The following is a 41,510-nucleotide window of genomic DNA, read 5'->3' as shown; positions in this document are numbered from 1 at the left end:
TTTTTATTCTTTTTCGCCTATATTTTATCTGCTCAAGCAAAGAAGGCTGCCACAAAACGCTTTTTTTCAAAAAGCATTTTGCGACAGCCCCTTTTTTGTAACGTTTTCCTTGTAAGCTCATATAATGGCATAAGGGTTTTATAAGGACGAATAATTAGTAAATACAGGAGGGAGAGTATCAATGAGTATATTGACTACTTGTTCTTTGCTGCCGATAAGATCGACGGACTGCAAAAAATACAGCAGTATTGCTTTTGATGGGTGCTTTTTCTATTTAACCTCGTCGCAAGGCTGCTTTATTCATAAGTTTGATTGCTGCTTTGAGAAGGTGGAATGTATCGAAACCTGCCGCAGCTATGATTGTCTTTGTTATGATCAGCAAGAGCAGTGTTTTTGGGCATCCCTCGTTGAAGACACTACTAAAATCGTAAAGCTGGACCGCTGTTTTTGCGAAATCGGCTGTATCTCTCTAAGCGGTTTTCCAGACCATTGCACCAGAATTATGAGCATAGCCTATGACTGCAAGCGGGATACCCTGGTTCTGGCCTTCCCCCAAAATATTATGGAAATTACCAAAGAGGGCTGCTGCATTCGCTTAATCGAGACTCCGCACCGTACTTATACCAGAAGCGTTCTGGTTGTTCCTCCGTATTTTATAGCGGCTTATAAGGAAAGACATCACCAGTATATCGGTATTTATAACTGGGACGGACAGGAAATAGGACGCTGCCGGTTCCCCCGCAAATATGTAATTAGCGGGCTTGCCTTTACTTCCTGCTGGGAAAACGGCCGGCGGCAGCTGTATCTTTATGTGCTGACGGCAAAACATTACCGCTATCCCTATATTGTGAAGCTTCTGCTTGATCCCTGCTATGAAGAGATAGAATGCTGTGAGTGCAGCAGCCCGCTTCCTGAACGGGATATAGAAGCAGAATTTTTACCCAGAGAGACGGAATGAAAGATGTCATACAAAAGTAGCCTTCCGAAAAATAGCGGAGGGCTTTTTTGCTTTAGCAGCAAGTTATTCTATGGTAATATTAAATGAATAGTTTGGTAAAAGGGGAAGAATTGGCAAACATGAGCAGCATAAGTGATGAAATTTTCAAAAGTATTGAGATGAAAATCATCAACGGTGAATTAAAGGCGGGCGATAAGCTGCCTTCGGAGAACGAACTTTGCAGGATTTGGAATACGAGCAGAGTTTCGGTAAGACCTGCCCTGGAGCGAATGAAGGCTTTAGGTATTTTGAAAAAGGTCCGCGGCGGCGGAACTTATGTCAGTACATCAGATTATCCCTTTTCGCTGAGTCCATTGCTTGCTTTTGCCATATTCCGCGATGAAAGCATCCGGGATATTTTGTTATTTCGCCAGGTGATTGACGTGGGGATTGTTAAAATATGTGCCGCCAACCGGGACGAGGAAAACTTAAAGCAATTGAAAAGCTGGCTGGAGGAAATGGAGCACAGCCTGGTTACAGAAGACCGGGTGAAGTTTAACGAGGCCGATCTGGAATTTCACATGGAAATAGCCAAAGGCAGCAAGAATCCTCTGAATGTGAAGGTTTATGAAATGCTGCGTCATATTATCAGAAAAAATCAGATCAATATTAATGTTATGCTGGGTGTATCAAGCAGTATCAAAGAACATCGCAATATTTATACGGCAATAGAAGAGTGCAATCCCGAGCTTGCCGCTCATTTTATGGAAAGACATATTCAGCGGACCATTGATGAAATGGAAACAGTGACGTTAGAACAATAATTGACAGGCTAAAAAATAGTAGTTCCTACCTTTGGCAGGGGACTACTATTTTTGTTTGATCAATGAAATATGTATTACAACTAGTGCTTATAATATTGATTGCCAATATAGCAAATTGTTAAAAAATTCACAACGTTTCTGTGTTGACTGATGGAAATATTTAAAATATAATAAACGCAGATATGATAGTTGTATTACAAGTTCGGATTCTGGAAGGAGATCGCAGCCAAAATGAAAGTTGTAAATTTGAATGAGCCGAATTCTATTTATGTGCAAGAGGTACCTGCAGTCACGAGAAAAAATGCTGGGGAAATCCTGATCAAAGTCAAAGCTTTGGGGATTTGCGGCTCTGATATTGGTGCGTATAAAGGAACAAATCCGCTGGTGTCCTATCCACGGGTTATTGGACATGAAATTGGCGGGGAGGTCATGGAGGTCGCTGAAAATGACCGGGATATTAAAGTTGGCGACAAAGTGATTATTGAGCCTTATATTCCCTGTAACACCTGTTATCCATGCAGCCTGGGACGTACAAACTGCTGTGTGGATTTAAAAGTACTTGGCGTCCATGTCGATGGCGGGATGACGGAATATTTTACACATCCGCTCGAACTGGTAAGCAAAGTGCCTGCCGATATGGAATGGAAGCATGTGGCGATGATCGAACCTTTAACAATTGCGTTACATTCTATCCATAGACCCAAGGTTAAGGCTGGCGAGCATGTTTTAATTATCGGCGCAGGTCCGATTGGTTTACTGGCAGCGCAGGTAGCGAATGTCTATGGCGCTGTTCCGATTGTGATGGATCTGGTGGAGGAAAGACTGGATCTGGCTAAAGCGTTAGGGGTAAAACATACCATTAATATCAGCCGAGAAGATGCTGTACAAACAATAAGCGCCATTACAAATGGACGAATGGCTGAAGTCGTGATCGAAGCATCCGGTGCGAAGGCGGCAATTCAGGGGGCGATCGAGTATGTGTCATTTGCCGGCAGGATTGCCTTGGTAGGCTGGCCGAATACGGAAATTCCGCTGCCTACGGCGATGATAACGAAGAAAGAACTGGATATAGTTGGCTCCCGTACAAGCGCAGGAGAATTTGCCGAAGCGACGGAACTCATTTATAATAAAAAAATTAATGTCGATGCATTGATCAGCCAGGTTGTCACTCTGGATGAAGTCCCGTCGGCAGTACAGCAAATTGCCAAGCATCCTGATCAGTTCATGAAAGTAGTGGCAGTGTTGTAAGCGTGTTTCCAATGATATCATACATATAATAGGGAGGAAAAAAATGAAAAAGCAGATTAAGGTAGCTCTCACATGTTTACTCGCATCCTCAATCCTGATGGCAGGCTGTGGAGGCGGCAAGTCCGGCACCAGCAGTACGGCGCCAACTGAAGCGAAAACGTATACGATTAAGGTTGCCAACTACTATGCGGCAGAGCACCCGCAAAACGTCGCCTTACGGGAGAAGTTCAAACCGCTTGTAGAACAAAAGTCAAATGGAACCTTGAAAGTAGAAATTTTTGAGAACAACAAGCTGGGCGGTGAGCAGCAATTCTATACCGGTGTCCGTAACGGTACCATTGAAATGGGGATTCCCGGTATGATTATGCAGGCCGATGTACCTAAAATGGGCGTTCCCGAATGGCCGTTTCTGTTAAAGGATTTTAAACATGCGAAAGCCGTACTGAATGGCCCGATCGGTAAAGAGCTGGGAGAGGAACTGGAAAAAGTACATGGCGTAAAAGTATTAGCCTGGTCGGTAAATGGATTTAGAATGTTTTCGACCAGCCGCCCTGTTGCCAGCATGGAGGACTTTAAAGGATTGCGCCTGAGAATGCCAAACACGCCGGTCTTTGTTAAACTTGGACAATCCCTGGGTGCGACTGTCTCCCCGATGCCGTTGTCAGAAGTATTTACGGCGCTGGAACAAAAGGTAGTTGATGGTCAGGACAATCCGATTGGTGTTGTAAGATCTTCCGGCTTCTATGAAGTACAGACGAATATCTTAGAATCCCGTCATGGATTTACCCCGAATGTCTTAATCGTCAGCACCAAGTTCTGGGATAAATTAACGGCAGATCAAAAGAAAGCAGTCGAAGAAGCGGCCAAGGCTTATGCCGATTATCAATGGGACCTGTCTGAGAAGAGCTATGAAGAGGATAAGAAATTCCTTACCGATAAAGGCATGAAATTTATTACTCCTAATGACCAGTTCAAACAGCAGATGGAAACTGCCGTTCAGCCTATCTATGAAGATTATTACGGCAAATATCCATGGGCTAAAGATATGGTAGAAAAAATTAAAAACCAGGCGAAATAAGTAAAAATAATGTAGTGGGGTTCCAATGAACTCCACTACATTTTCTGAAAGGGGCAGTATGGTGGGCAAGTTTGCGGAAATGGCAACAAAACTGATTAATTATCTTATAGCCGCTGCTTTGTCTTTAATGGCAATTTTTGTATTCGGCAACGTAATATTACGATATTTTTTCAATTCCGGTCTTACCTGGGCAGAAGAAGTTTCGCGGTTTCTGTTTATTTGGCTGATATTTTTAGGAGCGATTCTTGCACTGCGGGATAATGAACATTTGGGTGTTGATACTTTAGTTAGAAAGTTATCGCTAAAAGGCAAGAAGATCCTCTTTGTTATCAATAACGCTATTATTCTAATTACCCTGTTCCTCGTACTGGATGGCAGCTGGAAGCTGACTATGCTCAATGTTGACCAGTCGTCTCCCGCTATTGGCCTGCCTTATGCGTATGTTTATGTATCGGGAGCTGTGATGAGCATCGGGATGATTGCCATAGTTACCGGTAAATTATACCGTGTGCTGACCAATCGGTTGAACGAAAATGATTTGGTTATGATAACTGACTCAGAAGAAAAGGCAGATTTCCAGCAAGGTGGAACCACGATTACAGGAGGCGATAAATAATGGAAGTTACTGTTGTTTTTATTGCATCCCTGCTGATCGTAATGGCCATGGGAATTCCAATCGCACTGGCGCTGTTAATGAGCGGGATTGCACTTATGCTTCAATTGGATATGTTTGATACCCAGATACTAGCCTCCAACCTTCTTGATGGTGCCGACAACTTCCCGCTCATGGCAATCCCCTTTTTTATTCTTGCCGGTGAGCTGATGAATGCCGGGGGAATATCCAAGCGAATTATTGCCTTTGCCATGGCGCTGGTTGGTCATATTCGCGGCGGCTTCGGCTATGTAGCCATTATTGCCAGTGTTATTTTTGCCGGCCTGTCCGGTTCAGCGGTGGCTGATACGGCTGCACTGGGTGCTATTTTGATTCCGATGATGGCGGAAGCAGGCTATGACCGTGCTAAGTCGGGCGCCCTGATTGCTTCTGCGGGCATTATTGCCCCGATTATGCCGCTGAGCATACCTATGATCGTGTTTGGTGTTACGGCTAACGTATCCATTCCCAAGTTATTTATGTCCGGTGTTGTACCTGGTCTGCTGCTCGCAATCTTCTTAGCAGCTGCCTGGACCTGGATGGTGCGCAAAGAGCAATTTATCGTCCAGCCCCGCAAGTCTCTTGGCGAGTTGTGGCAGGCTACCAAGGCTGCTGCCTGGGCTTTTGTTCTTCCGGCGATTATTATTTTCGGGCTCCGGGGCGGTGTTTTTACCCCGACAGAAGCCGCAGCAATTGCTGCCTGGTATGCACTGTTTGTCGGCGTGTTCATCTATAAAGAACTCAAAATCAGTGAACTTCACAAGGTCCTGACAACAGCGGCAAAGACAACCAGTATTATTATGCTGTTGGCTGCTGCTGCGATGGTATCGTCATGGCTGATTACAGTAGCCAATATTCCTGGGATGATAACAGCAATGCTGGCTGATTTCATGGAAAATAAAATCCTGCTAATGTTCCTGATTAATATTATTGTTCTGATTGTCGGTACGGCAATGGATGTTATGCCGACTATTTTGATTCTGACGCCTGTATTGATGCCGATTGTGCAGCAGGCAGGCATTGATCCGGTTTATTTCGGCTTCATGTTCGTGTTCAACAACTGCATCGGCCTCTTGACTCCGCCGGTAGGAACGGTGTTGAATGTGGCAGCCGGTGTCGGCAAAATCTCAATGGATGATATTATAAAACGAGTAATGCCCTTTATGTGGGTAGAAATCATACTGCTGCTTCTGTTAACTTTATTCCCTGATTTGGTATTAGTGCCTTTGAAATGGCTGACTGCGAAATAAGGAATTAAAATAAAAATAGGAGTGATTTGCCTGTGAAAATGATCTTTAGATGGTACGGAGTCGAAGACAAAATACCCTTGGAGTACATACGGCAAATTCCTGGAATGACGGGGGTGGTATCAGCAATTTATGATGTGCCTGTCGGTGAAGTTTGGCCGGTAGACAAGATTATGTCCCTAAAAGCAAAGGTGCAAAGCCGGGGACTCGAACTGGAAGTTATTGAAAGCGTGCCTGTTCATGAAGATATTAAGCTGGGGCTGGCGACACGCGATACCTATATTGCAAACTATTGTCAGACACTGCGCAATTTGGCTCAAACAGGTATCAAGGTCGTCTGCTATAATTTCATGCCTGTTTTTGACTGGACTCGCTCCCAGCTGGATTATGAACTGCCTGATCAATCCACGGCACTTATCTATGATGCAGCAGTTGTAGCTCAGATGAATCCTGCTACCGGGGATTTAAAGCTCCCTGGCTGGGATACCAGCTATACCCAGCAGGATATGAAGGATTTACTGGATGCCTATAAGACCGTGACCGAAGAAAAGCTATGGGATAACCTGCGGTATTTCCTGACGGGCGTCATTCCAACTGCCGAAGAGGTCGGTATCAAGATGGCAATTCATCCCGATGATCCACCCTGGTCTATCTTCGGGCTGCCGCGCATTATGACGCACAAGGAAAACCTGGAGAGACTGATTAACCTCGTGGACAGTCCCGCTAACGGACTGACCTTGTGCTCCGGTTCGCTGGGCGTTTCTCCGGATAATAATATTCCCGAAATCGTCCGCCATTTTGGCAGCAAGGGTAAAATTCATTTCGCCCATGTGCGTAATGTGAAGATTACCGGCAGGAAATGCTTCGAGGAGTCGGCTCATCTCAGCGCAGCCGGTTCGCTGGATATGTACGAAATTATGAAAGCTTATCATGACGTCGGCTATACGGGTTATATGCGTCCCGATCATGGCAGAATGATTTGGGGGGAAACCGGCCGGCCCGGTTATGGCCTTTATGACCGGGCCTTGGGTGTCGAATATTTGCTGGGATTGTGGGAAGCCCTGGAAAAAAGCAGTAAATAAAAAAGGCTTCATTGCTTGCAAGATTCATAACCATAACGAATTGCACATATGGTATAGTGATAGACTAATTGCAATTTGATGGAGTGAAGTATGGCAGAAGTATTTAAAGAAGATCTGGTCGAACGATTCCAAGAAGTTCCGTCAGAATCTATCTTTTATGAAATTACTCCGGAAGAATCATCGATACTTTTTTATTTTCTTGGATTGGTTATTTCCGAGAAACTAACGATTGATGAACTGAACCTGCTGGCTAATGGGTTGTTTGAGACAGCTCAGGTCATGTTTATCATCGCTTCTCACAGGCAAATGCTGAATGATGCGCTGCAAGCCCGGCAGGACAAGCAAGATGCAGCAGAGTCGGCGGCAGCTGCCGAGAACATGAAGCGGGAAATAACCGGACTGAAACAGCAAATACGACAGCTGCAAAAACAAATTGATGAGTTAAAGCCTTAGCGATAGAGTCTCCTGGTGTATTGCCAGGAGACTCTATTTTTTGTACGCCGGTCATTTGGCAGTGGAAGAGAGCAAGACTTTTGTTTTATACCACGCGTCAATTTTTTCCTGAGGCAGCGTTTTCTCTGCAGTCAGCTGTATAAAAAATATTCGGTATGAGGCTAGTGCAGCTTTTAATCGCGCTGTTTGGCAGGGTTTAATAATATAATCCATCACACCATACCGCAGAGCCAGGGATAAGGAGATGCCGTCATTGACTGCAGTAACCATGATAAAATCAATTGGCAATCCGCTGTTGCGGGCAAAAGATATGATTTCAAATCCGCTGAAATCAGGTAATTTGTGATCAATAATAACTAAGTTAGGCCGCTTACTGGCTAGTAGATCGATAATCTTATTTCGGGCTGCGGCTACCGCAATGACAGTGAACCCTTCTACAGACTCAACTAGCTCCCTATGGATGTTAGCGGTTACCGGATTATCTTCTACAATAAGCACACTGATAGTATCCATAGTTCGGCTCCTTCGCTATATTAGCCGCCTTTTAATACCTTGACGGTTAGCGGTGTCTTTAGGTATCATTATAGCAATGTTAAAAGTATAAAAATAATACGTAAGAACTTTATCATATATAGGAAAAAATTATGCGAAGAGGATAGTAATGGATATTAAGCAACTCAAATATTTCCGCAGCATTGTGCTGGCGGGGACGATTTCAGGGGCGGCAAAACAGTTGTTTATGACTCAGCCGTCGTTAAGTCAACAACTTCACTTGCTTGAAAGTGAATTAGAGGTAAAATTAATAGACAGGGGCAGTCGCAGAATTACGCTTACTGAGGCGGGCCAATTACTAAATACTCGCGCAGGACAAATTCTTGAGCTTCTCAATACGACTGCTGCAGAAGTTAAAGAACTGCATAACGGTTATACAGGAACGCTGGCGATTGGCACAATTACTTCATTCGGGGTGGCTCTTCTCCCCGGTTTTATTCGCAAATTTCATGCAGACTATCCTAATATTAAATTTCAGCTCATAGAGGATACCACTCCAAGAATATTAGATTTATTAAATAGCGGCCTGATTGAGTTAGGAATCACAAGGTCTGAATTTAATGAAGATCTTTATCACGCAGTTGATTTGCCTGCCGACCCGATGGTAATTGCTATGTCTAACGAGTGGGTGAATGGGCAGCAATCACCCTATATAACTGTCGAGGAACTGATGGGCAGACCGTTGTTATTGCATCACAGCAATGAAGCGATGATAACCGACTATTGTCATAAGCTGGGCTTTCGACCGAATATTCTCTGCAAGGGTGATGATGTTCGGACTTTAATTGTTCTTGCCAATGAGGGAATTGGATTGGCAATTGTTCCAAAATCGGTTTTAGGCTTAGTGCCAAGCAACAATATTTCCTATAGGGAAATATTGAATGAGCCTTGGGAAATTAGAAAATCGGTAATCTGGATGAAAAACCGGTACCTTTCCACTGCTGCCAGGCATTTTATTAACACGATGCTTGCAGAGCTGTAGAACATAAGTCACCAAGGGCAATCAATTAAACGTAAAAGAGTTTGACTTATCAGGGGTATTCCGATATAATGTAAACAATTTCATACTTCCTAAAGGGGAGTAGCTCGGAGAATAGAGTCAACATACTGATAGAGTTTCTATCTGGCTCTGTTATTGGTGATACCAATTAGCGAGACCTTTAGTATGGCCTTTTATAGGCCATACTAAGGGTCTCGTTTTTTATATATATAACCAAAAAAAACAGGAGGGGAAATCATGACAGCTTTTTTAACTTCGCTGGCCTTTGTCATTCTGGCGGAAATGGGAGACAAGACTCAGCTGCTGGCAATGGCGTTTGCAACGCGCTATCGCTGGCAAACGGTCATGTGGGGCGTTTTCGCTGCCACCGTTTTGAATCATTTATTTGCCGTATTAGTCGGGAACTACCTGACACAGCTTGTACCGATGGCGTATATTCAGATTGCGGCATCGGCATCCTTTATTGTATTCGGTCTTTGGACAATTTACGGTGATAAGCTTGACGGAGAAGACAAGGCAACAAAATACAGTCCGTTCTGGACAGTGGCTATTGCTTTCTTTATTGCCGAGATGGGCGATAAAACACAATTGGCAACAGTAGCCCTGGCTGCGCAATTTAATACGGTACTGCCGGTCTGGCTGGGAACTACGGCAGGGATGATGATTGCCGACGGTATCGGTATTATCATTGGTATCGTACTTGGCAAAAAAATACCCGAACGGGTAGTCAAGTGGAGTGCCGCAATTATTTTCATTCTGTTTGGTCTCTTCGGCTTGTATGAAGCTTTGCCCGCCTCGATTCTGACGATGCCGGTGATTATGGTAAGCTTAGTAGTGGTAATTGCGCTTATTTACGTAGTTCACTGTATGAGCCGTAAGGCGGATTCTGAGCCGTCCCCGGAGAGTCAAAGCTAGAAATTCCGGAAGGTGAGTGTGAGTATGAGAAAACAGGCAGCAGTTACAGAAATTCAAAAAGCCCCGGAACAACCGCAAGCGTCGCAAGCCTAAACGGTAATCCGGAGCCGGGCAGCTGAGGGGGGAGGAGGGAAGCCTCCTCCCTCAGCTATCACAAATATAGCATATCGCATTTCAGCAGGCAATAAGGCATGTTTTTGTATCCCGGCTACTACCGGGATACTTTTTTCGCCTCTTGTCCGCGCTTGCATATAGTGGTATTTTTAATAGTAGCGACAGGCAATATAATAGCAGCAGATTAGAAAATCGGAGCCAACTAAAATATGAAGAAATATAAAAAAGTATATGTTGAGATAACCAATATTTGCAATTTGCAATGCAGCTTCTGTCCCCCAACGAAGCGACAGGCCCAGTTTATGTCGCTGGCTGCCTTTCGGGAGATTGCGGAACAGATTAAACCGTTTACCGATTATATTTATCTCCATGTGAAAGGCGAGCCTTTATTGCATCCCCAGCTGGGCGACATCCTGGATATAAGCTGTCAGTATGGCTTAAAGGTCAATATTACAACTAACGGCACCTTAATTGACCGGGCAGCGGATATGCTGCTTGCCAAACCTGCTGTACGGCAGATGAACTTTTCGCTCCACAGTTTTGACGGCAATGAAGTTGAGCTTTCGAAAGATACCTATATTGACCGGATTTTGCATTTTGCCAACAGAGCGGTCGCTCTGTCAGATATTATTATTTCTTTACGGCTATGGAATTTGAAGGAATCGTTACTGACAACCGATCAACGCAAGCGAAATGCCGCTATTCTTCATAAAATTGAAGATAACTTCAAGCTGCCTTTTCAGATACAGGGCAATCTATCACAGGGTAAGTCCTTAAAGATAAGTGACCGGGTTTATTTGAATCAGGACTATGAGTTTAAATGGCCTGACCTACAGGAAACAGAAGATACTGCTCCCGGTACGTGTTATGGGCTGAGGCATCAAATTGCCATTCTTGCTGATGGAACGGTAATTCCTTGTTGTCTCGATGGTGAAGGCGTTATAAAGCTCGGTAACTTACAGCAGGAAAGCTTTGCTGCAATTATTCAGGGAACAAGAGCGGAGAAGATCCGGCAGGGATTTTGTCACCAGCAGATCGTCGAGGAGCTCTGCCGCAAGTGCGGCTTTCGCAAACGATTTACCAAATAAGCGCTAAGGGTGATCGGCAGGGAGGAGATACGTATGGCAGTCGATTTACATATCCATACTGCCGCCAGCGGTGATGGTGAAATCTCGGCCCGTGAGATTATTGAGCGGGCCCAAGAAGTTCGGCTTGAGGCTGTGGCGATAACGGATCATGATACGGTAGACAGCGTGGAAGAAGCAATTTTCTTTGGGGAAAAAGCAGGCCTTGAAGTCATACCAGGCTGTGAATTTTCAACGGTATATCAGGGTAAATGGTTTCACATACTGGGATATTTTATCGATTACCAGCATGCGGATATTCAGGCGTGGTGCCGGATGATTGAGCGGGCGCGTCAGGATAATGTGGATGCCCAGATAGCCAAGCTGCGTGAGGCTGGCTTTTATATCGAAAAAGATAAGGTGCTGGCATTTGGCTCTCAGCCGATGCCAATCTGTTATGGCGGTGCTATCTTTGCGGACAGCCGCAACAATGACAATCCGGTGCTGAAGCCTTACCGGTTAATGGATAATCCGGTGCTTCGCTTTTGCGTGGATTGGATTGTTACCGGCCGGCCTTATAACTCTCCGCAGTATATACCTGGCGTGCAGCAAGCAATTGACTGTATTGTTACATGCGGCGGCGTACCTGTCCTGGCACATCCGGCGGCCACGCTGGCTGTTCATGAGGATGCTTTGCTCAGCGAACTGCTGGCTATGGGGATTAAAGGAGTCGAGGCTTTTACTACCTGGCACACCAAGGAGCAGGAAGCGCATTATTTTAATTTTTGTCAGCAAAAAGGCATCCTTGCTACCTGCGGCAGTGATTTTCACGGCAAGAGCAAACCACATATTCAGATTGGTCAGGTACGAAATAATCCTTATGAGGTAGTCCGGTTATTAAGGGATTTGAGCAGCAGCCGGTAACCTGCAACAAAAGAGGTAAAGCCCGCATTTGCGGGCTTTACCTCTTAATAGGAGCTATTTATTTTGTGAACGGGAGGCCTTACTTTCTAATGCTGCTTCCTCTTCCCGCAGAATATCCTGCAGCTCGCCGCCGGTAATCGGGGTGGTATAATTCGTCTCATACCTGGCAGCCTGTTTGTTAAACTCACTGTGCAGGGTTGCTCCGGTATCGTTTGCTTCGGGCATATAAAAACAACCTCCTTCTTAACTGGGAAGCCAGTCATCGCCTTCGAGGATATCTACTTTGGGCGGTTGCTGCCGGGGTTTTTCTGCTTCTTTTTTACCGCTCAGCAGCTCTTCTGCATATGATGACGGATTACGCAGCTTGTCATCCATGTTTGATCACCTCGGGTTTATTTTGTACGAAAATCTGATAAAAAAACATTGACATTTCTTGCCAATGGGTGTATATTTTAATTAGTAAATAACAATAAGTATTAAATAGTATGAATATAGTTTTAGGGGATATGTGCTATGAACAGAGAAGCTAATCAATAATATTGCATAGCGAAGGGGGTGGGTCCAATGTACAATGACGATAAAGAGCGCGAAGTCGAACAGGTTCTGGTTTGTGAGTCACGTTGTGACAGTGAAGACACCAGCTGCCCGGAACACTGCGATTTGGTTGAAAAAACTGCTCCTTGATAATAAAATGGTATGAAAAAGCTGCCTTTGCAATAAAGGCAGCTTTTTTTTCAGCCGTACAGGGATGGCTTTATAAAAAAAACAATAAAACAGCCGGTACGAAAATCGTTACTCCCAGGAAGCGGCTAATCCAATAGTCGGTATTTGCTTCATAGGTGAAAGTGGCAGCAACGCCGGCCTTAAGGAAAAATTCTTCCCAGTGAGCCATAGCTTTTGTAATCAGCCGGGGCTGCTTTAATTGATACGGGGGATCATCATTGATTTGCAGGTTCCAGCTGCCAAGTGTTTCCCCGAAGGTAATCTTACTGACGCTGCTAAGGGGGATAGTGCGAAGGGCGAGCACAGTCTGATCCTGCGCATCGGGGGTAAGAGCAATGAGCTTCTTTGTATCCTGACAAAAGGCGAAAGCGGCATAATCTCCGGAATACCGGATTTCCTGGTAGGAAATGTTGCTTTCGCTAAGTTTTTTTACTACCGATTCCTGAAAGGGCAAATTCTCCTCCGGCTCTATATAGGTTAGTAAGAGCGGCAGTACAGCATAGATAAGACCCATCCAGATATACGTGCTGCTGCTGTAGGTTGTCTGCCGGTAGTAGCAGAAAACAGCAAGCCCAATTTCTCCCGCTGCAAGGCAAAGAAAAAGCAGTCTCATGATAATCCTCCGTAGTACATTCTATATCTGTTATATAGTTATGGTTAAGGGATGAATTATATGAGCAGGAATCTACAGGGCGGTGAGCTTCAGGGCGGTGAAAAGCGAAATCGGCAGGGGATTTTTGGAGGAGTCGCCAGGGAAGCAGGCGAATAAAAGCATGAGCTGGATAAAACAGGGACAAGAGGTGATTCGCAATGAACAGGCTGAAGTACTTACCGGTAGTGCTGCTTATATGTTTTGCAATGCTGGCGGGTTCCGTCTGCAGTGCCGGACGATCTGCAGCGGCGGCAAGTAAGGACCCGAAACAAATTGTTATCACTGCTTTTGAAAAGTTGAATACAGTGAAGAACTATCATATGACAATGGAGAATCAATATTTACTTACTTATCAGGGAGAAACCCTGAGTCTTAGCGTCAAAAGTGAATGCGATGCGCAGGCTGATCCGCTATTAGTTCAAAACAATATGACCTTTACGATGGATAGTAAGTGGGAACAAAAAGAGCAAAAAACTACTCAGTACATAGAAGCAGACCAGGGCAAAATTATGGTCTACTCTTTCGTTAATGATCATTGGACTAAGCAGGTTTTAACCGAATTTAATCCACTTGCTGCCTATGATGATTATTTTAAGGCAATCAAACATGTTTCTCTGGTAAAGGAAACCCCGGAAGCCAGCGATTTTGCTGTTGTAATCAATTCCGGCTTTCTGTCCAAAGAGATGGAACGCATGATGAGTGCTCTGGGGCTGCAGAAGATGGAGCTGCCGGAAGGTGCTTTTTTTCAGGATATTGGCGAGTTAACCTATACGGTTACAATTGACCGGAAGACCGCGACAATTACACAAGTCCAGATGGATCTGTCGGGAGTATTGAGGAACTTTGGAAAAAGTATCATGGAATCTCTAAACTTGCCCAGTGAGAAAAAAACAATCATCAGTCAATTGTTGTCCACTGTCCAAGCTTCGGCAGTGATTTCGTTTTCTCAAATGAATCAAATAGAGGGACTCCAGGTTCCGGCGGAGATAAAAAGTTCGGCAATCATGCTGCCGTCACTTACTGTTCCAGGCAGCTTGGTCGAGGCCAAAGATCCGAATGCCATTAAAGTTGGTGCCAATCTTGAGTTGACCGGCGGGTTTTCTCCGTATGCCAAGCAGAGTTTAGCCGGTATGCAGCTGGCTGTCAAAGAGGCCAATGCGGCTGGTGGAATACTGGGGCGAAAGATCGAGCTTGTAACGGTGGATAATGGTTCGAATGCAGGTCGTACCGCTAACGTAATGACGGACTTTATTTCCGGCAACAAGGTGGCAGCCGTACTTGGCCCACTGACCGATACCAATATGAGGACGGCGGCGGCAATGGCAGAAGACTACCAACTGCCGATCATCAGTTCTGCTGTGATCAATCCAGCGATTGCTGTGGATAATGGCAAGCCAAAGCGGTATGTTTTCCGCAGTGCTTTTACCGACCCTTATCAAGGCAAGATGATGAGCAAGTTTGCCGTTGATCGGCTGGGAGCGAAGACGGCGGCGATGGTGGTTGATAAAAGCTCAGACTACTCAAAATACATTGCTGCACTTTTTAAAATGACCTTTGCGGACAGTGGCGGCAAGATTATTGCTGAAGAAGGCTATCTGCAAAAAGAACGGGACTTTAGTTCGCTGCTGGCACGCATTCAGCAGGCCGATGCTGATGTTATTTTCATTCCCGGCTTTGTTGAGGAGGTTGGACCACTGATCCGGCAAGCCCGGGAAAGTGGAATCACAACCCCGATATTAGGAACTGATGCCTGGGATTCGGCCGGGCTAGTTGAAAATGCTGGTGTAGAGGCCTTAACGAATACCTATTTCAGTAATCACTATTCCCCTCAATTGCAATCTGCTGTGAATCAGCACTTTGTTGCTGCCTACAAAAGTGAATATAATACTGAGCCGGATATATTCAGTGCCTTAGGGTATGAAGCAGCGACAATTCTGATTGCCGCGATAAAAGAAGCTGGCAGCGCTGAACCGGAACAAATCCGTGCTGCTCTCGAAAATATCCGGCTGGAAGGCGTTACAGGTCCAATCTACTTTAACCGCTATCATAATCCGATAAAATCCATGGTCGTTATCGCCATGCTCAATGGTGAACAGACGTTATTGGCAAGAATAGATCCGTAATGGCAAGCAGACCTTATCAGATAAGATAAGGTCTTTTCTATTTTGAATGCTAAAACAACTGTGTCTGATGAATATACTTTACTGTATCGTTTGATAATAAAAGCAATCATATTATGAGTTGTGGAAGGGATTAGTACATCTGAGTGTCGAACAACACAATTGGTACTATATGCGAGAAGGCAGGGTAAGACCAATGCCGGATAGGGGAAACGATGAGTGTTTTGGAACAAATGCTAGAAAAAAACAAATTGTTTATTAATAGTGCGGCATTGATCGATGAGCAAGATGGCAGCAATGTCGGCAAGCTGCCAAAACGGAAGCTTGCCGTATTTACTTGTATGGATACACGGCTGGTAGATTTTCTTGAGCCAGCCCTTGGCCTTAGGCGTGAAGATGCTGTAGTTATTAAAAATGCCGGTAATTCGGTAACCGGTCCTTTTGAGGCGACCATCCGCAGCCTGGTGATTGCGATCTATGAACTTGGCGTTCAGGAAATTATTGTGATTGGCCATGAGGACTGCGGGGTGGCTCACTCCAGTGCGGAGTCGGTAATTGATAAAATGCTGGCACGAGGAATATCTCCTGATGCCATCAAAATGATTAAAGACGAATTGGCCGTTTGGCTTGATACGTTTCATCATCCTCATGAGAATGTGTGCCAGGTGGTTGCCAAAATAAGAAATAATCCTCTCATACCGAAGGATGTGCCCATCCATGGCTTAATATTTGATCCTCATACCGGCGAAGTGTCGGTACTTGTTAATGGCTATGACTGCGACCAGGGATAATGGCGGGCTAAACGATGCAATCTATAGATAAGTTTATGCTGAATGGAGTGTCTTGTTATGATTGAGGTGACGGCAGCATTAATCAGGCGGGGGAATACCGTCTTAATTGCCCGTCGCTCTGACCAGGATGATCTGGCCGGATTATGGGAGTTTCCGGGAGGAAAAATAGAAGACGGCGAAAGTCCGGAAATTTGTTTATCCAGGGAAATCCAGGAAGAATTGGCAATTACAATTGCGGTAAGCAGGTTTTTCGCCGATACGGTCTATGAATATTCGAATAAAACGGTCCACCTCATGGCTTATTGGGCTGAATGGCTGCACGGGGAGCTTAGTCCTCGAGTACACCAGGAGCTGGTATGGTCTACTATCCCGGATCTACGGCAATATATGTTTGCTCCGGCCGATCAGCCGTTTGTTGAAAAGCTGCTTAGGGAATGGAAAGCTTAAAAGCCGTCTTAAACAAATCTTGTTTAAGACGGCTTTTTTATGTAAGCTTTAGCAGCGATTCTTCCAAGTTAAGACTGCCTGGCGGTGCGCTAAATAAAGTTTCAATCAGTTGTCCTGCAAGGCGCAGTTTGTTTTGCTGGTTTTCAGGGTTGGATTCATGTCCGAATTCGGAGGGGGAACTTGCTTCCAGCAGGGAAGCCATAATTCCGGCAAAAAAGGAAAGGGTTTCTTCCATATGGACTACCTTTGTTGAACCTTCCCGGTTACCCTGCTCCAGCAGGCTTCTGAAGACCGGCGCGGTAACCAGATGCATTTGCCGCCAGACTTTATTAAGTAGCTCGCCTTGCTTCTCTTTATACAATACTTTGGCAATCTGGCTCGGTTCGTCATGATAACAGAGCTTGTAGAAATGCTTAATTAAGAGCTGCAGCTTTTCTAAAACCGTACTGCTTGGCTGCGAAGCCTGTACTTCATACAGCATGTTTTTAACATGCCGGGCAAAAATAGCTTCCAGTATTGCTTCTTTCGAGGGGAAGTAGTAGTAAAATGTGCCTTGAGCAACATTGACTTTCCTAACAATATCCTGAACGGTGGTTTTTTCATAACCTGCTGCCAGGAATAATTCCAGGGCCGTATCCATTAATTCTGCCTGACGTACGTGGGGATCTTTTGAGATTCTAGGAATAAGAACCACCTCTCTCACTCTCTGACTGACGTCAGTAAAATTGTAAAATAAAATAAATTTGTTGTCAACGACCTGACATCTGCTAGTCCTGCATTTGCAGGGGGTAGAGCTGGCAGGCAATTTTCTCTACTGCATCAACGGTGCGGATACCACCGTTGTTCACCGTAAAGAACGGCAGATTGATAATATGATTTTCCCGGATGGCCCGCATACTGGACAGCTCATCAACTTCTTTCAACTGGGCCGCTGCCTCTGCGTCAGTCAGTTCGTCCGTACCATTTCTACTTACTGATACATATAAAATGTAGTCCGGATCATAGGCCAATACTGTTTCAGCACCCACAATAAAGGGTACATCATCGGCAATGGAAATGCCGCCGGCGGTTTTTATCATGGCGTGAATCAGATAACTGTGGTCATAAAGCGAGAATTGGCCATTTGAATGATTTTGTAAAACCATAACAGTCTTTTTAGCCGGAATATGCGAGAGCCGCTGCTCGATAGCAGCAACACGGGATTGATACGTTTGGATGAGAGCCGCTGTTTTGCTTTGAACGCCAAAAATTTTGCCCATGTCGTCCAGCAAGGCGTACACGGCGTTTTCCAGTGTAGGTTCTGACTTGTTGAGTGTACTGGGGATGATGTAGGTGGCAATATTTTGTTCATGCCAGAAATAGACATCACTTAAAGCGGTGTCACCAAAGTTGTGAGCCCAGCCGATAATCAAGTCAGGCTGCATTTCCAGCATTTCTTCCTGAGATGGAACAAAGGGGGCAGTCATAAGCGGCAGTCTGGCATAGCGCTCAGCAACTCTTTTCAATGGCGGACCATAGGGAGCCAGCGTCGATAGAATCTTATCATCAAGTCCCAACTCTAATAAAAGCTCGGTTGCGCCAGGATGGGTGATTGCTACGCGAACAGGAGCGTGCTGGTACGTATAGTCAACCTTGTTTTCTGCAGCATCAAAATTATGAATGGTTACAGGTGAGTAGCCTGTAGCGGCGGCAGCCGGAGGCGCTGCTGGTGAAATGGACGCTGCAGGGCTGCAGCCTGTAGGAAGCAGCAAAAGCATACAAGCCGCAAGGCTTAAGAATAGTTTTTTTGTACAGTGAGGCATAAAATACTCCTTTGGTTAGGCGTACCGGTGTGTAGGGTAATAGACAATCGAAAGGTAGCCGGTATCTGCATTCTCCTGAATGGTACAATCTATTTCATAGACATCACGGATCAGTTCCGGTGTGAGAACACTTTTTGGTTTACCGCAGGCGATGACTTTGCCGTCTTTCATGACATACAGCTTGTCACAAAACATGGATGACAGGCTGAGATCATGCAGGGCGGCCAGTATTCCGATCCCCAGTGATTTTACTAACGACAGCAGTTCCAGCTGATACTTGATGTCCAAATGATTGGTAGGTTCGTCAAGCACCAGAAGTTTAGGCTGCTGCGTCAGAGCCCTGGCCAGAATGACCCGCTGCTTTTCACCGCCGGAAAGCGTTAAAAAATTATGATCTTTGTATTTTTCCATACCAACTTTACACAAAGCTTCTGTAGCAATCCGGTAATCTTCCGCGGTGTCACCACCCAGCAGCTGTTTGTGCGGTGAACGGCCCATCATAACCATGTCAAAGACGGTAAGGTCGAAACTCAAATGATTAAACTGCCCGACTACCCCCATCTTTTTGGCTGATTCAGCCAGTTTAATAGTCGTAAGATCCTTGCCACCGAAGTAAATAGCGCCATGATTTGGCTTGATAACCCGGTAGACTGTACGAAGCAATGTCGACTTACCGCTGCCGTTGGGACCGATAATACCTACGAACTCACCATTTCCGGCATCAAGACAAACGTTACTGAGAATCTGTTTTTGGCCTAAGGTCACATTGATGTCCCGTAAAGATAAATCCATGCTAATCCCCCTATTTAACGGCAAAGCCGAGTGAATTTTTGTATAAGATGTACAGGAAAAAGGGCGCGCCGATTATGGCGGTAATAATCCCGATAGGCAGTTCGCCGCTTGGCAGAATAGACCGGGCCAGGACATCAGCCCAAATCAGGAATAGCATGCCAGTTACTATAACTGCCGGGAGCAGGCGCCGGTGATCAGAGCCAACAAAGCCCCGCACAATGTGGGGGATAATTAATCCTACAAAGGCGATAACCCCGCAGGTAGCAACAATCAGCCCTGTTACAAGAGCGGTCATGATCAGGATATTGCGCCGCACTTTTGCCAAGTCGATGCCAAGCGTAATTGCCGCTTCTTCTCCCAGCAGCATGGTATTCAAATTACGGGACTGGGCAAGGAAAAACAGACAGCCCGCCAGAACACCGGCAAAAGGCAGAGCCAGGTTATGCCACTTGGCGGCCGCCAGCGAGCCCATTGTCCAAAACGTAACTGTACGAATGCCTTCCGCATTACCGGCCAGATAGACGATACAATTGGAAAGTGCGATAAACAAGGCATTAGCTATGGTACCGGCTAAGATCATTTTAATAGTAGACATTTGACCGCCGATTGTCGAAAGCGTCATAACCAGCAGGCAGGCTGCCAGAGCACCGGCAAAGGCCCAGAAAGCTGTTCCCATGCCTCCGGCGGCAGCCTGGATGAGGATGGAAAAAGTAGCCCCCAGCGATGCACCGGCAGAAATACCCAAAATGTAGGGGTCCGCCAGTGGGTTTTGTACGGAGGACTGCATGGCTGTACCGCAGACAGCCAGACCTGCACCGACAATTGCCGCCATTAAGACGCGAGGCAAGCGGAGCTTCCAGATTATATCCGCATGAGTGGCAGATAGTGGGGAGACAGTGTCGCCAGGGGCTAGCTGAAACACTTTATACAAGAGTATTTGCAGGGCTTCGGCAGGTGCGATCTTAACCGTTCCCAGGCAAACTGCCAGCACGATGGAAAGGGAGGCTGCTATTGCCATTGCAGCCAGTAGGAATAGAAAACGGTGGTTTTTCCCGGCATGTCGGTCAGTAGTCCCTTTACTACTATTGCGTAATTGGATCATATTCCGTAAGATCTCCCATTTAGTTTATCTGTGTGGCGCAAAGGCGTGCATACAGTCCGCCTTTGGCGAGTAATTCTTCGTGGCGCCCTTGCTCTGCTATCCCTGTATTATTCAGGACTAGGATTTTGTCGGCCCGGCGCACGGTTGACAGGCGATGAGCGATAACGATAAGGGTACGATTGCCCGCCAGAGCCTGAATAGCCTGTTGAATTTTTGTTTCTGCCTCCATATCAACAGAAGCGGTTGCTTCATCGAATATCAGTATTGGCGTATCTCTCAGCAGTGCCCGGGCTATGGCCAGCCGCTGCTTTTGCCCGCCCGACAGCAGGACACCTCTTTCGCCTACCAGCGCTTCATAGCTACCGGGCAGCGTAATGATGAAATCGTGGATATAGGCCTGTTTGGCAGCCTGAATAATTTCATCCCGTGTGGCGGCAGGCTTGCCGTAGGCGATATTGTCGGCAATAGAGCCGTTGAACAGAAAAACATCCTGAGGAACAACGCTGATCTGATTTCTCAGCGAAGTCAGCGAGAGATCCCTGAGATTGATGCCATCCAGTAAAACCTGACCGGACAGCGGATCATAAAAGCGGGTAAGCAGTGCGGCCATTGTCGTTTTCCCTGCGCCTGTTGGGCCTACAAAGGCCACCATGCTGCCAGATGGAATGTCGAAGGTAATATCCTCCAGAACAGGCGATTGTTTATCGTAGTAGAAAGTGACGTTTTGAAAAGCGAGACTTCCTTGGGCTGCGGGAAGCTTGATGGCATCCGGTTTATCTTTTATATCCAATTCGGCGTCGAGCAAGGTAAATACCCGCTCGGCGCCAGCTACGGCCTGGAGCAGGCTGTCAACAGAGGCAACCAGTGTAGTGAGTGGAGCATAAAAGAGACTGAGATACAGCAAAAAGCGGACGATATCACCCAGGCTGAGCATTCCGTCTAACGCCATAACACCGCCGAAGCCGACAACAATGACGGTACCCATCGCCAAGATTCCTTCCACCGCGGGGTGGTAGACTCCGCCAAGCCAGACAACTTTCATGACCGCATCGCGCCACTGATAGGTTTGGGTGCTGAACAACTGGGAAGCGCAGTCTTGCCGGCCAAAGAGCTGAATTTCTTTTAATCCGGAAAGGTTATCCTGCAAAACGGCATTCATATCGCCCAGCCGGGCTTGATGAATACTATAAGCGGGATAGATCCTTCTGGCATAGTAAAGACTGAAAATCAGAACAAAGGGTACCGGTACAAAAGTCAGCAGCGCCAGCCAGGGATTGAGGAACAGGAGCAGCACAGCTACGCCTGTCACAATGAATAAGCTGCTTAATATATTCGGGATCGCATGGGCAATCAGCATTTCAAACTGGGCCGTATCATTGATCACCTGGCTCATCAGCTGACCGGTCTGTTTATTGCTGTAAAAACGCAGTGATAGGTTTTGCAGGTGATTATATAAGTTAACCCGCATTTCGGCGACGATGTTCCAGGCTGCATAATGGGCCCAATAGTCACTAGCCAGGCGGAAGATAGCCCGAAAAATATAGGTGCCCAGCAGCAGCAAGGCAAGCTTTTGCACCTGGGGGATATTGGCCTTGCTGAAATTGCCTGTGAGTAAATCAATTAGTTGGCTGATTAAGGCGGGACCAAGCAGGTTGACTGCCGTATAGGCGATGATTCCGGCTACTGCGCCGATCAGTTGTTTATAATACTTTTTTGCTTGAACTAGTAAGCGGATGATACATTTCATAGGAGGGTACTCCTGTTTATTTTGACACTGTCTTGTAGAATGAACGGTTGGGAGGAAGCTGCTTAAAGCGATAGTGAAAATGAAATTCATTATCATACATTACTATACCATAACTTGATAATGAGGTAAAAGCAGGGGAAAGGAGATTGTCAATGCGGCAATCTCCTTTGGTAACCATTATTACATTTTGTGTTCCACACCTACATAGAAACTGCGGGCTGGCATCGGGTATTCCCCGGGAGCACTTTGCCAGTAGCCGCCGATCGTCTCATAGGCTTCATTTGTCAGGTTATAGCCCTTGAGATAAACACGGGTATCGGCATTAATCTTGTAATTGACCAACATATCGAGTGTGGTGTATGACTTGCTGGTGAATCGTGCCAGATCCCGTCCGGTTACTCGCCGTACTGTCAGATTGGAGTTCCATTTATCCTGGTCGTACTCTACATTGAGGCGATAACCGTTTGGCTGGCTGTTACGATTAGCTACGGTTGCCTCTCTATTATTTATATTTGTAGATTCAATTTTTACATAGGAGTAACCGCCCGATATATTCCATTGAGGCGATAGTTGCTTGGAAAGGTTAATATCCAGGCCATTACGCTCTTCATTATCGATATTAATATATTTTGTGTACGCATTGCCGCTGCCATCCCAATCTCGATTATCCCAGTCAAGAGCATCTTTTATTTTGCTGTGGTAAGCACTGGCCTGCAATTTGACCCCATTTCCTAACTCCGAGTTTATACCGACCATTGTCGTTTCTCCACTTTCGGGCTGCAGGTCAGGATTGCCTTTCATAAATTCGGTATTGGTGTACATTTGAAAGATTGTTGGGTTTTTAACGTATTGACCCCAGGAGGCGTAAACATTGGTAGCAGAGTTAATCTCCCTATTGGCAGTTACCCGTGAAGTGAACTTACCGCCGAAGTGGCTGTGGTTGTCGTACCGTGTGCCTGCCGAGAGGGTCCAAGAGTGTGGTAGTGTCCAGCGGTCTTCAAGAAAGACTGCACTGGTTGTAACAGCTTTATTAATCGTTTGGTGGTCTTCTAACTTCTCCTGACGCCAGTCAGCACCACTAACTAAGCTGTTATTCTCATTTACATTCCAGCTCTGCTGCCAATTTACGCCATTTGCAGTAAGGTCGTTATTATCAAGAACTGAGTTATATGAGTCAGAACGATATTCATTATGATAAAACCGGAATAAATCGTTAGCGCCACGATCTTTTCCCCATTGATAGGTAAGGGCAATATTATTGCTTTTGGAGGTTGAATAGCCGTCCGGATGTTGAATTTGACCTGAGCTTTGTAGAATGCCACCAAAGCCATATTCTCCATTTGTGCGTTCAAACTGCATGGAGAGTGAGCGGTCGCTTGATAAGTCTTTGTCCAAGCGCATGGTTACTAACTCTTGATCAAAGTAGGTTTGATCAAGAGTTTTTACTTGACCTGTTTTTGGATCTTTATACTCAAGGTCGTCCTGTTTTTTCTTTTCCGCGGTTACCATGTAGCTGATATCACCATTTTTTCCCTGTGTAGTAAAGCTGTAGCGGCGTGAGCCCCAACTGCCAAACTCGGTAGAAGCAGTTGTTTGTGTTGAATTCGCTTTTCGGGTAATGATATTGATTACGCCACCGACAGCTTCACTGCCGTATAAGGATGATGCTGGTCCACGCACAATTTCAATGCGTTCAATATTGTCTACTCCCAGCAAATTAGGATTAAAACCTGCATGATCATTGCCGGAGATAATTAAATGGTTCCAGCCCATCTTGCGTCCATCAACCAGTATCAGTACCCGGTCGTCGCCATTAAGAACAGGTACGGCAGCACTTCGGGTATATTCCATGTTAATGTTATTTTTCTTTAGGATATCCGGTACATCACTAAAACCGCTACGTTCGATTTCATCCCTGGTAATAACAGTGACATTGGCAGCAATTTCATTCTGTTTTACTGGAACCCGGCTGGCAGTTACAACGTATTCGTCCAGTGAAAACTCCTGGCTGCCAGTTTCTTCGGCAGATGAGGCGACGGGCAGACCCATTAGAATCGCGCTGCCTAATAGAGAGCATAATACCTGTTTTTGAAGCTTATTCATGGAACATCTCCTTATGATTTTTGCAGCGAAGCTGCTGAATAATTATTGACTGACGACAGTCAATTGACGATTATAATAAGTCCAGTATGTAGTGCGCACCCTCTTCCTCTGAGCTAAGAGTGAATTTGCAAGGTCTAGTTATTGTTGACTGACGACAGTCAGTAGGGTAAAAAGGTGGGTCTCAATGAAAATCATTTTCAATAAGATTATAACTGCACTTTTTCATTCGGTCAATATGGCAGCTTATAAAAAAAGAAAATAGTTTATTGAAATAAAAAACCGCTGAAAGTGGCTAGCGGTTTTCAGCAGTTTAATCTTATATTTAATCTTATAATTGTTGGTCTGCCATAGAATGTGCCGGGGTGTTAACCTCTTCAAACTGTACGCTGTCCTGGTAAGTAAGTGCCATCGAACTGGCGACATCAAAATAAGCATCTTCTTTTGAGGCGCTTGTTACGTAATCGCCTGTAGCTCTCTGATTGATTAAGACTCGATATGTTGGCATCGAAAAACCTCCTTTATGTCAAAAAAATAACTGGCTGTTAAGCCAGTTTAGGAGAGGAGAAAAGTACGTACAATACCAGTATGCCCTTTTGCCAAAATTTTAAGCGTATTTATTTGGGGAATTTGCTGATGATGTGACGTTAGGGTGTTTTTGGCCTGGAAGCAGGGCTACAGCTGGCAGGAGTTGAACGAGTTCTGATAGTTAGTGAGGAATTCCTGCAGCTCCTCGGCTGGAATGGGACGGCTGAATAAATAACCTTGCATAATAGGACAAGCTAGGGATCTGAGGCGTTTATATTGTTCTTCTGTTTCCACACCTTCAGCTACAGTGCTAATCTGCAGTATCTCGGCCAGTTTAAATATGGTTTGAATAATAGCCTCATTATCGTGATTAAGAGTAATATCCTGAATAAAGGATTTATCGATTTTCAAGATATCAATGGGGAATTTTTTTAGGTACATAATGGATGAGTAGCCTGTGCCGAAATCATCCAAGGCCAGCCGGACACCCAGAGCCCGTAGTGAGTCCATGATGGGAACCACCAGATCGGCGTGTGTTACTGCCACCGTTTCGGTTATTTCCAGCTCAAGCAAGTGTGGCGGCAGTCCTGTTTCCAGCAGAACGGTGCGGATCTTTTCCAGTAAATCCGTATGCTGGAGCTGCCGTACCGAGAGATTTACCGAGACGCGCAGGGGTGGCTGTCCGCTATTTTGCCACTCCATGCACTGCCGGCAGGCAGTCCGGATGGCCCAGTCCCCAATCGGTACAATGAGTCCTGTTTCTTCGGCTAGCGGAATGAATACACCTGGCGGCAGTAAGCCTTTTGTAGGGTGCTTCCAGCGTATTAACGCTTCAACACCAATTATGCTGGTATTGCAGTCTACCTGCGGCTGATAATATAAAATAAATTCGGAATTTGCCAGGGCCTGATGAAGCTCTGATTCTAGAATAAGCTTTTCAATGGATTTTGAATGCATGTCTTCACTAAAAAACTGATAACGGTTTTTTCCTTGCCGCTTTGCTTCATACATGGCTATGTCGGCAGCTTTTATGAGAAACTCCGGATCTTGTCCGTTCTTAGGATACATGGCGATGCCTATGCTGGCAGACAGGTAAAAGTCACTGTCGCGAAAGCTCCACGGCATTCGGATTGCCGAAATGACAAGTTCCACGATCGCTAGAGTATGGGAATAGTCGCTGGTATCAGAAAAAAGCAGGATAAATTCATCGCCGCCGAGGCGATAGACTGTTCCTGTTTCTTGCAGACAACGCTGCAGGCGCTGAGCGACGATGCGCAGAAATTCATCCCCAGCTGCATGCCCCATTGCATCATTTATTCGCTTAAAGTCATCGAGATCAAGAAATACGACGGCAAAGTGCTGATTATTGCCTTGAGCAGCGGTGGTCTTCTGGCGCAGCTGTTCAATGAACATGCGGCGGTTAGGCAGGTTGGTTAACATATCGTGATAGGCAATTAGCCGGATAGTTTCTTCTTTTTCTCTTAGTTGAATAATTTTTTCTTCCAGGGTGGCTGTGCGTTCTTGGACAATCTGCTTTAATCTGAAGTTAAAGGCGACAAAAACCACTAAGCCTAAAAATAAAAGACCAATAACGGTAAATAGGGGAACCAGCAGCTTTTGATAAAGGATGTTGGTTGCGCTGCCGGGCTTAAAAATAAATTTATCAAGAGAAAAATTTGAACTAATTAAGCCAAATTTCTGATGATTTTCTGCTATTTTGGCCCATCTTCCCGAGTTCATGTGGCCTATTTCCACATATTCCGGACGGATCACTTTTTGCATTTCCTGCGCTTCGTAGCGTAATTTTTCCCGGGAGAGCTTAGGATTGTAGCTGGTGAGAATGAGATCAATCAATTCATCCTGATGGCTCATTGCATACTCCCAGCCTTTTAAGCTTGCCCGGACAAACCGGGCTACCAATTCAGGCCTGGCCGCAATCTGTTGTTCGGAAGTGAAAAGACAGTCACCGTAATAATCAATGCCGTAACTGATAGGATGAATAACCGTTAGCGGAATATCCATGTTCTGCAGCAGAAAGGGCTCGGCAGTGGTGTAGGCAGTCATTGCATCAACCTTGCCGTCAATCAGATCACGGACATTCCACGTATGTGGTACAAAGTTGACCTCTTCAATAGCAATGCCTTCATTATTTAGCATAGCCAATATATCCGTACTTTGTTCTTTTTCCAGCATCACTTTCCGGGCAATCAGATCATGAGGGGAAACAATTCCAGAATCTTTCCGGGCAATAAGCACCTGGGGAGAATGCTGAAAAATGGCGGCAAGCACCACGACGCTTTTGCCGCGGTCTCGCTCAATGAGTAGCGAGGTGTTATCAACACCAAAGTCAGCATTCCCGCTTGTTACTTCATTGATGAGGTTGGTTGCCGGCAGGCCTTCCCGTAAGATGACATCTAAACCTTCTTCGCGATAAAAACCTTTTTCAATAGCAGCGTAGTAGCCAGCAAACTGAAATTGATGACTCCATTTTAGCTGCAGCGAGACGGTTTCCGCAGATGTAGTAAGCGGAATAACAAAGAGTGCTGCTGCTATTGTAATGGTTTTCCATAATTGAAAAAAGCGTAGGCTCACCCAGGAATCCTCCTTAAAACCGTAACTTAAGGTTAAATGAAGAAATATGTAGATTTATGTCGTTTTATAAGTTCGCCATAGATAATTTTCTTCCTTCAAAGATAAGCAGATTGGTTGTAAAGCAAAAAAATAAAAACGGAAATTGCCGCAAAAAAAATAACTGGCCCGAAAGCCAGTTAATGGGAGAGGAGATATGAACATAGTGCTAGTATTCCCTAATTCCTTAAATTTAAACATTGCTTTGTATTTCTGGCACACTGGGACTTTCACCGGGGGGGTCGACCGGCGCAGCCTGCTCTTCACGACCGGCATATTCCCGCTTTAACAGATCAATGATTTGCTGCGTTTGGTCAATGAGTATTTCCTGATTGCGTGTTATCTCACCGAGTTGGCCGAGCGGAGACAAAGCATTTTGGAATTTTTCGATTATCGTTTTAATTATTTTTTCATAGGAAGCCATCGTCAAAAAACCTCCTTTTCTTTCTTTTACATAATATGTTTAATTGCTTTAAAAGGTGAGTATATAAAAAAAGGAAAACCGGAGCTCCGCTTGTGGCGGTCACTCCGGCCTTCTCTGTGTCAACACAGGCTTTAGCATATCCAAGTTTTCTGTATTCAATCCTTATCCAAAGAATCTTCTTCCGGCGGCAGCGGCTTGGCAACTGCAGGCCGTAAAGATGAAGCATAACGGGTGGTACTAGGCGAATACGCAAAGATGGTCTCCTGCCACATTTGATAGCCGTAGAGCAGCCATGCATGTGTGGTAGTGATAATAAAATCAATGACGCTTAAATTGTAATCAAACATTCCCCTGCTTGCCAGCCAAGGCAAAATCAGGTAATCAAAAGCAAGATCCAAAACGGCATTCGTTACGGCATACAACCAAAAACGACCATAGGTCAGTTTAAATACCCACATTGCAAAGACCGGCAATCCGTAAATAATAGGCGGCAGCAGCGAAAATGGGAAGACTGTTTGGCTTGTACTCCATAGTCCGAACGCAATCCCTATGTCTATAATAAGTGCACTAAGAACGGCTGTCAGCAGGCCTACAGGCATATAGCGCTTAATATCCTGTTTGGGCATAAAAAAGAGGGTCAACCAGGGAACAATGAATGAACCCCATAATAGTAACTCGTTACTCATAACAAAGCTCCTCCAGATTCCGGTATTGCCAATAGTATTCTCCTGCTGCTTTTATTCATACAAGCATAAAGAAGCCCTGGCAAAAAACCAGGGCTTCTTTGGGGAGGCTAATCCATCATTTCTTCCATCAGCATTTTAGCACCGAAGTAGACCATAGCACCCGCCACTAAAACTTTTGTGGTAGAAGACATGTCCGGCATGTTCATATCCGGTATTTCCATATTCATCAGTTTGCGTTTGCGATGCATATGAAACATAATGATCACCTCCTTGCTTAGTTTAAACCGAATCATGCTACAATAATGCTAAGTAAATTAAGCCAAATTATTTAAAGATCACTGGAGCACAGGAATTGGGGTAACACCAGGCCGGGCTGCATAAGCGCGGTGAGCAAAAATAGGCTGGGTAGCAGGCTTGTGCTGCTTCCAGCACCGCCTCTTCCCAGTCGACTAATTCTGGTAGTTGCCATTTGGACATAGAAACACCCCTTCCAAGGTATGTTATTACATAATATGCTGACCCCATTATGAAGTTCATCTCCTTTGCTGAAGGTATTGAAAAACAGCATGGGGAATGGAATGAAAGCGTACCAGTTACGTGGAAAATCGTATGATAATAAGGAGTACTATTAACTATGAATACTGTATTTGAAAAGATTGAAACACAAACCATGCTGCTTCGGACGATTGAGCTTGCCGATGCACCTGTGCTTTTTTCCTATTGGTCCGATCCAATGGTTGCCAGATATATGAATATTAAGCCATTTGAAAAACTGGAGCAGGCCACGGAAATGATCGGTCTGTTGAATCAGCTTGCTCAACAGGAACAGGCTGTCCGCTGGGCGATTGTGCGTAAAAGAGATCAGCTTGTTTTGGGTTCTTGCGGCTTCAATAATTGGGAAAAAGAAAATCGGCGGGCTGAAATCGGTTATGAACTGGGTCAGCATTTCTGGCGTCAGGGGATTATGACCGAGGTACTAAGCGCAATGGTCGTTTATGGCTTTGCGAAAATGGAACTGAATCGTATTCAGGCGCTAGTTGAGCCGGCTAATAAAGCCTCTTTACAGTTGCTGCAAAAACTAGGCTTTCAGCAAGAAGGAATCTTAAGGCAGTATGAGCGGGTCAAAGATCAGTATATTGATTTAATTATGGCTGCCTTGCTTAAAAGCGAGATTTCTATGCATAAATATTGATACAGTTGTTTAGCAGCTTTTGTACAAGCCTGACAGGGAATTTTTAGGATTATGTCGAAAATAAATACAACTTGTAAATGAATTGAATGTTTTGCTATTTTGCATTTTAACTAGTCTATTGCATTAGCGTATCGGCAAAGATGGGCGGGCTAGGAAGGTGTGTTAGCCAAGATGGGCTTAAATTTCTCAGAATTGATTGGCAATGAACCGGAATTTACGTTGGAACATCGACTGTTAAATATAATCCTGATTTTTGGGTTTTTCTTAGCCATATGGAGCGCTGTTACCAACTATATTTTGGACTTAGATTCGTTGCTGGTATTATCATGCATTATTTATGCAATTATTTTAGCCGGGCTTTATTACCTGTCCATGATAAAACAGTATTATCAAACCGTTGTTTCGACTTTGGTGATAGTCGTTTTTATTATTATTCCGGCCTCCTGGATATTAAATGGCGGCATTTCCGGCAGTATCCCTTTTTATGTCATTCTTTTTTCCTCGATGGGCGCCACCATGCTGTTCGGCATACGCAGAGTTGCTGTTGTGTTCGGCTTTTTAGTAGCGGTTAATGCCCTGTTATTTTTGGAATATTACTATCCGTCCATTATTGTAAATTATGCAGGCAGGTTAGATCGATTTATTGATATCTCCATTGGCTTAATGACTACGATCATTTTCAATGTATGGGTTTTCATGGTGATTTTAAAACATTATAAAGATGAGCAGGTTAAGGCGCAGCGTTATCTTGCCCAGAGTGAACAGGCCCAGGAACATCTTTTGTATTTGATTTACCATGATTCCTTGACTGGTCTTTTTAACCGCACCTATTTTGAAAAAGAAATCACAGAGTTCTCTGGCAGTACGGCAGATGGCATCGGGGTATTTATGATTGACCTCGATGGTTTGAAATTTGTTAACGATACGTTCGGACATGCTCAGGGAGATATTTTGCTGACCCGGGCAGCAACAATTTTTCAGCTGTCTTTTCGCGCACAGGACATTATTGCCCGAACAGGCGGCGACGAATTTTCTATTTTAGTGCGGGGGACTTCCTTAGAGGATATGGAGACTTTCTACAAGCGGATTCGCGATAATATCCGGCTTGAAACTGAAAAGTTCAGTGACGGTGCGGTTCCGGTACAGATGTCGGTTGGCTTTGCTTATTCCTCTGCTCCCGGTCAGAACATAGCCGATCTGCTGCGGGAAGCAGATAATAAGATGTATCGTGAAAAATTATATCGTAAAGCCGGCATTCAGGGGTCAATTATTCAAACGTTGAAGCAAATGCTGACGGCTCGTGATTATAATAACGAAGGACACAGTGACCGGATGCAGAGTTTAGTCGCAAATTTTGCGATCGTGGCGGGAATTCCGGATTCCGAAATCACTGGCATTCAGCTATTTGCGGAATTTCATGATGTCGGTAAAATTGGTGTACCTGATCACATTTTGTACAAACAGGGTATGCTAAGTAATGAGGAGCGTTTAGAAGTTCAACGCCACTGTGAAATTGGGTATCGTATTGCGCAGGCTTCCACAGATTTGCTGCCGATTGCTGATTGGATTTTAAAGCATCATGAGTGGTGGGATGGAACAGGCTATCCATTGGGACTGGCCGGTAAAAAGATCCCGTTTGAATGCCGTATAATGGCGATTGTCGATGCCTATGATGCCATGACCAGCGCCAGGCCTTATCGAAAGGCGCTCAGTCATCAAGAGGCGATTGTCGAATTGCAGCGTGGTGCCGGTTCGCAATTTGATCCTGAACTTGTTCGGATTTTTGTTTCCGGTTCCTTTGAGTAATAATAAAGCGGGGTAGTCCAAATGAAAGAGCTGGAGTTTAGCAAAGAAGTCAGCCAGGATCTGCTCAGAAGCATTCAGGAGTTTTTTCTCACAGAAAGAGAGGAAGAAATCAGTGAATTCCAGGCTGCGAAAGTTCTTGAATTTATTACCGTACAAATCGGACCACATATCTATAATCAGGCGATAAAAGATGCGCATGCGTTGCTTAGTAACAGCATAGAAGATTTGTACGGTCTTGAAAAAAGAGCCCGGTAACGAATAAACCACTGTTGAATTGCATCAACAGTGGTTTATTCGTTACTGGCAATCTCGCTGGACCGCATGGTTCAGCAGTTCGCAGAGAATAGCCAGGCTTACCGGTAAATCCTGATCAGAAAGATTGGTCCAGCAGATTCTAAGGTGGTTAGCGGCCGGTTCACCGGGATAAAAAATCGAACTAGGCAGGAAATGAATACCCCGGTGATGCGCTTCGGGAATAAGGCTGTCGGCGCTGATCTGGGGAGGCAGTGTAAGCCACAGGTATAAACCTGCCGCTGGGTTTTGCCATTTAATGCAGGGGTTGAGGCTGGTCTCAAGGGTCTTGGTAACCAATTGACTGCGCTTACGTAGAACCTGATTAAGCTGAGTCAGGTGTTTTTTTACCTGTGAACTTTGAAAAAAGGGAATTAGTGATTTTTGCGGCCAAAGCGGCGAACCCATATCAACGATTGATTTAGCGGCAAGCAGCCGCTTATAGATCGTCCCATCGGCAGCAAGGAGTCCTAACCGGATACCGGGGAATAAAAATTTGCTGAACCCTTTTAAATAGATGACTCTGCCGCTGGTGTCGAGCATCTTTAATGGCGGGGGCAGCTTTTTGGCACTGGCAGTAAAAACCAGTTCCCGGTGAGGTTCATCCTCTAAAATGAGAATATTATGAGCAGAGGCAAACTCAAGCAGCTCATGGCGCCGTCTTAGCGGCATAACCGATCCTGTCGGATTATGATAAGTAGGGACAGTATAAATGGCTTTCAGCGAGGTTTTTTCGGCTACCTCTTCCAGAATGTCCAGGCGAATTCCCTGACTATCTACCGGAATTGGCTGAATGGTAGCCTGACTTAGCCTAAAAGCGTCAATCGCTCCGGAAAAGCAGGGAGTTTCAACGGCAATGGTATCGGCTGGGCCGAGGAAAGTTCGACAGAAGAGATCAATACCTTGTTGCGTTCCATTGCTAATCAGCATCTGGTGTGGCTCAAGGGAAATGTCACAGGTTTTGAGGTAATCGGCAATGACAGCAATGAATTCGGGATCCCCGCCAAAGGTGGATAATTTACCGATGGCATCAGGATACAGCGTCAGCGCTTTTTGTATAGAGGCTGACAGCGGTCCAATGGGCAGCAAACTGCTGTGAATAGCGGCGGTAGCCAGGTCCATAATGGATCTGGGGAGCCGTTCAGCGCTTTGGCTCCACATACTTGCCCGGGGCAGATAATCGTTTACTGTTAGCTGCCAATCCCACGGATTTGCTTGATTCATTCCTGTTTGCTGTGAAGCAGTAAACAGGCCGCGCCCTTGTTTAGCGACAAAGGTTCCGCTGCCGTGTATCGTCTGCACCAGTCCGGCTTGTTCCAGCAGACGATAGGCGGCAACAACCGTCAGCAGACTTACGCCAAGCTGTGCGGCATACTGCCTGACGGAAGGAAGCTGCTGGCCGGGTTTGAAAAGCTCTGTGCGAATGCGTTGGGCGATATCTAAGTAAATTTGTTCTTTCAGCGGAATGGTAGAATGGCGGTCCAGGTGGATATTCACTTTATCCCTCCCTTTAACTGTTATAGTGTAAAGTTGACTGTTATAGTGAAAATCGTGTTATATAAGTACATGTTAGCAAGTGTTTTATATAACTGCAAGGGGGAGAGGTTGTTGTACATTGCCTATATCGTTATGTGTCTGATTTTCGGCACAACATTTCTAGCTATAAAAGTAGGTGTTGATGCCGGCATACCGCCATTCTTCTTTGGTGGTACCCGTTTTTTAGCTGCAGGTTTAGCTGTTGGCCTGGTATTGTATGGTAAGCGCCAAACAATACGGTTAGCTTCGGCACAACTGAAAGATGCCTTATATGTGGGCTTGATGATGACGACAGCGTTGTTCGCAGCTCTCTATTGGGGAGAACAATATATTTCATCCGGTCTGGCAGCTTTACTTGCGGCGGCATCGCCGGCTATGATTGCACTTATACAGTGGCATAAAAAAGAAAATAAGCTGGCCGGAGTGCAAAAGGCTGGTTTGGGCATTGGTTTTGCCGGAGTTGTATTGGCAATATATCCCTCGGTAATGGTTGAAGCGAACTCCTGGGCAATATGGGCAGTGCTGGCTGTTCTCGCAGGAGAGTTATGTGCGGCAGTCGGGGCGGTACGTTCAAGGCGGGCTTTGCAGCAAACGACGGATGTTTTTTTATTTAATGCCTATCAGATGATTTTTGGCGGTATCGGGCTGTTATTGCTTTCGTTATTTTTTGAATCCTTCGGCACAGTGCGGATAACGCCGACTGCTGTATGGTCCTGGCTTTATTTAACCGTATTGGGGTCAATCGTTGGGCATGGTATCTTTTATTGGCTTGTAAAGAAAAGCGGGCCTGTGTTCTCTTCAACCTGGACCTATGTATCGCCGATTATCGCCCAGGGAGTAGGGTTTTGGTGGCTGGGAGAGCAGGTAACGATGCTGTCTGCAGCTGGTCTACTGTTGGTTTTGTCAGGTGTGCAGATGCAGAATGTTAAGGTAACTGAAATGCTTGTCGTGTATATCCGTAATGCTGTTTCATCCAGCAGCCGTACCTAAAGGTACGGCTGTTTTTTTGCCAAATAACTTGACAAGAGAAGCAAAGATTGATTATTATATAAATGAAAATGATTATCAATATCATCGTTGAGGGGGAGGGAAGATGTTTTTATTTAGAAAAGGGATTGGGTTTCTCATTGTTTTGCTAGGGCTGATCATCGCGATGCGCGAGGTAGTCAGCTTCTTAATATAAATGACAGCACGACTTCGAATGTGAAAACAGGAGGGTGGCGAATGTCAATTCTGGTAAAGAGTGATTTTGAACAGGTGCATATCAATATCGGTGGTGATGTATGCCAAGAGCATATCGAGTTCCTGAAAAATAAGATGCTCGATCACTTGCAGTACGGTTACCGGCGCATTGTGCTTAATCTGAATGCTGTAGGCAGCTGCCATGCCCACGCATTGGCAATGCTGAGCTATGTCCAATACCGGATGCTGACATGCGACGGCGAATTAATTATTGAAGATGAGCAGGGAATTATGGAGGAGCTGGTGCAAGCCTGATGCTTAAGACTGTGCTTGTCTGTTTTGTAGCGGGTTATCTAATTACACATAAATAGGGGGAAGCGTAATGAGCAAAATAACGGTAATTTACTGGAGTGGTTCAGGTAATACGGAGGCAATGGCTGAAGCAGTTGTTGAAGGAGCAAAAGCCCAGGGGGCAGAAGTAAGACTGCTTCACGTAGGTGAGGCCGATAAAGATACAGTGGCCCATGCCGACGCACTGGCTATCGGCTGCCCTTCAATGGGCGCAGAAGTGCTGGAAGAAGCGGAAATGGAGCCTTTTATCAGCTCAATTGAGTCTGTTGTTGCCGGGAAGCCGATTGCTCTTTTTTCGGTTCTTACGGCTGGGGTAACGGAGAATGGATGCAGGACTGGGTTGCCAGAATGCAAGGCTGCGGTGCCAAGATGGTAGGCGAAGGGCTGATCATTCAGAATATGCCCGATGAGGACGGCTTGGAAGCTTGCCGGGCACTGGGCAAAGAATTAAGCAACGCATAGTTAAAGCGGTCCGGCTGAATACCGGACCGCTTTTTAACAATTGCATAAACAAGCGGCCTGGTCGTATGCCAGGCCGCTTCTTATATGTGCTGGCTGCGCCAGCACAGAATTATTTTAAGCGGTGTGCTGCGTGGTAGGTAGGACCTACGTAAGAGTTAAGCGGGAAGGAATGGCTGATTGCGGCAGTAATGAACGCTTTTGCTTGTTTTACCGCTGCCCGGACAGGCAGACCCTGAGCGAGACCGGCCGTTATCGCTGCCGCATAGGTGCAGCCTGCGCCATGTGTATAGGGCGTGTCAATCTTGGCCGATTCGAGCACTTCAAATTCGTTGCCGTCGTACAGGACATCTACTGCTGTAGCCGTACCAAGCTTGGAACCGCCTTTAATCAGCACATTTTTAGGGCCAAGTGCAAAAATTTTCTCAGCGGCTGCTTTCATGTCTTCTACAGAGCGGATCGCGGCGATACCACTTAGCTGTGTTGCTTCAAATACGTTGGGGGTAATAATAGTTGCCCGGGGAGCCAGTTCCTCACGAATGCTGATGGCTGACTCGGGATGCAGCACTTCGTCGGTGCCTTTGCAAACCATTACCGGATCGATGACAATATTTTTTACCTTGTACTGATCGATCTTTTTCGCCACTAATGAGATGACTTCGCTGGTGGCAAGCATGCCTGTCTTTAAGGCGTCAACGCCAATGCCTGCCAGAACAGTTTCCAGCTGGGCTTCCAATACCTCCAGCGGCAGGGGGAAAACGTCGTGGGCCCATTCGTTTTGGGGATTTTGCGCCACTATGACGGTAATGGCCGTCATGCCGTAGACGCCGAGCTCCTGAAAAGTCTTCAAATCGGCCTGTAAACCAGCGCCGCCGCTGGTATCTGAACCGGCTACCGTAAGAGCTTTGTATACTTTCATGTTTTATGCCTCCTATAAGGTATCAATTACTCGTTTCCAAAATGGTAGTTGTATTATAAAATATAAATGATGCTTTTAAAATATACAGAATCGATATTTTTAATAGGTACAGTTTTGGAGGTGAACGAGGATGGAGCTCATTATGCTTAGTCCTGAAAGTAAAGATCCCTTATATATACAGCTTTATCAGTACTTTAAAGGTGAGATTGAAACCAGCAGGCTGGGAGAAGGCGAGAAGCTGCCTTCTATCCGTGGCTTGGCCAAAAGCCTGGCAGTCAGTAAGATTACAGTTGAGAAAGCTTATCAGCAATTGATGAGCGAAGGCTATATCGAAAACTGCGACCGTTCGCGTTACCGCGTAAACAAGTTTGAGGGAAGTGTCTTTAAAGCGGCCTGGCCGACAGAAGTCCAGGCTGCAGCAACTGCTGGCAAAAGAGCGGAAAGCAAGATTATATACGATTTTGCCAGTGGGGAAATGGATCAGGACGGTTTCAATTTTTCGTTATGGAAGCGTTATATCAGCAAGGTTTTCTTAAATAAAGAACGATTGGTGGGCTACGGCAGCATTCAGGGTGAAGAAGAATTGCGCAGTGAGATTGCCAGATATGTACACAACTCCAGAGGCGGAAAGGTGCATAAAGAACAAATCATTATCGGTCCCGGTGTACAAAGTCTGCTGAATATGCTTTGCAGTATTTTAAAAGCTGATAATTGCAGTATTGCTTTTGAAGAGCCAGGTTTTAAAAATGGCCGGCATATCTTTGCCGACCATGGCTTTCATATCATCCCGATTGAAATGAACCCTGACGGGGTGAATATGGATGAACTGGTTGCCAGTAAAACCCGGCTGGTTTATATCAGTCCTTCTCATCAGTTTCCGACAGGCTATATTATGCCTATCGGCAAGCGGAACCGGCTGCTGAGATGGGCAAAGGAAGTGGGGGCAACAATCATTGAAGACGATTATGACAGTGAATTTCGCTATTTTGGACGTCCTATACCAGCGCTTAAAGGTCTGGATTCCGGCGAAAATGTTGTCTATTTAGGTTCGTTCTCTAAAGTAATGCCGCCGTCAATGCGAATTAGTTACATGGTACTGCCCGACCGGCTGCTGCCTGTTTATCACAAGAATGCCACCTTGTACAACCAGGCTGCATCCACCATTGAGCAGCTGGCACTAGCCAAGTTCATGGCTGATGGCCACCTGGACAGACAGATCCGCCGTCTGCGCAAATTATATTCTGAGAAGAGCCTGCTATTTTTTGATGCACTCAGACAGGTGTTCGGCGAACGAATCGATGTGAATGATACAGAATCGGGGCTGCATACGCTGATTACTGTTAAATCCAACCGTACAGCGCAGGAACTGGTTGACAGGGCTATGCTTAAAGGCTGCCGGGTTGCCTCCGTGCAGGACTATTACTGGGAGAATATACCCGAGGAGTATCCCCGGATGATTCTTTACTTTTCTAAAATTCCCGCAGGCGATATGCTCGCCGCCGTTCAGGCATTAAAGGAAGCCTGGTTTCCAGACGAGACAAGGATAACGGCTAAGGCCTGTGGAAATAGCCTGTAATGATAGTGTCAGGGAGCGAAAATGATGAGTTCAAGAGTCCCTTTTGCATTTGTTCATTGTGCCGATTTACATCTTGATAGTCCTTTTGAAGGGCTGTTCAGCAAGAATGAGCGACTGGCGAGCCTGCTCAGAGAAGCAACTTTCCAGGCTTTTGACAATGTTATTTCTGTTGCAATTGAAAACAATGCTGCATTTGTTTTGATTAGCGGTGATATCTACGATGGAGCCGATAACAGTCTTAGAGCACAAATCCGCTATACCGATACGCTGGCGAGGGCAGCCAGGCATAACATACGCTGTTTTGCCGTTCATGGCAATCATGATCCGGTAAAAGCATGGCGGGCTAACATTGCTATGCCCCCAAGCGTTCACGTATTTGGCGCCGAGAAGGTCGAACGTATCCCGGTCGTATATGAGGGGCGCGTTCTGGCCCATATTTATGGTATTAGTCACGCTGAATACCGGCTTAAGCAAAATTTGGCGGCTAAGTTCAGGCGTCAGCAAGCGGACGAATATGCGATCGGCTTGCTGCATTGCAATGTCGGTGCCTGTGTCGATCATGATGACTATGCGCCTTGTACGATGGCAGATTTGTACGATGCCAATATGGACTATTGGGCATTGGGACACATCCACAGCCGGACGATCTTGTCGGACAAAGCGCCGCTTAGTGTTTATCCGGGCAACACGCAAGGGCGCAGCATCAAAGAAACCGGTGAAAAAGGCTGCTGTCTTGTCCGGGTTCAGGCGGATGGCAGCACAGACCTTGAGTTTCATGCGACGGATGTGCTGCGCTGGTTCCGGGATGATTTGACGATCAGCGAGACCGAAACCATCGACAGTCTCAGAAAGAAGCTGTTTGCCAAACAGCAGGATCTGCGGGTGCAGGCAAAGCAGCGCGGCAGTATCAGCCGGCTGACAATCACGGGACGCAGCAGCCTGCATGAAATGCTCAGACAAAATGATATTGTGCGGGATTTGCTTGCCGATTTAAATGAAGGCGAGGAGCGGCGCAGTGACTTTGCCTGGTTTGATTCTATTGCGATTAAGACCAGGCCGGCAGTCGATATTGATAAGCGCCGGGAAGTGCCTGACCTGGTAGGTGACTATCTCCGCGCTGCTGATGCTCTAAGGCAGGGAACGCAAACGGCGGAGTCTGTCTGGGAAGTGCTTTTAAGCCGCCCGGAAAGTAACAAAATTAAGCAGGTCATTATGGGATTCTCCGAACAGGAACTGCTGGACCTGCTCGATGCTGCTGAGATCAGCGGATTAGACTTGCTGCTTGCCGGGGAGGACGTTGAGTGAGGATTAAAGCAATCTATCTTGATCAGTATGGTATTTATCGCCGTCATAATATTCTCGATTTGCCCAAAGGGTTGGTTGTATTTGTGGGCAATAACGAAAGCGGCAAAACTACCCTGATGAGGTTTATCCGCTCTGTTTTATTCGGGTTTCCTAAAAATAGCGGTGCCGATTGCAGCGGGAAGCTGCTTATTGAAGACCAGGCCGGACAAGAGTTTCTCATCAGCCGCAGTGGGAAAAATGCGGTTATTACCGGCAGCAGTGGTCAGGTAGTGCCGTTGGAGCCGGCAGTGAAATGGCTGAATGGTCTTGACCGGGCAACGTACGAAAAAGTGTTTGCCATCGGGCTGGAAGATTTGCAGGGCTTAAAACTGTTGTCGGAAAATACCGTCCGGTCACGTTTCTTTGCAGGTGCCGGAGGAACAGCCCTTGTTGAGGCCATAAAAAAAGTGGAGGAAGAACGAGCCGATTTGCTGGTAGCTGCTCCTCAGGGCAGAAAGCTGATTAACAGGCTGCTTAAGGAACAGGAAGAGCTTGCTGCGAAGATTCGGGAAGCGGGGAAAGATGAGGCTTTATATGCCGAACTCACGGCTAAAAAAGCGGAACTTGTTCAGGCTATGCAGCAAGATACAACCCGGCTGGGGGAGGTCAACAGCCGCCTGGCCCTGCTGGTTCAGCTTGAACAGGCCTGGGAACCATGGACAAATCTGCAGCTTGCCCTGGAGAAAAAAGCCCAGGTTGAAGATGCCCGTGATTTTCCCGGCAATGGGCTGATTAAGCTGGAAAACCTGCTGCAGAAACACCGGGATAATGAAGCTGATGTACAGGAGAAAGCAAGACTCCATCAGGAAGCGCAGAGCCAGCTTGCCGGTTTGATGGTTGATAATGCTCTCCTTTGTGCGCAAAGCGATATTGAACGCCTTTACAGTGAGAAAGGCCGGCTGGCCATAGAGCGTAAACAACAGCCGCTGCAGCAGGCAGAAGAGCAGAGTCTGAAGGAACAGTATCAACGCTCACTCCGGGAAATCGGCCCCGAGTGGCAGGATGCCATGCTGGCTGAGGTGGATATATCCGTTGCTGTCAGGCAAAAGGTGCAGGAGTTTGCTGGCCGTTTCCTGCAGGTAACGCAAAAAATCAGCGAGGCGGAAGTGAGTGAAAAGCGTGCTGTCCAGCTGCGCGAGGAGCTGAATGAGGAGGTCCGGCGATTCAGGCTGCAGTTGGAACGGATGCCTGTGCCGGGAGTGACGACAGCTAAGGAAATGGAGCTGCTCGAGGAAGGGCTGCGCACAACGCGAAGCCAGTTAATCAAAGGGGAACAACTTAGGCAAGCCCGCAACGCCAGCCTTGAGGCGGCGGCTGAGCTTGACTGCCAATTGGCTCAAGCAGCAGCAGGCCGCAAGCTGCAGTCCGCTTTTCTGCCGGCTTGGGCAGGGCCGGTAATTGGCGCAGGCTGTTTGGCGGGAGCAGGCTTCTTATGGCAGGTAACATATGCAGGTGCTGCTGCTGTTGCGTGTGCCGGCCTTATCGCGGCTATCCTTGTTATGCGGCAGCGGCAGCAGGAGGTCAAAGAACGGCGCGCATGGGGGCTGCAGATGGCGGCAGAGGAGCAGCGGCTTAAGCAGCAGAAGGCCAAAATAGCCGGAACACTGGCTGATTTGGACAAGGAATGGCAGCTTTGCGAGGTGCGCCTGGAAGCTGCTACTCAGGCTATGGGACTGGGCAAACCGGATACGATCGAGGAAGCAGATGAGCTGGAAAAAGAAGTAGTTACGATCCGCAAAGCGTTTGAAAACCGGCAGCAGTTATTGAAGCAATCTGGAGAGCTGGCTGAAAAGCAAAAAGCAGCCGCACAGCGGGCAGAAGCCGCTTTGCTAAAAGTCCAGGCGTGTTACCGGGAAAAACAGCTGCTAACGGATGAATGGCAAAATTGGCTGAAAATGCGCCACTTTTCTACCGAAAGCAGCCCGGAGGCATTTGAGATTGTCCTGAAGGCAGTAGAAGGAGCCCGAGCGCTGAAACGTCAGTATGAACAAGCCGCCGCCCGTTCGGCTGTAACCGGTGCATATCTCGATAACCTGCAGGCAGAGTTTGCCCTCATACAGCAACAGCTGCAGCGCACTGGTAATGCGGTTTTATCGGTGCACGATTTGGAACAGCTATACCAGGAACTAACTGCAGCCAGAGAAGTTGCCAAAGAAAAATTGCATTTGCAGCAAACAGCGGATCAGCTTCTGCTCAGTCTAGAGCAAAGCCGCACCCAGGCG

42 protein-coding genes (1 of these 42 running past the window's edge) are annotated in these 41,510 nt (G+C 46.2%); 24 read left to right on the top strand and 18 right to left on the bottom strand.

Features of this window, described 5'->3' with window-relative positions:
• Positions 1 to 181 precede the first annotated feature (181 nt).
• The 8 genes from EV210_RS09640 (at position 182) to EV210_RS09605 (ending at position 7,521) form a co-directional block, all read left to right on the top strand.
• Positions 182 to 958 (top strand): hypothetical protein, encoded by a 777-nt coding sequence (locus EV210_RS09640; protein ID WP_132079131.1) that lies wholly within the window; start codon positions 182 to 184, stop codon positions 956 to 958.
• Between the two features lie 83 nt (positions 959 to 1,041).
• Positions 1,042 to 1,761, top strand: a complete 720-nt coding sequence (locus EV210_RS09635; RefSeq protein WP_132079127.1) for a FadR/GntR family transcriptional regulator — start codon at positions 1,042 to 1,044, stop codon at positions 1,759 to 1,761.
• 231 nt (positions 1,762 to 1,992) lie between these two features.
• Positions 1,993 to 3,009 (top strand): zinc-binding alcohol dehydrogenase family protein, encoded by a 1,017-nt coding sequence (locus EV210_RS09630; RefSeq protein WP_132079124.1) that lies wholly within the window; start codon positions 1,993 to 1,995, stop codon positions 3,007 to 3,009.
• Between the two features lie 43 nt (positions 3,010 to 3,052).
• Positions 3,053 to 4,087 carry a TRAP transporter substrate-binding protein gene (locus EV210_RS09625; protein ID WP_132079120.1) on the top strand — a complete coding sequence of 345 codons (1,035 nt, stop codon included), beginning with the start codon at positions 3,053 to 3,055 and terminating at the stop codon, positions 4,085 to 4,087.
• Between the two features lie 58 nt (positions 4,088 to 4,145).
• Positions 4,146 to 4,703, top strand: coding sequence for a TRAP transporter small permease (locus EV210_RS09620; protein WP_132079118.1), 558 nt, complete (start codon positions 4,146 to 4,148; stop codon positions 4,701 to 4,703).
• Entirely contained in the window at positions 4,703 to 5,989 is a 1,287-nt protein-coding gene (locus EV210_RS09615; protein WP_132079115.1) for a TRAP transporter large permease, read from the top strand. The genes EV210_RS09620 and EV210_RS09615 overlap by 1 nt, the downstream gene beginning before the upstream one ends.
• Before the next feature lie 38 nt (positions 5,990 to 6,027).
• The gene (uxuA, locus tag EV210_RS09610; protein WP_341539051.1) at positions 6,028 to 7,068 is read left to right on the top strand and encodes a mannonate dehydratase; all 1,041 of its coding nucleotides are present in this window, start codon (positions 6,028 to 6,030) and stop codon (positions 7,066 to 7,068) included.
• Positions 7,069 to 7,158: 90 nt separating this feature from the next.
• Positions 7,159 to 7,521 (top strand): hypothetical protein, encoded by a 363-nt coding sequence (locus EV210_RS09605; protein ID WP_132079109.1) that lies wholly within the window; start codon positions 7,159 to 7,161, stop codon positions 7,519 to 7,521.
• Positions 7,522 to 7,572: 51 nt separating this feature from the next.
• Here the strand turns inward: EV210_RS09605 and EV210_RS09600 are convergent, their stop codons facing one another.
• On the bottom strand, positions 7,573 to 8,034 hold the full coding sequence (locus tag EV210_RS09600) for a response regulator (protein WP_132079106.1): 462 nt from the start codon (positions 8,032 to 8,034) through the stop codon (positions 7,573 to 7,575).
• A 148-nt stretch (positions 8,035 to 8,182) separates the two neighbouring features.
• Here EV210_RS09600 and EV210_RS09595 point away from each other — a divergent pair, with 148 nt between their 5' ends.
• From EV210_RS09595 to EV210_RS09580, 4 genes are all read left to right on the top strand, one after another.
• A complete protein-coding gene (locus tag EV210_RS09595; protein ID WP_132079103.1) occupies positions 8,183 to 9,055 on the top strand; it encodes a LysR family transcriptional regulator in 873 nt (290 codons plus the stop codon).
• A gap of 255 nt (positions 9,056 to 9,310) precedes the next feature.
• Positions 9,311 to 9,988 carry a TMEM165/GDT1 family protein gene (locus EV210_RS09590; protein ID WP_132079100.1) on the top strand — a complete coding sequence of 226 codons (678 nt, stop codon included), beginning with the start codon at positions 9,311 to 9,313 and terminating at the stop codon, positions 9,986 to 9,988.
• A 323-nt stretch (positions 9,989 to 10,311) separates the two neighbouring features.
• On the top strand, positions 10,312 to 11,190 hold the full coding sequence (locus EV210_RS09585; RefSeq protein ID WP_132079097.1) for a radical SAM/SPASM domain-containing protein: 879 nt from the start codon (positions 10,312 to 10,314) through the stop codon (positions 11,188 to 11,190).
• Positions 11,191 to 11,223: 33 nt separating this feature from the next.
• A complete protein-coding gene (locus EV210_RS09580) occupies positions 11,224 to 12,090 on the top strand; it encodes a PHP domain-containing protein (RefSeq protein WP_132079094.1) in 867 nt (288 codons plus the stop codon).
• A 54-nt stretch (positions 12,091 to 12,144) separates the two neighbouring features.
• Here the strand turns inward: EV210_RS09580 and EV210_RS22605 are convergent, their stop codons facing one another.
• From EV210_RS22605 to EV210_RS09575, 3 genes are all read right to left on the bottom strand, one after another.
• Complete coding sequence (locus EV210_RS22605) at positions 12,145 to 12,315, bottom strand: hypothetical protein (protein ID WP_165898850.1); 171 nt, start codon at positions 12,313 to 12,315, stop codon at positions 12,145 to 12,147.
• Between the two features lie 18 nt (positions 12,316 to 12,333).
• Positions 12,334 to 12,465 (bottom strand): hypothetical protein, encoded by a 132-nt coding sequence (locus EV210_RS23320; RefSeq protein ID WP_279388500.1) that lies wholly within the window; start codon positions 12,463 to 12,465, stop codon positions 12,334 to 12,336.
• Positions 12,466 to 12,844: 379 nt separating this feature from the next.
• Positions 12,845 to 13,426 carry a hypothetical protein gene (locus EV210_RS09575; RefSeq protein ID WP_132079092.1) on the bottom strand — a complete coding sequence of 194 codons (582 nt, stop codon included), beginning with the start codon at positions 13,424 to 13,426 and terminating at the stop codon, positions 12,845 to 12,847.
• A gap of 197 nt (positions 13,427 to 13,623) precedes the next feature.
• Here EV210_RS09575 and EV210_RS09570 point away from each other — a divergent pair, with 197 nt between their 5' ends.
• From EV210_RS09570 to EV210_RS09560, 3 genes are all read left to right on the top strand, one after another.
• Positions 13,624 to 15,588: an ABC transporter substrate-binding protein gene (locus tag EV210_RS09570; RefSeq protein ID WP_132079089.1), complete on the top strand. Its 1,965-nt coding sequence runs from the start codon at positions 13,624 to 13,626 to the stop codon at positions 15,586 to 15,588.
• 212 nt (positions 15,589 to 15,800) lie between these two features.
• Positions 15,801 to 16,376, top strand: a complete 576-nt coding sequence (locus EV210_RS09565) for a beta-class carbonic anhydrase (protein WP_132079086.1) — start codon at positions 15,801 to 15,803, stop codon at positions 16,374 to 16,376.
• A gap of 57 nt (positions 16,377 to 16,433) precedes the next feature.
• Positions 16,434 to 16,823 carry a (deoxy)nucleoside triphosphate pyrophosphohydrolase gene (locus tag EV210_RS09560; protein WP_132079083.1) on the top strand — a complete coding sequence of 130 codons (390 nt, stop codon included), beginning with the start codon at positions 16,434 to 16,436 and terminating at the stop codon, positions 16,821 to 16,823.
• A gap of 37 nt (positions 16,824 to 16,860) precedes the next feature.
• On the opposite strand, the gene EV210_RS09555 is transcribed toward EV210_RS09560, so the two are convergent.
• The 12 genes from EV210_RS09555 to EV210_RS22590 all read right to left on the bottom strand — a co-directional run bounded on the left by EV210_RS09555 (position 16,861) and on the right by EV210_RS22590 (position 29,109).
• Positions 16,861 to 17,517, bottom strand: coding sequence for a TetR/AcrR family transcriptional regulator (locus EV210_RS09555; RefSeq protein ID WP_243650495.1), 657 nt, complete (start codon positions 17,515 to 17,517; stop codon positions 16,861 to 16,863).
• Between the two features lie 73 nt (positions 17,518 to 17,590).
• Positions 17,591 to 18,625, bottom strand: coding sequence for an ABC transporter substrate-binding protein (locus EV210_RS09550; protein ID WP_132079080.1), 1,035 nt, complete (start codon positions 18,623 to 18,625; stop codon positions 17,591 to 17,593).
• Between the two features lie 15 nt (positions 18,626 to 18,640).
• Complete coding sequence (locus EV210_RS09545) at positions 18,641 to 19,417, bottom strand: ABC transporter ATP-binding protein (protein ID WP_132079077.1); 777 nt, start codon at positions 19,415 to 19,417, stop codon at positions 18,641 to 18,643.
• 10 nt (positions 19,418 to 19,427) lie between these two features.
• Positions 19,428 to 20,519 carry a FecCD family ABC transporter permease gene (locus tag EV210_RS09540; RefSeq protein WP_132079074.1) on the bottom strand — a complete coding sequence of 364 codons (1,092 nt, stop codon included), beginning with the start codon at positions 20,517 to 20,519 and terminating at the stop codon, positions 19,428 to 19,430.
• Positions 20,520 to 20,538: 19 nt separating this feature from the next.
• Positions 20,539 to 22,266, bottom strand: a complete 1,728-nt coding sequence (locus EV210_RS09535) for an ABC transporter ATP-binding protein (RefSeq protein WP_132079071.1) — start codon at positions 22,264 to 22,266, stop codon at positions 20,539 to 20,541.
• A gap of 180 nt (positions 22,267 to 22,446) precedes the next feature.
• Positions 22,447 to 24,369, bottom strand: a complete 1,923-nt coding sequence (locus EV210_RS09530; RefSeq protein WP_132079068.1) for a TonB-dependent receptor plug domain-containing protein — start codon at positions 24,367 to 24,369, stop codon at positions 22,447 to 22,449.
• A 328-nt stretch (positions 24,370 to 24,697) separates the two neighbouring features.
• Positions 24,698 to 24,874, bottom strand: a complete 177-nt coding sequence (locus EV210_RS22600; RefSeq protein ID WP_165898849.1) for a hypothetical protein — start codon at positions 24,872 to 24,874, stop codon at positions 24,698 to 24,700.
• Between the two features lie 167 nt (positions 24,875 to 25,041).
• Positions 25,042 to 27,486, bottom strand: a complete 2,445-nt coding sequence (locus tag EV210_RS09525; RefSeq protein WP_132079065.1) for an EAL domain-containing protein — start codon at positions 27,484 to 27,486, stop codon at positions 25,042 to 25,044.
• Positions 27,487 to 27,715: 229 nt separating this feature from the next.
• On the bottom strand, positions 27,716 to 27,946 hold the full coding sequence (locus tag EV210_RS09520; protein WP_132079062.1) for a hypothetical protein: 231 nt from the start codon (positions 27,944 to 27,946) through the stop codon (positions 27,716 to 27,718).
• Positions 27,947 to 28,101: 155 nt separating this feature from the next.
• The gene (locus tag EV210_RS09515; protein ID WP_132079059.1) at positions 28,102 to 28,632 is read right to left on the bottom strand and encodes a hypothetical protein; all 531 of its coding nucleotides are present in this window, start codon (positions 28,630 to 28,632) and stop codon (positions 28,102 to 28,104) included.
• Between the two features lie 107 nt (positions 28,633 to 28,739).
• Entirely contained in the window at positions 28,740 to 28,889 is a 150-nt protein-coding gene (locus EV210_RS22595; RefSeq protein WP_165898848.1) for a hypothetical protein, read from the bottom strand.
• 67 nt (positions 28,890 to 28,956) lie between these two features.
• Positions 28,957 to 29,109: a hypothetical protein gene (locus EV210_RS22590; RefSeq protein ID WP_165898847.1), complete on the bottom strand. Its 153-nt coding sequence runs from the start codon at positions 29,107 to 29,109 to the stop codon at positions 28,957 to 28,959.
• Between the two features lie 157 nt (positions 29,110 to 29,266).
• Here EV210_RS22590 and EV210_RS09510 point away from each other — a divergent pair, with 157 nt between their 5' ends.
• The 3 genes from EV210_RS09510 (at position 29,267) to EV210_RS09500 (ending at position 31,885) form a co-directional block, all read left to right on the top strand.
• Positions 29,267 to 29,824 carry a GNAT family N-acetyltransferase gene (locus EV210_RS09510; RefSeq protein WP_207900693.1) on the top strand — a complete coding sequence of 186 codons (558 nt, stop codon included), beginning with the start codon at positions 29,267 to 29,269 and terminating at the stop codon, positions 29,822 to 29,824.
• A 159-nt stretch (positions 29,825 to 29,983) separates the two neighbouring features.
• A complete protein-coding gene (locus tag EV210_RS09505) occupies positions 29,984 to 31,630 on the top strand; it encodes a bifunctional diguanylate cyclase/phosphohydrolase (protein ID WP_132079056.1) in 1,647 nt (548 codons plus the stop codon).
• A 21-nt stretch (positions 31,631 to 31,651) separates the two neighbouring features.
• Positions 31,652 to 31,885 carry a DUF2164 domain-containing protein gene (locus tag EV210_RS09500; protein WP_132079053.1) on the top strand — a complete coding sequence of 78 codons (234 nt, stop codon included), beginning with the start codon at positions 31,652 to 31,654 and terminating at the stop codon, positions 31,883 to 31,885.
• Between the two features lie 42 nt (positions 31,886 to 31,927).
• Here the strand turns inward: EV210_RS09500 and EV210_RS09495 are convergent, their stop codons facing one another.
• A complete protein-coding gene (locus EV210_RS09495; protein ID WP_132079050.1) occupies positions 31,928 to 33,418 on the bottom strand; it encodes an aminotransferase-like domain-containing protein in 1,491 nt (496 codons plus the stop codon).
• A gap of 111 nt (positions 33,419 to 33,529) precedes the next feature.
• Between EV210_RS09495 and EV210_RS09490 the strand changes: the two genes are divergently transcribed.
• From EV210_RS09490 to EV210_RS09480, 3 genes are all read left to right on the top strand, one after another.
• Positions 33,530 to 34,447 carry a DMT family transporter gene (locus EV210_RS09490; RefSeq protein WP_165898846.1) on the top strand — a complete coding sequence of 306 codons (918 nt, stop codon included), beginning with the start codon at positions 33,530 to 33,532 and terminating at the stop codon, positions 34,445 to 34,447.
• A gap of 234 nt (positions 34,448 to 34,681) precedes the next feature.
• On the top strand, positions 34,682 to 34,954 hold the full coding sequence (locus EV210_RS09485; protein WP_132079044.1) for a sulfate transporter: 273 nt from the start codon (positions 34,682 to 34,684) through the stop codon (positions 34,952 to 34,954).
• Positions 34,955 to 35,021: 67 nt separating this feature from the next.
• Positions 35,022 to 35,366: a flavodoxin domain-containing protein gene (locus EV210_RS09480; protein WP_481157913.1), complete on the top strand. Its 345-nt coding sequence runs from the start codon at positions 35,022 to 35,024 to the stop codon at positions 35,364 to 35,366.
• Between the two features lie 195 nt (positions 35,367 to 35,561).
• Here EV210_RS09480 and pdxK read toward each other — a convergent pair whose 3' ends face one another.
• Entirely contained in the window at positions 35,562 to 36,368 is an 807-nt protein-coding gene (pdxK, locus tag EV210_RS09475; RefSeq protein ID WP_132079041.1) for a pyridoxine/pyridoxal/pyridoxamine kinase, read from the bottom strand.
• Positions 36,369 to 36,498: 130 nt separating this feature from the next.
• On the opposite strand from pdxK, the gene pdxR reads away from it, so the two are divergent.
• The 3 genes in view from pdxR to EV210_RS09460 are tightly spaced (at most 21 nt apart) and all read left to right on the top strand, a layout consistent with a single transcriptional unit that may run on beyond the window.
• Positions 36,499 to 37,944 carry a MocR-like pyridoxine biosynthesis transcription factor PdxR gene (pdxR, locus tag EV210_RS09470; RefSeq protein WP_132079038.1) on the top strand — a complete coding sequence of 482 codons (1,446 nt, stop codon included), beginning with the start codon at positions 36,499 to 36,501 and terminating at the stop codon, positions 37,942 to 37,944.
• Between the two features lie 21 nt (positions 37,945 to 37,965).
• Positions 37,966 to 39,249, top strand: a complete 1,284-nt coding sequence (locus tag EV210_RS09465; RefSeq protein WP_132079035.1) for a metallophosphoesterase family protein — start codon at positions 37,966 to 37,968, stop codon at positions 39,247 to 39,249.
• Positions 39,246 to 41,510, top strand: the 5' portion of a protein-coding gene (locus EV210_RS09460) for an AAA family ATPase (RefSeq protein WP_132079032.1). The gene runs 903 nt beyond the window's last position; only the first 2,265 of its 3,168 coding nucleotides appear in the window; the start codon lies at positions 39,246 to 39,248; the stop codon falls past the right edge of the window. The genes EV210_RS09465 and EV210_RS09460 overlap by 4 nt, the downstream gene beginning before the upstream one ends.

The sequence above is a fragment of the Anaerospora hongkongensis genome, assembly GCF_004339805.1.
Lineage (GTDB): Bacteria > Bacillota > Negativicutes > Sporomusales > DSM-15969 > Anaerospora > Anaerospora hongkongensis.
This window is presented reverse-complemented; position numbering and strand designations above follow the sequence as displayed.

Coding starts and splice junctions, on each gene's coding strand:
- EV210_RS09640 (WP_132079131.1), top strand. CDS start 182: ATGAGTATATTGACTACTTGTTCTTTGCTGCCGATAAGATCGACGGAC.
- EV210_RS09635 (WP_132079127.1), top strand. CDS start 1,042: ATGAATAGTTTGGTAAAAGGGGAAGAATTGGCAAACATGAGCAGCATA.
- EV210_RS09630 (WP_132079124.1), top strand. CDS start 1,993: ATGAAAGTTGTAAATTTGAATGAGCCGAATTCTATTTATGTGCAAGAG.
- EV210_RS09625 (WP_132079120.1), top strand. CDS start 3,053: ATGAAAAAGCAGATTAAGGTAGCTCTCACATGTTTACTCGCATCCTCA.
- EV210_RS09620 (WP_132079118.1), top strand. CDS start 4,146: ATGGTGGGCAAGTTTGCGGAAATGGCAACAAAACTGATTAATTATCTT.
- EV210_RS09615 (WP_132079115.1), top strand. CDS start 4,703: ATGGAAGTTACTGTTGTTTTTATTGCATCCCTGCTGATCGTAATGGCC.
- uxuA (WP_341539051.1), top strand. CDS start 6,028: ATGATCTTTAGATGGTACGGAGTCGAAGACAAAATACCCTTGGAGTAC.
- EV210_RS09605 (WP_132079109.1), top strand. CDS start 7,159: ATGGCAGAAGTATTTAAAGAAGATCTGGTCGAACGATTCCAAGAAGTT.
- EV210_RS09600 (WP_132079106.1), bottom strand. CDS start 8,034: ATGGATACTATCAGTGTGCTTATTGTAGAAGATAATCCGGTAACCGCT.
- EV210_RS09595 (WP_132079103.1), top strand. CDS start 8,183: ATGGATATTAAGCAACTCAAATATTTCCGCAGCATTGTGCTGGCGGGG.
- EV210_RS09590 (WP_132079100.1), top strand. CDS start 9,311: ATGACAGCTTTTTTAACTTCGCTGGCCTTTGTCATTCTGGCGGAAATG.
- EV210_RS09585 (WP_132079097.1), top strand. CDS start 10,312: ATGAAGAAATATAAAAAAGTATATGTTGAGATAACCAATATTTGCAAT.
- EV210_RS09580 (WP_132079094.1), top strand. CDS start 11,224: ATGGCAGTCGATTTACATATCCATACTGCCGCCAGCGGTGATGGTGAA.
- EV210_RS22605 (WP_165898850.1), bottom strand. CDS start 12,315: ATGCCCGAAGCAAACGATACCGGAGCAACCCTGCACAGTGAGTTTAAC.
- EV210_RS23320 (WP_279388500.1), bottom strand. CDS start 12,465: ATGGATGACAAGCTGCGTAATCCGTCATCATATGCAGAAGAGCTGCTG.
- EV210_RS09575 (WP_132079092.1), bottom strand. CDS start 13,426: ATGAGACTGCTTTTTCTTTGCCTTGCAGCGGGAGAAATTGGGCTTGCT.
- EV210_RS09570 (WP_132079089.1), top strand. CDS start 13,624: ATGAACAGGCTGAAGTACTTACCGGTAGTGCTGCTTATATGTTTTGCA.
- EV210_RS09565 (WP_132079086.1), top strand. CDS start 15,801: ATGAGTGTTTTGGAACAAATGCTAGAAAAAAACAAATTGTTTATTAAT.
- EV210_RS09560 (WP_132079083.1), top strand. CDS start 16,434: ATGATTGAGGTGACGGCAGCATTAATCAGGCGGGGGAATACCGTCTTA.
- EV210_RS09550 (WP_132079080.1), bottom strand. CDS start 18,625: ATGCCTCACTGTACAAAAAAACTATTCTTAAGCCTTGCGGCTTGTATG.
- EV210_RS09545 (WP_132079077.1), bottom strand. CDS start 19,417: ATGGATTTATCTTTACGGGACATCAATGTGACCTTAGGCCAAAAACAG.
- EV210_RS09540 (WP_132079074.1), bottom strand. CDS start 20,519: ATGATCCAATTACGCAATAGTAGTAAAGGGACTACTGACCGACATGCC.
- EV210_RS09535 (WP_132079071.1), bottom strand. CDS start 22,266: ATGAAATGTATCATCCGCTTACTAGTTCAAGCAAAAAAGTATTATAAA.
- EV210_RS09530 (WP_132079068.1), bottom strand. CDS start 24,369: ATGAATAAGCTTCAAAAACAGGTATTATGCTCTCTATTAGGCAGCGCG.
- EV210_RS22600 (WP_165898849.1), bottom strand. CDS start 24,874: ATGCCAACATATCGAGTCTTAATCAATCAGAGAGCTACAGGCGATTAC.
- EV210_RS09520 (WP_132079062.1), bottom strand. CDS start 27,946: ATGGCTTCCTATGAAAAAATAATTAAAACGATAATCGAAAAATTCCAA.
- EV210_RS09515 (WP_132079059.1), bottom strand. CDS start 28,632: ATGAGTAACGAGTTACTATTATGGGGTTCATTCATTGTTCCCTGGTTG.
- EV210_RS22595 (WP_165898848.1), bottom strand. CDS start 28,889: ATGTTTCATATGCATCGCAAACGCAAACTGATGAATATGGAAATACCG.
- EV210_RS22590 (WP_165898847.1), bottom strand. CDS start 29,109: ATGTCCAAATGGCAACTACCAGAATTAGTCGACTGGGAAGAGGCGGTG.
- EV210_RS09510 (WP_207900693.1), top strand. CDS start 29,267: ATGAATACTGTATTTGAAAAGATTGAAACACAAACCATGCTGCTTCGG.
- EV210_RS09500 (WP_132079053.1), top strand. CDS start 31,652: ATGAAAGAGCTGGAGTTTAGCAAAGAAGTCAGCCAGGATCTGCTCAGA.
- EV210_RS09485 (WP_132079044.1), top strand. CDS start 34,682: ATGTCAATTCTGGTAAAGAGTGATTTTGAACAGGTGCATATCAATATC.
- EV210_RS09480 (WP_481157913.1), top strand. CDS start 35,022: ATGAGCAAAATAACGGTAATTTACTGGAGTGGTTCAGGTAATACGGAG.
- pdxK (WP_132079041.1), bottom strand. CDS start 36,368: ATGAAAGTATACAAAGCTCTTACGGTAGCCGGTTCAGATACCAGCGGC.
- pdxR (WP_132079038.1), top strand. CDS start 36,499: ATGGAGCTCATTATGCTTAGTCCTGAAAGTAAAGATCCCTTATATATA.
- EV210_RS09465 (WP_132079035.1), top strand. CDS start 37,966: ATGATGAGTTCAAGAGTCCCTTTTGCATTTGTTCATTGTGCCGATTTA.